General features: G+C 70.2%; 45 protein-coding genes and 1 tRNA gene (2 of these 46 only partly in view). 16 read left to right on the top strand and 30 right to left on the bottom strand.

Annotated elements, in window-relative coordinates:
* The 4 genes from OG905_RS24155 to OG905_RS24140 form a co-directional block, all read right to left on the bottom strand.
* Positions 1–2,011, bottom strand: the 5' portion of a protein-coding gene (locus OG905_RS24155; protein ID WP_328676999.1) for a response regulator. It extends 791 nt beyond the left edge of the window; only the first 2,011 of its 2,802 coding nucleotides appear in the window; its start codon is at positions 2,009–2,011; the stop codon falls past the left edge of the window.
* A 600-nt stretch (positions 2,012–2,611) separates the two neighbouring features.
* Positions 2,612–6,142: a transcription-repair coupling factor gene (gene mfd / locus OG905_RS24150; RefSeq protein WP_328676997.1), complete on the bottom strand. Its 3,531-nt coding sequence runs from the start codon at positions 6,140–6,142 to the stop codon at positions 2,612–2,614.
* Positions 6,143–6,382: 240 nt separating this feature from the next.
* A complete protein-coding gene (locus OG905_RS24145; RefSeq protein ID WP_328676995.1) occupies positions 6,383–8,953 on the bottom strand; it encodes an ABC transporter permease in 2,571 nt (856 codons plus the stop codon).
* Entirely contained in the window at positions 8,950–9,738 is a 789-nt protein-coding gene (locus OG905_RS24140) for an ABC transporter ATP-binding protein (RefSeq protein ID WP_328676993.1), read from the bottom strand. Before OG905_RS24140 ends, OG905_RS24145 begins: the two co-directional genes overlap by 4 nt.
* Before the next feature lie 438 nt (positions 9,739–10,176).
* On the opposite strand from OG905_RS24140, the gene OG905_RS24135 reads away from it, so the two are divergent.
* Positions 10,177–11,706 (top strand): MFS transporter, encoded by a 1,530-nt coding sequence (locus OG905_RS24135; protein ID WP_328682561.1) that lies wholly within the window; start codon positions 10,177–10,179, stop codon positions 11,704–11,706.
* 25 nt (positions 11,707–11,731) lie between these two features.
* On the opposite strand, the gene OG905_RS24130 is transcribed toward OG905_RS24135, so the two are convergent.
* The 3 genes from OG905_RS24130 to OG905_RS24120 all read right to left on the bottom strand — a co-directional run bounded on the left by OG905_RS24130 (position 11,732) and on the right by OG905_RS24120 (position 16,793).
* Positions 11,732–12,622, bottom strand: a complete 891-nt coding sequence (locus tag OG905_RS24130; RefSeq protein WP_328676991.1) for a cellulose-binding protein — start codon at positions 12,620–12,622, stop codon at positions 11,732–11,734.
* A 348-nt stretch (positions 12,623–12,970) separates the two neighbouring features.
* On the bottom strand, positions 12,971–15,802 hold the full coding sequence (locus tag OG905_RS24125) for an SUKH-4 family immunity protein (protein ID WP_328676990.1): 2,832 nt from the start codon (positions 15,800–15,802) through the stop codon (positions 12,971–12,973).
* Positions 15,803–15,809: 7 nt separating this feature from the next.
* The gene (locus OG905_RS24120) at positions 15,810–16,793 is read right to left on the bottom strand and encodes an SMI1/KNR4 family protein (protein ID WP_328676988.1); all 984 of its coding nucleotides are present in this window, start codon (positions 16,791–16,793) and stop codon (positions 15,810–15,812) included.
* Between the two features lie 217 nt (positions 16,794–17,010).
* Between OG905_RS24120 and OG905_RS24115 the strand changes: the two genes are divergently transcribed.
* On the top strand, positions 17,011–17,517 hold the full coding sequence (locus OG905_RS24115) for a YwqJ-related putative deaminase (RefSeq protein ID WP_328676986.1): 507 nt from the start codon (positions 17,011–17,013) through the stop codon (positions 17,515–17,517).
* A 10-nt stretch (positions 17,518–17,527) separates the two neighbouring features.
* Positions 17,528–18,019 carry an SUKH-3 domain-containing protein gene (locus OG905_RS24110; protein ID WP_328676984.1) on the top strand — a complete coding sequence of 164 codons (492 nt, stop codon included), beginning with the start codon at positions 17,528–17,530 and terminating at the stop codon, positions 18,017–18,019.
* Between the two features lie 8 nt (positions 18,020–18,027).
* Here OG905_RS24110 and OG905_RS24105 read toward each other — a convergent pair whose 3' ends face one another.
* On the bottom strand, positions 18,028–19,359 hold the full coding sequence (locus OG905_RS24105; RefSeq protein WP_328676982.1) for a sensor histidine kinase: 1,332 nt from the start codon (positions 19,357–19,359) through the stop codon (positions 18,028–18,030).
* 154 nt (positions 19,360–19,513) lie between these two features.
* Between OG905_RS24105 and OG905_RS24100 the strand changes: the two genes are divergently transcribed.
* The 8 genes from OG905_RS24100 (at position 19,514) to OG905_RS24065 (ending at position 26,059) form a co-directional block, all read left to right on the top strand.
* Complete coding sequence (locus tag OG905_RS24100; protein WP_328676980.1) at positions 19,514–20,389, top strand: hypothetical protein; 876 nt, start codon at positions 19,514–19,516, stop codon at positions 20,387–20,389.
* 7 nt (positions 20,390–20,396) lie between these two features.
* Positions 20,397–20,469 (top strand) — tRNA-Gln (locus OG905_RS24095).
* A gap of 111 nt (positions 20,470–20,580) precedes the next feature.
* Complete coding sequence (gene glmU, locus OG905_RS24090; protein WP_328676978.1) at positions 20,581–22,029, top strand: bifunctional UDP-N-acetylglucosamine diphosphorylase/glucosamine-1-phosphate N-acetyltransferase GlmU; 1,449 nt, start codon at positions 20,581–20,583, stop codon at positions 22,027–22,029.
* Between the two features lie 109 nt (positions 22,030–22,138).
* Complete coding sequence (locus OG905_RS24085) at positions 22,139–23,116, top strand: ribose-phosphate diphosphokinase (protein ID WP_328676976.1); 978 nt, start codon at positions 22,139–22,141, stop codon at positions 23,114–23,116.
* Positions 23,117–23,336: 220 nt separating this feature from the next.
* On the top strand, positions 23,337–23,930 hold the full coding sequence (locus OG905_RS24080; RefSeq protein ID WP_328676974.1) for a 50S ribosomal protein L25/general stress protein Ctc: 594 nt from the start codon (positions 23,337–23,339) through the stop codon (positions 23,928–23,930).
* A gap of 145 nt (positions 23,931–24,075) precedes the next feature.
* Positions 24,076–24,669, top strand: coding sequence for an aminoacyl-tRNA hydrolase (gene pth / locus OG905_RS24075; protein ID WP_328676972.1), 594 nt, complete (start codon positions 24,076–24,078; stop codon positions 24,667–24,669).
* A gap of 55 nt (positions 24,670–24,724) precedes the next feature.
* The gene (locus OG905_RS24070) at positions 24,725–25,192 is read left to right on the top strand and encodes a hypothetical protein (RefSeq protein ID WP_328676970.1); all 468 of its coding nucleotides are present in this window, start codon (positions 24,725–24,727) and stop codon (positions 25,190–25,192) included.
* Positions 25,193–25,393: 201 nt separating this feature from the next.
* Entirely contained in the window at positions 25,394–26,059 is a 666-nt protein-coding gene (locus OG905_RS24065) for a PT domain-containing protein (protein WP_328676968.1), read from the top strand.
* Positions 26,060–26,128: 69 nt separating this feature from the next.
* Here the strand turns inward: OG905_RS24065 and ppc are convergent, their stop codons facing one another.
* Positions 26,129–28,858 carry a phosphoenolpyruvate carboxylase gene (gene ppc / locus OG905_RS24060; RefSeq protein WP_328676966.1) on the bottom strand — a complete coding sequence of 910 codons (2,730 nt, stop codon included), beginning with the start codon at positions 28,856–28,858 and terminating at the stop codon, positions 26,129–26,131.
* A gap of 223 nt (positions 28,859–29,081) precedes the next feature.
* On the opposite strand from ppc, the gene OG905_RS24055 reads away from it, so the two are divergent.
* Together OG905_RS24055 and OG905_RS24050 are read left to right on the top strand one after the other, a co-directional pair.
* Complete coding sequence (locus OG905_RS24055) at positions 29,082–30,062, top strand: acyl-CoA desaturase (protein ID WP_328676964.1); 981 nt, start codon at positions 29,082–29,084, stop codon at positions 30,060–30,062.
* A complete protein-coding gene (locus tag OG905_RS24050; RefSeq protein ID WP_328676963.1) occupies positions 30,059–30,748 on the top strand; it encodes a TetR/AcrR family transcriptional regulator in 690 nt (229 codons plus the stop codon). Before OG905_RS24055 ends, OG905_RS24050 begins: the two co-directional genes overlap by 4 nt.
* Positions 30,749–30,840: 92 nt before the next feature.
* Here OG905_RS24050 and OG905_RS24045 read toward each other — a convergent pair whose 3' ends face one another.
* Positions 30,841–31,239 (bottom strand): VOC family protein, encoded by a 399-nt coding sequence (locus OG905_RS24045; RefSeq protein WP_328676961.1) that lies wholly within the window; start codon positions 31,237–31,239, stop codon positions 30,841–30,843.
* On the bottom strand, positions 31,239–32,063 hold the full coding sequence (locus OG905_RS24040) for a trans-aconitate 2-methyltransferase (RefSeq protein WP_328676959.1): 825 nt from the start codon (positions 32,061–32,063) through the stop codon (positions 31,239–31,241). Before OG905_RS24040 ends, OG905_RS24045 begins: the two co-directional genes overlap by 1 nt.
* A 131-nt stretch (positions 32,064–32,194) precedes the next feature.
* On the opposite strand from OG905_RS24040, the gene tamR reads away from it, so the two are divergent.
* Entirely contained in the window at positions 32,195–32,692 is a 498-nt protein-coding gene (gene tamR / locus OG905_RS24035; protein ID WP_328676957.1) for a MarR family transcriptional regulator TamR, read from the top strand.
* On the opposite strand, the gene OG905_RS24030 is transcribed toward tamR, so the two are convergent.
* The 16 genes from OG905_RS24030 to rsmI form a co-directional block, all read right to left on the bottom strand.
* Positions 32,651–33,427 (bottom strand): response regulator transcription factor, encoded by a 777-nt coding sequence (locus tag OG905_RS24030; protein WP_266478692.1) that lies wholly within the window; start codon positions 33,425–33,427, stop codon positions 32,651–32,653. The genes tamR and OG905_RS24030 overlap by 42 nt on opposite strands.
* Before the next feature lie 423 nt (positions 33,428–33,850).
* The gene (galK, locus tag OG905_RS24025) at positions 33,851–34,957 is read right to left on the bottom strand and encodes a galactokinase (protein WP_328676955.1); all 1,107 of its coding nucleotides are present in this window, start codon (positions 34,955–34,957) and stop codon (positions 33,851–33,853) included.
* A complete protein-coding gene (gene galE, locus OG905_RS24020) occupies positions 34,954–35,958 on the bottom strand; it encodes a UDP-glucose 4-epimerase GalE (RefSeq protein ID WP_328676954.1) in 1,005 nt (334 codons plus the stop codon). Before galE ends, galK begins: the two co-directional genes overlap by 4 nt.
* Positions 35,955–36,998 (bottom strand): galactose-1-phosphate uridylyltransferase, encoded by a 1,044-nt coding sequence (galT, locus tag OG905_RS24015; protein ID WP_328676952.1) that lies wholly within the window; start codon positions 36,996–36,998, stop codon positions 35,955–35,957. The genes galE and galT overlap by 4 nt, the downstream gene beginning before the upstream one ends.
* A gap of 216 nt (positions 36,999–37,214) precedes the next feature.
* Entirely contained in the window at positions 37,215–37,919 is a 705-nt protein-coding gene (locus tag OG905_RS24010) for a helix-turn-helix transcriptional regulator (RefSeq protein WP_328676950.1), read from the bottom strand.
* Between the two features lie 205 nt (positions 37,920–38,124).
* Positions 38,125–39,909 carry an outer membrane protein assembly factor BamB family protein gene (locus OG905_RS24005; protein ID WP_328676949.1) on the bottom strand — a complete coding sequence of 595 codons (1,785 nt, stop codon included), beginning with the start codon at positions 39,907–39,909 and terminating at the stop codon, positions 38,125–38,127.
* A gap of 61 nt (positions 39,910–39,970) precedes the next feature.
* A complete protein-coding gene (locus OG905_RS24000; protein ID WP_328676948.1) occupies positions 39,971–41,734 on the bottom strand; it encodes an outer membrane protein assembly factor BamB family protein in 1,764 nt (587 codons plus the stop codon).
* A 69-nt stretch (positions 41,735–41,803) separates the two neighbouring features.
* A complete protein-coding gene (locus OG905_RS23995) occupies positions 41,804–43,399 on the bottom strand; it encodes an outer membrane protein assembly factor BamB family protein (protein WP_328676947.1) in 1,596 nt (531 codons plus the stop codon).
* A 456-nt stretch (positions 43,400–43,855) separates the two neighbouring features.
* Positions 43,856–45,661: an ABC-F family ATP-binding cassette domain-containing protein gene (locus OG905_RS23990; RefSeq protein WP_328676945.1), complete on the bottom strand. Its 1,806-nt coding sequence runs from the start codon at positions 45,659–45,661 to the stop codon at positions 43,856–43,858.
* Between the two features lie 130 nt (positions 45,662–45,791).
* Entirely contained in the window at positions 45,792–47,117 is a 1,326-nt protein-coding gene (locus tag OG905_RS23985) for an acyltransferase family protein (protein WP_328676944.1), read from the bottom strand.
* Positions 47,118–47,448: 331 nt separating this feature from the next.
* Positions 47,449–48,348 carry a 4-(cytidine 5'-diphospho)-2-C-methyl-D-erythritol kinase gene (locus OG905_RS23980; RefSeq protein WP_328676942.1) on the bottom strand — a complete coding sequence of 300 codons (900 nt, stop codon included), beginning with the start codon at positions 48,346–48,348 and terminating at the stop codon, positions 47,449–47,451.
* On the bottom strand, positions 48,345–49,205 hold the full coding sequence (gene rsmA / locus OG905_RS23975) for a 16S rRNA (adenine(1518)-N(6)/adenine(1519)-N(6))-dimethyltransferase RsmA (RefSeq protein WP_328676940.1): 861 nt from the start codon (positions 49,203–49,205) through the stop codon (positions 48,345–48,347). Before rsmA ends, OG905_RS23980 begins: the two co-directional genes overlap by 4 nt.
* Positions 49,202–50,527 (bottom strand): ubiquitin-like domain-containing protein, encoded by a 1,326-nt coding sequence (locus OG905_RS23970; protein WP_443043976.1) that lies wholly within the window; start codon positions 50,525–50,527, stop codon positions 49,202–49,204. Before OG905_RS23970 ends, rsmA begins: the two co-directional genes overlap by 4 nt.
* 128 nt (positions 50,528–50,655) lie before the next feature.
* Positions 50,656–51,525, bottom strand: a complete 870-nt coding sequence (locus tag OG905_RS23965; RefSeq protein WP_328676938.1) for a TatD family hydrolase — start codon at positions 51,523–51,525, stop codon at positions 50,656–50,658.
* A 33-nt stretch (positions 51,526–51,558) separates the two neighbouring features.
* Entirely contained in the window at positions 51,559–52,017 is a 459-nt protein-coding gene (locus OG905_RS23960) for a hypothetical protein (protein WP_328676936.1), read from the bottom strand.
* 128 nt (positions 52,018–52,145) lie between these two features.
* Entirely contained in the window at positions 52,146–53,033 is an 888-nt protein-coding gene (gene rsmI, locus OG905_RS23955) for a 16S rRNA (cytidine(1402)-2'-O)-methyltransferase (RefSeq protein ID WP_328676934.1), read from the bottom strand.
* 53 nt (positions 53,034–53,086) lie between these two features.
* Between rsmI and OG905_RS23950 the strand changes: the two genes are divergently transcribed.
* Complete coding sequence (locus OG905_RS23950; RefSeq protein WP_328676932.1) at positions 53,087–54,808, top strand: dolichyl-phosphate-mannose--protein mannosyltransferase; 1,722 nt, start codon at positions 53,087–53,089, stop codon at positions 54,806–54,808.
* A 407-nt stretch (positions 54,809–55,215) separates the two neighbouring features.
* Here the strand turns inward: OG905_RS23950 and ku are convergent, their stop codons facing one another.
* From ku to OG905_RS23935, 3 genes are all read right to left on the bottom strand, one after another.
* On the bottom strand, positions 55,216–56,154 hold the full coding sequence (gene ku, locus OG905_RS23945) for a non-homologous end joining protein Ku (protein WP_328676931.1): 939 nt from the start codon (positions 56,152–56,154) through the stop codon (positions 55,216–55,218).
* 138 nt (positions 56,155–56,292) lie between these two features.
* Positions 56,293–56,790: a hypothetical protein gene (locus OG905_RS23940; RefSeq protein WP_328676929.1), complete on the bottom strand. Its 498-nt coding sequence runs from the start codon at positions 56,788–56,790 to the stop codon at positions 56,293–56,295.
* Between the two features lie 223 nt (positions 56,791–57,013).
* Positions 57,014–57,421 (bottom strand): RidA family protein, encoded by a 408-nt coding sequence (locus tag OG905_RS23935; RefSeq protein ID WP_328676927.1) that lies wholly within the window; start codon positions 57,419–57,421, stop codon positions 57,014–57,016.
* 109 nt (positions 57,422–57,530) lie between these two features.
* Here OG905_RS23935 and OG905_RS23930 point away from each other — a divergent pair, with 109 nt between their 5' ends.
* On the top strand, positions 57,531–57,671 hold the 5' end (the start) of the coding sequence (locus tag OG905_RS23930) for a winged helix-turn-helix transcriptional regulator (RefSeq protein ID WP_328676925.1). It continues 240 nt past the right edge of the window; only the first 141 of its 381 coding nucleotides appear in the window; its start codon is at positions 57,531–57,533; the stop codon falls past the right edge of the window.

The raw sequence follows: 57,671 nt of genomic DNA, 5'->3' as shown, positions 1-57,671 counted from the left end.
GGGCTGGTGTCGCTGCCGTGGCGACCGGCGACGTGGTGGCCACCGGCGATGTCAGGGTGGTGAGTTCGACCAGGGCGTCCATGAGCTGGGACTGCTGGATGGGCTTGGACAGGCTGCGCGGGATCCCGGCCGCCTGGAGTTCGGCCGCGGGCAGCGTGGTGCCGGAGGTGAGCATCAGCAGCCCCAGCCGGCCGATGGTCTGGTCGGTGGTGATCCTTCGGGCGAGTTCCAGGCCGTCCATGTCGGGCATCTGCATGTCGAGGAGGGCCATGTCGTAGGGGCGGCCCGCGGCCGCCGCCTCGTGCAGGGCCACCAGGGCGTGGGGGCCACTGGCGACCGAGGTCGGCTGCATGTGCCACCTGTGCAGCTGAGCGTCGAGGATCAGCCGGTTGGTCTCGTTGTCGTCGACGACCAGGACCCGCAGTCCTCGAAGGGTGTCGGGGTGCGGTGGGGCCGGGGGCTGTTCGGGGCTGTCGGGGGCGCGCACGGGTACGGTGAAGAAGAAGGTGCTGCCCTGGCCGGTCCGGCTGGTGACGCCGATGGAGCCGCCCATGGCCTCGGTGAGCCTGCGGCAGATGGCCAGGCCGAGGCCGGTGCCTCCGTAGCGGCGGGTGGTGGACGCATCCGCCTGGGAGAAGGCATCGAACATCCGCTCCTGGTCGGCCTCGGCGATGCCGATGCCGGTGTCGGCCACCTCGAAGTGCAGCCACGGCGCATCCGGTGCGGGTGCCTGGGACGGCGCCGGGCGGGCGCGCAGCACCACCTCGCCGGATGTGGTGAACTTCACCGCGTTGGAGGCCAGGTTGAGCAGGATCTGCCGCAGCCGGCCCGCGTCCCCGAGCACCATCGCGGGCAGATCGGGATGGCAGTCGCTGAGCAGTTCCAGGCCCTCGGCCTGGGCGGTCTGCGCCACCAGCGAGACAACCTCCTCCACCAGCAGCTGGGGACTGAAGGCGACCTCGTCCAGTTCGACCCTGCCCGCCTCCAGTTTGGAGAAGTCCAGAATGTCGTTGATCAGCGACAGCAGTGCCGTCCCGGCGGCCTGGATGCCCTCCGCGTAGCGGCGCTGCTCGGCGTCCAGCGCAGTACCCATCAGCAGGTTGCTCAGCCCGATGACGCCGTTCATGGGGGTACGGATCTCATGGCTCATGGAGGCGACGAACTGCGACTTCGCCTGGGAGGCGGCAATCGCCTCGTCGCGGGCCTCTGCCAGGGCGGCTTCGGCCACCTTGCGCTCGGTGATGTCGCGGATGAAGGCGTTGAAGCAGCGCGCCTTCGCCGACTTCAGCCGCCACAAAGCCAGTTCGACCGGTATCTCGTGGCCGTCGCGGTGCAGCGCGGTGAGCTCCCGCTGACTGCCCAGTACATGAGCCTCCCCGCCGGACAGAACCCGCTGCAGACCGGCCGTGTGCGCGGCGCGGTACCGCTCAGGAATGATCGTCTCCGTCAGCGGACGGCCCATCACCTCGTGGTGGCTGAACCCGAACAGCCGCTCGGCGCTCGCGTTCCAGTCGATGACCAGGCCGTCCTCGTCGATGGAGACGAAGGCGTCCCGGGCGGTCTCGATGACCGAACGTGCCTGCCCCTGCAACAGGAGCAGCGCCTCCTCCCTGCGCCGCTGGCCCTCCGCCTCGCGGATGAACCCGCGCACTTCGAGGGGGTCGCCCGCGTCGTCCCGTACCACCCAGAGTGTCGCCTCGATCCATACCGAGTGCCTGTCGGCGTGCCGCAGACGCAGACAGACCGCCACCCGGCCCTCGCGGAGCAGATCCCGCTCCGCCCACTCGTACTCCTCCACATCCCCCGGGTGCACCCAGGAGACCATCGACGTCCCCTCGATCTCCTCGACCGGGCGCCCGAGCAAAGCCTGCGCCGGCGGGGACACCTCCTGGTAGACGCCGTCGACCGTCCGGCGGAAGACCATGTCCGGAGAGTTCTTCACCAGCAGCCGGAACCGCTCCTCGTCGTCCGCCGCGTACTGCCTGGGTGGTGGTGTGGGCTCCCGTTCCATTCCGCCTCCACATGTCATGTACGGCCACTGGGGGGCGCGGCCGGGCCTGCCGACAGACCGGCCGCGACGGCTTCGGGTGCGGCGTCTTCGAACGACGGGTGATCGGCGGCATCCGGCCGCGGGTGCGCCACCTCGGACCACGAGGCCACACACCCACGCAGCGGTTGCCGGGACCGGCACCGTGCGCACCGGGTGGGAAACGGGAGCAGACATCCACCCGGGTGACGATCACCGCGACCGGTGCGGGTGACCGGCACCCACCCGGCCACCATCTGACGTCTTCACACCCACGAGCCATGGGTGAGGACGGAGATCAAGCGATCCTCTCCAGGTGCCAACGGACACCTCCAGCGAAGAACGAACCACTGAAGATCGCAAGCCGAGCCACTGACCGCGGCCTCAGGACGACGCGGTGCGGCGGGGACGTGAGTGATCTACGAATGCCGGGAAGCGGGCAGCCGAATCGCCACCCTGACGACCTCGGGCGACCTGCACCGGGTCGACGGTGGCGATCGACGACGCTCGACCCGGTTCAACCCACCTTCGCCAGCTTGCGCACCTGCGCCCGGCGGCCGAGATCATACGTCCGCAGTGCCCCGGTCACGAGCCGAGAATCGTCGTCAGGAACTCCCCCGTCCACCCCAGCAGTTCCCGCCCCACCACCGGCTTCCCGCCGATCTTGCCCGCCGTCGGGCGGGGCACCAGGATCTGGCGGGTCGGGGCCTTGATGACCGTGCGCGGGTACAGGCGCTTGAGGCGGAGTTCCTGCGACTCGCGCAACTCCACCGGGGCGAAGCGGATGTTCGTGCCCTGGAGCACGATCTCGCCGACCCCGCAGGCTCGCGCCAGCATGCGCAGGCCCGCCACCAGGAGCAGGTTTTCGACCGGCTCGGGGAGTTTGCCGTAGCGGTCGGTGAGTTCCTCGCGGACCGACGTGATGTCCTCCTCGGTGTTCGCCGAGGCGATCGCGCGGTAGGCCTGGAGGCGCAGCCGCTCGCCCGGCGCGTAGTCGTGCGGGACATGCGCGTCGACCGGGAGCTCGATCTTGACCTCGAGTGCGGGCTCCTCCTCCACGCCACCGTCGACCGCGGCGCGGTAGTCCGCCACCGCCTCGCCCACCATGCGGATGTACAGGTCGAAGCCGACGCCCGCGATATGGCCGGACTGTTCGCCGCCGAGGAGGTTGCCCGCGCCGCGGATCTCCAGGTCCTTCATCGCGACGTACATGCCCGCGCCCATCTCGGTGTGCTGGGCGATCGTCGCCAGGCGCTCGTGGGCGGTCTCGGTGAGCGGCTTCTCCGGCGGGTAGAGGAAGTAGGCGTAGCCGCGCTCGCGGCCCCGGCCCACGCGGCCGCGCAGCTGATGCAGCTGCGAGAGACCGAAGTTGTCGCCGCGCTCGACGATCAGAGTGTTCGCGTTGGAGATGTCGATGCCGGACTCGACAATCGTCGTGGAGACCAGCACGTCGAACTTCTTCTCCCAGAAGTCCACCACGACCTGCTCCAGCGCCGACTCGGGCATCTGGCCGTGGGCGGTCGCGATACGGGCCTCGGGCACGATGTCGCGCAGCCGGGCCGCCGCACGGTCGATCGACTCCACGCGGTTGTGGATGTAGAAGACCTGGCCCTCGCGCAGCAGTTCACGGCGGATGGCCGCGCCGAGCTGCTTCTCCTCGTACGGGCCGACGAAGGTCAGCACCGGGTGCCGCTCCTCCGGCGGGGTGGTGATCGTCGACATCTCACGGATGCCGGTGACCGCCATTTCGAGCGTACGGGGGATGGGGGTGGCCGACATCGTCAGGACGTCGACGTTGGCGCGGAGCTTCTTCAGCTGCTCCTTGTGCTCGACGCCGAAGCGCTGCTCCTCGTCGACGACGACCAGTCCCAGGTCCTTGAACTTCGTGTCGGACGAGAACAGCCGGTGCGTGCCGATCACGATGTCCACCGCGCCGTCCCGCAGCCCCTCCAGCGTCGCCTTCGCCTCCGTGTCCGACTGGAAGCGGCTCAACGCCCGTACGTTCACGGGGAATTGGGAGTAGCGCTCGGAGAAGGTACCGAAGTGCTGCTGTACGAGCAGCGTCGTCGGGACCAGGACCGCGACCTGCTTGCCGTCCTGGACGGCCTTGAAGGCGGCCCGTACCGCGATCTCCGTCTTGCCGTAGCCGACGTCGCCGCAGATCAGCCGGTCCATCGGGACCGTCTTCTCCATGTCCTCCTTGACCTCGGCGATGGTGCTCAGCTGGTCGGGGGTCTCCACATAGGGGAAGGCGTCCTCCAGCTCGCGCTGCCAGGGGGTGTCCGCGCCGAAGGCGTGTCCGGGGGCCGCCATGCGGGCGGAGTAGAGCTTGATGAGGTCGGCCGCGATCTCCTTCACGGCCTTCTTGGCGCGCGCCTTCGTCTTCGTCCAGTCCGCCCCGCCGAGCCGGTGCAGGGTCGGGGCCTCGCCGCCGACGTACTTGGTGACCTGCTCCAGCTGGTCGGTGGGGATGTACAGCCGGTCGCCGGGCTGACCGCGCTTGGCGGGGGCGTACTCGACGAGCAGATACTCGCGGGTCGCGTTCTGCACCGTACGCTGCACCATCTCGATGTAGCGGCCCACGCCGTGCTGCTCGTGGACGATGTAGTCGCCCGCCTCCAGGGTGAGCGGGTCGATCGTCTTACGGCGCTTGGCGGGCATCCGCTGGCCGTCCTTGCCGGCCGCCTTCTGGCCGGACAGGTCGGTCTCGGTGAGGACGGCGAGCCTGAGGCCGGGGTCGACGAGTCCGTAGTCGATCGAGCCGCACGCCACATGCACCAGGGACGGGGAGATCTCGGCGAGGTCGGCGTCGAGACGGGCGGCGATGCCCTCGCCGCCCAGCACCTCGACGGTGCGGGCCGCGGGGCCGTGGGCCTCGGTCACGAACACCGTGCGCCAGCCGTCCGCCAGCCAGCCCTTGGTGTCGGCGAGCGCGCGGGCGGTGTCGCCGCGGTAGCTCTCCGGGGCGTGCATGCCCAGCTTGACAGTGTCGTCCGACAGTTCTTCGTCGGCGGCGAAGGGCGATACGGACCACCACATCAGCCCGAGCTCGCGCGCCCGGTCCCGTACGTCCGCGATCCCCCACAGCGAGGCAGCGTCGACGTCGATCGGCGCCTCGCCGCCGCCCGCGGTCGCCGCCCAGGACGCCTGCAGGAACTCCTGGCTGGTCGCCACCAGGTCCGCGGCCCGGGTGCGCACCCGCTCGGGGTCGCAGACCACGGCCATCGAGCCCTGCGGCAGCACGTCGAGCAGCAGTTCCATATCGTCGACAAGGACCGGAGCCAGCGACTCCATGCCCTCGACCGCGATGCCCTCGGCGATCTTGCCGAGCAGTTCGCCCAGCTCGGGGTGCTCCTCGGCGAGAGCCGCCGCCCGCTGACGTACGTCACCGGTCAGCAGCAGCTCACGGCAGGGCGGCGCCCACAGCCCGTGCTCCGCCACCTCCAGCGAGCGCTGGTCGGCGACCTTGAAGTACCGGATCTCCTCGACGTCGTCGCCCCAGAACTCCACCCGCAGGGGGTGCTCCTCGGTCGGCGGGAAGACATCGAGGATGCCGCCGCGCACGGCGAACTCGCCGCGCTTCTCGACCAGTTCGACCCGGGAGTACGCGGCTGCCGCGAGGCCGTCGACGATCTCGTTCAGGTCGGCCTGCTGCCCGGTGCGCAGAGCCACCGGCTCCAGCTCGCCGAGCCCCTTGACCTGCGGCTGCAGTACGGAACGGATCGGCGCGACCACGACGGAGACCGGCCCGGCGCTCGGGTCGTCCTTCGAGGGATGGGCCAGCCTGCGCAGCACCGCGAGCCTGCGCCCGACGGTGTCCGAGCGGGGCGAGAGCCGCTCGTGCGGCAGGGTCTCCCAGGACGGGTACTCGGCGATGCCCTCCTCGGGCAGCAGCGAACGCAGCGCCGCCGCGAGATCCTCGGCCTCCCGCCCGGTCGCGGTGACGGCCAGCACCGTCCGCCCGGTCTCCCGGGCGAGCGCGGCCACGGCGAAGGGCCGCGCGGCGGGCGGGCCCACCAGGTCGACATGCATACGGTGGCCGTCGCCGGCAGCCTTCACCGCTTCGGCGAGCGCCGGGTCACGTACGACGGCATCGAGCAGACCGTGCAGGCTCATGAAGGGCTTCCATCCGGGGCGAGACTGGGCGAGGGGTGGGCAACGCGAACCGCCCGACACGTGGAACGGGCCGGGGGTCTCCAGCCTACGACGACCGCGCGCCCCGCGCCGTCCGGTTCTGTTACGGGGCAAAGGACCCACCAGAGCGCAAAGGCCCGGCCCCGGGGTGTTTGGAGGAACACCCCGGGGCCGGGCCCCCTTACCGTAGCGCCCCCGCCGCTACTCCCCCGTTATCCCCCGCTACTCCGTGGCGATCGCGTTCAGCACATTCATCCGGCCTGCCCGAAACGCCGGCACCAGGGCCGCGAACAGGCCGACGAACGCCGACGCCACGAAGACTGTGATGATCGTCGGCCAGGGAATCTCCAGGACTCCCAGGCCCTCCAGCGCCAGCAGCTTCTGGGCCGCTGTGCCCCAGCCCATGCCCAGGCCGAGGCCGAGCAGGGCGCCGAAGAGGGCGATGACCACCGATTCCATGCGGATCATGCGGCGCAGCTGGCGTCGGGAGAGGCCGATGGCGCGCATCAGGCCGATCTCCCGGGTCCGCTCGACCACCGACAGGGCCAGGGTGTTGACCACACCCAGCACCGCGACGATGATCGCGAGCGCCAGCAGGCCGTAGACGATGTTCAGCAGCTGACCGATCTGGTCCTTCAGGTCCTGCTTGAAGTCGGTCTGGTTCTGCACCTTGTACTGCGGGTACTTGGCGACCGACGCCTTCAGAGCCGCGTACGCCTCCTTCTCCTTGCCGTCCTCCGCCGTCGCGAACATGATCACGTTCTTCGGCATCTTGGCGGCGGGGATGTACTGCGCGGCGGTCGTGATGTTGGTGTACATCGCGCCCTTGTCGACGTTCGTGTCGTCGGAGGTGATCGCCGCGATCTTCAGCTCGGCGGTCCGCCCGTTCTTGAACGCGACCTTGATCTTGTCGCCGACCTTGAGACCGTGGTCCTTGGCATAGCGGTCGCCGACCGACATCGCGTCCTTGCCGTATGCCGCCGAGAGCTCGCCCGCGACGGTCTCGCGGCGCAGATCCTGTGCGTACGTCGGGTCGGCGGCGACCAGTTCCTCGTCCTGCGACCTGCCGTCGGGCGCGGTCAGCTTCGCCTTCACACCCTTGTAGTTGGTGACGTGATCGATGTGCGGCGCCTTCTTCAGGGCCTCCTCGACCTGCGGAATGATCGCCTGGTCCTTGCGGGGCTGGATGATGAAGTCCGCGCCGACCGACTTGTCGAGCTCGCTGGTGGCCGAGGCGACCATCGAGGAGCCGACCACCGAAAGGCATGCCACCAGCGCGAGGCCGATCATCAGGGCGGCGCCCGTCGCTCCGGTGCGGCGCGGGTTGCGCAGCGCGTTGCGCTCCGCGAGGCGGCCGACCGGGCCGAACATCCGCAGGACGAGCGCGCTGATCACCCGCACCACGACTCCCGCGAGCAGCGGGCCGATGACCACGAAGCCGATGAGTGAGAGGACCACGCCCAGGCCGAGGAACATCGAGCCCTCGCTCGCCTTGTCGGCCCGGGTGGCGACCAGGAGCGCGGCCGCGCCGCCGCCGGTGAGCAGCAGGCCGATCGCGGCCCGGACGAGGCCCGCCTTGCCGTCGGCCGGCGTACCGGCGTCGCGCAGGGCAGCCATCGGGGAGACCTTGCCGGCCCGCCGCGCCGGGACATAGGCGGCGACGACGGTCACGACGATGCCGAGGACGAGCCCGACGACCGGAGTCGTCCACTTCACGGTCAGGTCCTTGGTGGACAGCTCCATGCCCATGGAGCCCATCAGCTTCATCAGCCCGACGGCCAGGCCGACTCCGGCGGCGACGCCCGCGAGGGAACCGACGACGCCGAGCAGCAGCGCCTCGACCAGCACGGAGCGGTTGACCTGCTGACGGCTGGAGCCGATGGCCCGCATCAGGCCGATCTCGCGGGTGCGCTGGGCGACCAGCATCGAGAAGGTGTTGACGATCAGGAAGATGCCGACGAGGAGGGCGATCCCGGCGAAGCCGAGCATCGCGTACTTCATCACGTCGAGGAAGGAGCCGACATCCTCGCGGCCGGCGTCCGCGGCTTCCTTGGCTGTCTGCAGCTTGAAGGGGGCATGCAACGTCTTGGCGACGTTCTGCTTGAGCTGTTCGTCGCTGACGCCGTCGGCGCCGGTGACGGAGATCCGGGTGAACAGGCCTTCCTGGCCGAGCAGTTCACGCTGGGCGGTGGCGGTGTCGAAGTAGACGACGGCCGCACCGGGGTTGGTGACCTTGAAGGAGGCGATACCGGAGATCTTGGCGGTGAAGTCGCCGGTGACGGCTATGGTGCGCAGTTCGTCACCGAGCCCCAGGTGGTGCTTGTCGGCGGTGTCGGCGTCGACCATCACCTCGGTGGGGCCGCGCGGTGCGTGGCCGGAGGTGATCTCCATCGCCTTGAGGGCGTTCGAGGTCCAGTTGCCGGCGATCGTGGGAGCGCCGTTGCTGGAACCCATGTCCTTGTTCGCGGAGTTGACGACGGTCACGCTCATGGAGGAGACGCCGCCCTCGGCGGACTTCACTCCTTCCGCCTTCGCCACCGTCTCGACCAGCGAGGCGGGCAGCGACTCCGGCTTGCCGGTCCGCGGGTTCTCCTCGTCGTCGGAGCCCTTGGGGCTGACGGAGACGTCGGAGGCGGTCGCGGCGAAGAGCTTGTCGAAGGTGGTGTTCATCGTGTCGGTGAACACGAGCGTGCCCGAGACGAAGGCCACCGACAGCAGCACGGCCACCGCCGAGAGCGCCATTCGCCCCTTGTGCGCGAAGAAGTTGCGCAGGGAGGTCTTGAGTACGGTCACGACGTCCGCCCCCGAGCGTCGAAGTCCTTCATGCGGTCCAGTACGGCTTCGGCGGTGGGCCGGAACATCTCGTCCACGATGCGGCCGTCGGCGAGGTAGAGGACCCGGTCCGCGTAGGAGGCGGCCACCGGGTCGTGCGTGACCATCACTATGGTCTGGCCGAGCTCGTCCACGGACCTCCTCAGGAAGCCCAACACCTCAGCCCCCGCACGGGAGTCGAGGTTTCCCGTCGGCTCGTCGCCGAAGATGATCTCGGGTTGGGCGGCGAGCGCCCGGGCCACGGCGACGCGCTGCTGCTGGCCGCCGGAGAGCTGAGTGGGCCGGTGCCTCAGCCGGTCCGACAGGCCCACCGTCTCGACGACCCGGTTCAGCCACCCCGCGTCCGGCTTGCGGCCGGCGATGTCCATGGGGAGCGTGATGTTCTCCAGGGCGTTGAGCGTGGGCAGCAGGTTGAAGGCCTGGAAGATGAAGCCGATCCGGTCCCGGCGCAGCTGCGTGAGCTTCTTGTCCTTGAGCTTGGTTATCTCGGTCGCGTCGAGGTAGATCTCGCCCGAGGTGACGGTGTCGAGACCGGCCAGGCAGTGCATGAGCGTCGACTTGCCGGACCCGGAAGGGCCCATGATCGCGGTGAACTGCCCGCGGGCGATGTCGACGTCGACACGGTCGAGCGCGACGACACGGGTCTCCCCGGAGCCGTAGGCCTTGACGACCTGCCGCCCTCGCGCGGCGACGGCCGTACGCCCTGCGGTATCCCCGTGCTGGGAAGTGGTCAAAGCCGTTGTCACGGTATTTCTCCTATGTCGGTGATCAGCGGGTGTCGCCGCGTACGGATATGAGTCTGTCGGCGGAAGCGGTCCGGCGCGCTGGTGCGCAGCGCAGTCTTGAACCGGGGGTTTTCCCCACCCCCCGGTGGTGCGGGCCCCAGCTGCGGCCGTAAGACCAAGCTAAATAGTCGGCCGCGCTCCCCTCGTCGTCCTCCCGGACGAACGTCCCCTAGCCATCAGTACGGAGGAGCCCCTAGGGGGACTACACCCCGGGGTGGACCCGCACAGCCCGAGCCTGCACCCTCCCCCTGCGTGAGGCTCAAGTGAGAAGGTGTTCCAGGGAATAGATGCAGGGGGAAAGGATTTCGGGTGAGCGCGGAATGTTCTGACGATCCGGAGGGGATACCGGCCGTGGGGTCCGCGGAGCCTGCGGGGCGGGCCGCCGCCCCCGGCACGGCCATTCGAGTGAACGGGACCGGGGCCGGGGCCGCCAGGGCACGGGGGCGGGGGCCGGTCGTGGCCGCGCTCATGCTCGGGATGGCGCTCGCCGCGCTCGACGGCACCATCGTCTCCACCGCCGTGCCCCAGATCGTCGGAGACCTCGGCGGCTTCTCCGTCTTCTCCTGGCTCTTCTCCGGCTATCTGCTCGCCGTCACCGTCACCCTCCCCGTGTACGGGAAGCTCTCCGACACCTTCGGCCGCAAGCCGGTCCTGCTCGCCGGCATCGTCCTCTTCCTCCTCGGCTCACTGCTGTGCGCGGGCGCCTGGAACATGGCCGCGCTGATCGCGTTCCGGGTGGTGCAGGGACTGGGCGGCGGAGCCCTCCAGGGCACCGTGCAGACCATCGCCGCCGACCTCTACCCGCTCAAGGAACGCCCCAGGATCCAGGCCCGGTTGTCCACGGTGTGGGCGGTCTCGGCGGTGGCCGGGCCGGCGATCGGCGGGCTGCTCGCCTCGTACGCGCACTGGCGCTGGATCTTCCTGATCAACCTGCCGGTCGGCGTGGTCGCCCTCTGGCTGATCGCCCGCCACCTGCGCGAACCGTCCCGTACCCGACCGGCCACCCGCCCCCGGATCGACTGGCCCGGCGCGCTGGCCATCTTCGCCGCGGGCACGCTCCTGCTCACCGCGCTCGTCCAGGGCGGCATCGCCTGGCCCTGGCTGTCCGCGCCCTCGCTCGCCCTGCTCGGCGGAAGCGTGGTCCTTCTCGCCGTGGTCGTGGTCGTCGAACGACGGGCCGCCGAGCCGATCATCCCCGGCTGGGTCTGGCGCCGACGCACCATCGCCGCCGTCAATCTGGCACTCGGCGCGCTGGGCCTGCTCATGGTCGCCCCCACCGTCTTCCTCCCCACATACGCCCAGTCGGTCCTCGGCCTCGGCCCGATCGCAGCGGGCTTCGTGCTCTCCGTGATGACACTGAGCTGGCCGGTCAGCGCCGCCCTGTCCAACCACGTCTACAACCGCATCGGCTTCCGGCAGACCGCGATCATCGGCATCACGCTCGCGGGTCTGATCCTGCTCGCCTTCCCCCTCCTCCCGTACCCCGGCGAACCCTGGCAGCCGGCCCTGATCATGCTGCTGCTCGGCGGGGCGCTCGGCCTCTTCCAACTGCCGCTGATCGTCGGCGTCCAGTCGACGGTCGGCTGGTCGGAGCGGGGCACGACGACGGCGTCCGTACTCTTCTGCCGGCAGGTGGGCCAGAGCATCGGCGCGGCCCTGTTCGGCGCGATTGCGAACGGCGTCCTCGCCTCCCGCCTGGGCAGCTCGGGCGACCTCGACTCGGTGGCGCACGCCCTGGCGGATCCGTCATCGATGACGGCGGGGGCCGCGGAACAGCTGCGCCGCGCTGTGGATGCGGCGGTGGACTACGTCTACGTGGGCGCGGCGACGGCAGCCGGAGTCGCCCTGCTGGTCCTGGTGTTCGTCGCACCCCGCCGCTTCCCGGTCATCGCCGACAGGCCGGAGGACGAGGAGACGGTCCGCGGATGAGGCCGGGGCCGGGCGGAGACGCCCGTCAGCCCTCCGCCGCCGCGCGCCCCGTGAGCGTGGTCAGGCTGTTGCGGACGTGCGCCATGTGGGCCTGCATCTCCGCGCGGGACTCCTCGTGCTCCCGCAGCATCCGCTCCGTCTCCCGCGCGATCCGCTCAACGCGAACCTCGGCCTCGGCGATCACTTCCGCGGCCCGCGCCTCCGCGTCCTCCTGACCGTGGCGGGCGTACTCCTCCGCCTCGGCGAAGGTGCGCTCGGCCTCCGCGAGCGCGGACTCGGCATAAGTGGTGAGCTCAGCAAGGGGGGTGTCCAACTCGCCCTGTCGTTCGGCGAGTTCACGTTCCACCGCCTCCCAGCGCTCGGCCTGTTCCCGCTCCAGGTCGGCCAGCAGGGATTCGGCCCTGCGGCGCATCTCCTTCCACGCGGCCACGGCCTCCCCGCGCTGCTCCTTCACCTCGCGGCGGGCCTCCACGCGCATCTCGTCGGCCTCCGCCTGCGCGGCGCGCAGAATCTGCTGGGCGCGAGCGTCGGCGTCCGCGCGTACCGAATCGGCCTGCTCGCGCGCCGAGTCACGGCTCTGCCGGGCCGCCTCCTCGGCCGCGTCGACCTGCGCCTGCGCCTCGTTCCGGGTCGCGGTCACCAGCTCTTCGGACTCCTCGACAGCGAGGGCGAACAGGTACTGGGCGCGACTGCCGAGCGTCTCGTACGTCTGCGGGGCAAGGCTCGACACCACCTCGCGCAGATCGGCCGCGTTCGCCTCCATTTCCTTGGCGAGGACGGTGAGCCGCGCGGCCCGTTCCCAGGCGTGGTCGCGGTCCTGGGAGAGGGCGGTGACATAGGCGTCGGTCTCCGCCGCCGGGTAGCCACGGCCGCGTACGGCGGCGAAGCCGTGAGGTGACACCGATGCAGCACTCATCTTCTAGCCCTCTCCGACATACAACGCGATTGGCGCACATCTTCCTGGATCGAAGGGAATCGCTCATAACGCGACACTCCTCCCAATCAGACCGGTCACAGTTGGACCGCTCGGCGAAAGAAGCCGGAATCGAGGTTCGAGGAGCATCTCTCTGCCTGCCGCAGCAGGCGGGGCCGCCCCCGAGATCGGACATTGATCACTTGTTAGGTGGCACAAGTGATCGACGAGTTGGACCACAACAACCGCCGAGCCGGTCGGCCGCGCCGACCTCAGCTCATCGACTCGTCAACAAAGGCGCCCGGGGCCTGTATCGCACAGGCCCCGGGCGCCCCGGTCGTACGGACAGCGCTACAGCAGTCCGTCCCACATCTGCTCAAGCAGCACCGACCACCAGCTTTCCGGCGACGCGAGCGCCGCCGGGTCGAGCGCGACGAGCTGGGCCTGGAAGTCGACCGTCCAGCGGCCCGCCTGTTCCGGGTTGAGGTTGAAGCGCAGGCGCCACATCCGGCCGAGCAGGGCCAGGCAGCGTACGAACTCCGGCAGGCCGCTGTTCACGAACTGCGGCGCCACCGGCTGACCGCCCGGGCCCGCCTCCACCGGGACCGCGACGATGTGCGCCGTGCCGTACTGGACGCAGATCGCACGGCCGAAGTCGCTGCCCACCACCAGATACGAACCCGCGTCCGCCGCAGGCTGCACCTGACGCTGGGCCGCGAGCTCGGCCAGCGTCGGGACGACCGGCTGCGCGGGCTGGGCCCAGAAGAACGGGTTGAAGTCGCCCGGCAGACCCGCCCACACCAGCGTGGCCGCCACGATCTCCGGCACACCCTGACGCGAGACGCCCCGCTGGTCGAACCGGCAGATGCCCTGCGGCCCGAACGCGGCCACCAGCTCCTGCGCGATGCCCTCCGGAGGGATCGGCGGGGCCGGCGGCATCTGCGGCAGCGGGGCACGCACCGGCGCCGGGCGCGCCGGACCGTCGGCGACCTGGTGCAACTCGCCCTGGTGCGCCAGCAGTTGCCGCATGCCCTGCTGACGGGAAGCGTGGTCCCTGCCGTACGGAGCGATCGAGGTGATACGCGCCTGCGGCCAGGTCTCCCGGATCATCCGCGCGCAGTACGCACCGGGCAGCTCGCACGACTCCAGCTCGGTGTGCAGCTCAAGCACCTGCTGCGGCGGCACGTTCATGGCCCGCAGCTCGTGCAGGATCTGCCACTCCGGGTGCGGAGTGCCGGGCGCCGAGCGGCGGATCAGCTGGGCCTCGGAGCCGTCGGGCGCGCGGTAGCGCAGCACGGCCTGGTAGCCGGGGCCCACGGTGGGCATGCCGGTCGGCTGCGGCGGATAGCCGTACGCGGGCGGCTGACCGCCGTGCGGCGGCTGCGGCGCATGCGGTACGGCACCGGGCGGCGGGCCGGGAGGAGCACCGGGCGGGCCGGGCGGCTGGGGCGCGCCGGGGCCCGCCTGGGCGGGACCGGCGAGCATCGTCGCGGCATGGTGCACGCCACCACCGGGCGGACCGGGCGGCGTCGGCGCACCAGGGGCTCCGGGCGCTCCGGGAGGCTGCGGCGCGCCGGGACCGGTCTGGGCGGGACCGGCGAGCATCGTCGCGGCATGGTGCACGCCACCACCCGGCGGCGGAGTCGAACCGGGAGGGCCGGGAGGTCCGGGCGGGCCGGGAGGCTGCGGCGCGCCGGGACCCATCTGGCTCGGGTCCGCCATCATCGTCGCGGCATGGTGCACGCCACCACCCGGCGGCGGAGTCGAACCGGGAGGAGCGGGCGGACCGGGAGGCTGGGCCCCCTCCGGGCCGAGCTGCGAGACAAGCTGCGTCGGCAGGTAACCGCCCGCCGGAGCACCGGGAGCACCCGGCCCCGACGGCGGCGGCGTCGCGCCGGGCCGCGCGCCCGGAGTGCCGGGCGCGCCGGGCGGCGGCGGAGTCGTCGAACCGCTGCCGCGCGCTGCGCCGCGGGCGGCACGCGGAGGCAGGACCGCCTTGCTCGTGGCCGCGTCCGCGATGTCGGCGGCGCCGGGGCCGACGGGTGCGGCAGGTGCGGCGGGTACCCCGGGTCCGCCAGGTGCGGCGGGCACCGCGGGTCCGGCAGGCGCACCGGCGCCCGGCTGATCGAGGGTCTGGGAGACCGTGGTCCGCGGAAGCTGGCTGCCGCCCGACATCAGCGCGGTCGGCGCATCGGCGCCCGAAGCCGGCGGCGGGGTGTCGTCGTCGTCCGACCCGGAGATCGGCGGCGCGAAAACCGTGGCGGGCAACGGTACGGACACGTCGTCCGACCCGGCCCCGCTGGTGTCCGTCCACGGCGTGGCCCCGGGCGGCGTGGCGGGCACACCCTCGGAGGACGTGGGCTCGTAGCCACCGCCACCGCCACCGCCACCGGCGCTGGGCCAACCGGCCCCGCCCTGCGAGGCGTTGGCGCCGGACGACCCGACCGCAGACGCCTGCGAACCGGCCGAAGCCCCGGGCGAGGACCCGGCCGCGGGCCACGCCGAACCGGAGGCGGACGACGAACTCCCGCCCGCCTGCGAGGCGTTGGGGCCCGTCGCAGCCGAAGCCGCGGCGGGCGCCGACCAGTCCGCCCCCGACGACGGCACACCCGCACCCGCACCCGCACCCGCACCCGCCGGCTCGGCCACACCCGAACGCGGGGCACCCGCACCCGCCGGCTCGGCCGCACCCGAACGCGGGGCACCCGCACCCGCCGGCTCGGCCGCACCCGAAGGCGGGGCACCCGCACCCGCACCCGAAGGCGCCGCCGCCCCCGAAGCCGCATCCCGCTCCGGCGACCGCCGGTCCGGGATCCCGATCTTGTCCGCCGCCTCCTGGAGCCACTCCGGCGGGCTCAACAGGAAGGACGTCTGGTTCAGGTCGATCCGCTGCGGCTGCTCCGGCGCGGCCGCAGCCGCCTCCTGCACCCCGTACTCCTCCTCGTACCGGCGGATCACCTCACCCACCGGCAGTCCGGGCCACAGCGTTGCCTCACCACTGTCCCGCGCGATCACCAGCCGCTGCTCCCCGCCGTCCGAGCGCGCCCCGCCCTCGCGGTCCTCCGCCCACACCACGAAACCCAGCTCGAACTCCCGCACCCGCACCTCGCGGTGCTGATACGCGGGCACGTCGCCGTTGACCCACTCTTCCGCGCGCTCCTGCGCCTGCGCGAAGGTCACCATCGGACCGTCACCCCTCGTCCGCGATCGGGACGGCGCGCGCGAAGCCGCCGTCCACCATCAGGTTCGCCACGGTCTCCAGCTCCGGCGGATTACCCGCCAGACGGCGCAGAAAACCGTCGAAGTCGTCGCCGCACGGCAACAGCAGCCGCTCCACGCGCTGCTGCACGTCCCAGCCGTCCTGGTCCCGGGCGTCGTCGTACGCGCAGAACCACACCGAGCCGATCGCCGAACCCCTCACCTTCACGGCCAGGATGCCGCCCTGGACGAACGCGACGCCCAGATAGTCCTTCGTCAGATGGTCCCGCAGGCACTTGTTCACGTACACCAGGTCATTGACCGCGGCCTCGTCCCGCACCGTGAAGAACGGCTGGTCGACAAGGAGCCCCAACTCGGCGTCGAGCGCCGCCCCCACCGGGGCGCAGCCCCCCGCCGCCTTCAGGAACGTGCGGTACGCGCCGGGAAGCCGGTAGCCCAGGTCCTCCTCGACGCCCAGCAACTGCTGCTCGGTCACCGAGACCACGCCCTTGGGCAGCCCGAAGTGCGCGGGCCGGGTCTCCTGAAGCGGCCGCGTACCCCGCTTGCCGTGGTCCACGGGCGCCGTCGCCAGACCGCCGTGGTGCCGCAGCAGCGCCTTCACCTCGACCGGGACCAGCTCAAGACGGCGCGAGCCCGGCACGTGGTGCCAGGTCCAGCCGTGCGGCGTCGCGACCGCGGGAATCGTGTCCCACAGCGCATGGCCGTCGGCGTGCAGAGCCGCGTTCGCCGATACGTAGTCGGTGAGCCGCAGTTCGTCGACCCCGAAGCCCTCCGGGGGCTCGGCGATCTCCGCTGCCGCGCGCGCGTACGGCGAAAAGTCCGGATAGCCGTTCTCGTCCATCCGCACACCTCTAGGGTGGCGGGAGGCCCGGACCGGGTCCGGGAAGTTCACGAGCTGCCCGGCATAGGCGGCGTTCGGTGGCGCGGCCTTGTGCCCGAGCCGACCTGTCGTCATGGCGGTTGCCCCCTGCTGCGTTCCGGCTGGTTCAGGACAGCCTATGCGGTGGTGCAACAGGGAGGTCCGACGCTCCACCTCCATCACCAACAGTCACAATCGTGTGACCGAATGCCGACGGGTCGACACGTTTCAGTGCCCCCGCTTCCGCACCACGCGCCCCATTTGGCAGGCTGTCCCAGCAACTCGGGGGAGTGCAGGAGGGGACGAACACACCATGCACACAGCGCAACCGAATACATCGGGTGATCCACGCCTCAGTTGGAGCAGCACCGAGGCCCTCCAGCCGCCCGCCCTGGGCCACCGTCGCGACGGCATCCTGCCGGCCGTCGCCGCCGCACTCTCCGTACGCGGCGAGACCCTCACCTGCACCGCCGGAAAAGCCGACCAACCGCCCGCACTTCACCCACTCGTACAGGACTTCCTCGACACCCTCACCAGCGGCCAGCGCGAACGCTTCACCGGCCGCTGCCCCGAGGCGATCCTGCTCTCACGCCACCTCACAGCAGCCGAGTCGCAGCGCTCCAAACGGGCACAGCGCAGGCCACTGACCCACAGCGAGGCCAAACGGTCCTTGAAACAGGCGAAGTTGACGGCACGTAGGATCCGGGAGGACGGCGACCCGCTGCACGGCAGCTACGCACCACCCTGCCGGTCCTGTACGGCGATGCTCGACCACTTCGGGGTACGCCCCGTCGATCCGACCGCACCCGAGAACGGCTGATCCCCAACCAATGCCCGACCACCTGAGCACCACCCGGTTCCCGGTCGCCGTGGACGCCGCCCTGCGCGAGGCCGGATGGCAGCCCGGCCGCTGGGACATAAAGCTGGCCGAGCACTGGGCGGACACGCTGCGCTCGTACGTCTCGCCGGGCGGCCACCGGCACACAGTCTTTCCGGCAGCCGTCGAAGCCTGGGCGGAGTTCGGGGGACTGCGGGTGACAGCACCGGGCCCCGGGCGGCAGACGGCTCCGACGCCCGTGCGCTTCGACCCACTGGCCGGGCTGCACCTGGCACGTACGCTCGCCGACCTGGGGCGAGCGCTGAACACCGAAGTCGCCCCGCTCGGAGACGAAGGCGACAGCCAGGCCGTGCTCGCCATCGACGCCGAGGGCCGCGTCTACAGCCTGGACCACACCGGCGACTGGTACCTCGGCCCGGACATCGACCGGGCACTCGCCACCCTGGTCACCGGCATCCAGCCGACCCGCCTCACTCTGGGCTGAAACACCTCTCAGGCGGACTCGCGATACCCGTCCCGGTCCGGCAGCACCGCCGACACCCGAAAGCCGCCCGCATCCGTCGGCCCCGACACGAACACCCCACCCAGGGCAAGCACCCGCTCCCGCATCCCCACCAAGCCGTTCCCGCCACTGGGCAACCCCGCGTCCGCCGCCGTACCGCTGGCGTCCGGAGCACCGTTCTCCACCTGCATGGCCACCTCGGCGTCACGACGCGCGAGGCGCACCAAAACCTTCGCTCCCGCCGCGTGCTTGTGGACATTCGTCAGGGCTTCCTGGACCACGCGGTACGCGGTCTGCTCAACCTCCGGCGCGTACACCCGCACCTCGCCCTGGACCGCGAGCTCGACCACCATCCCCGCCTGCCGGGACTCACCCACCAGACCCTCCAGATCCGCCAGGCTCGGCCCGTCGTCGGCCGCCGCAGCCGCAGCGGCGGCAGCAGCCACCCCGACAGCGGCCAGCGGCACCGGCGCCACCGCGCGCTCCTTCTCCCCGGCACGCAGCACCCCAAGCATCTCCCGCAGCTCGGTCAGCGCCTGACGGCCCATGTCCCCCACCAGCGCGGCATTCTTCACAGCCTTCTGCGGATCCTTCAACGCGACCGCCTGCAGCGCCGCAGCATGCACCACCATCAGGCTCACCCGGTGCGCCACGACGTCATGCATCTCCCGCGCGATCCGGGTCCGCTCCTCCGTCCGCGCCCACTGGGCCCGCTGCTCGGCCCGGTCGGCCAGCAGCGACAGCTCCTGCTCCAACGAGTCCGCGCGCTCGCGCAGGCTCTCCATGAGCCGGCGTCTCGCCCCTATGTAGAGGCCGAAAAGCACCGGTGGCGCCGTCAGGCCGAGCGACATGAAGCCCGCCATCGTCGGTACGTACCAGGCGCCCGGCTCCGGATCGAAATCCGCGGTCGAGACGTCCTGCTGTACGCGTACGAAGGTGACGATCAGCGTCGCGGACAGCGACATCCCCGCGAGCGTCGCGGTGATCCTGCGCGGTACGTCGGACGCGGCGAGTGTGTACAGCCCGACGACGCCCATGAGATAGCCCATCTCGGCCGGCGTGGTCGCGATCGACACCAGCACCACGGCGATCGGCCATCGCCGCCGCAGCACCAGCACGGATCCGACGATCAGCCCGAAGAGCACCCCGACGGGCACGGGAATCGCGGCCTTGTCCGCGAAGCCCACACCCTCCAGAGCGCACTCGAAGGCGGAGACGAGCCCGAGCCCCACGTCCAGTGCGACACTGCGCCGTCGTCCCCACCACAGCCAGGTACGGGCGGGCCTGCCCGTGGCGTCCTGCTGTGCCCCCGTTGTGGTCATGCATCCAGCCTACGGGCGGACGCGAGTCATTTTCCGGGGAGTGGGACAGCACGGAACGAGTTCGAACAGGAACGAAACAGGCGTAGATCGCACGATCCGGTGAATCGAGCGGACTTTCGACCTGGACGTCCGCATTCCGGACGACGCTCTCCGTATGACAGAGATCCACGGCAAGTACGCCGACTTCGACGGGCTCCGCGAGCAGGCGATCGCGCTGCGGCGGGAGGGCCTCAGCCGCCGCCAGATCCGCGACCGGCTCTACGTCGACAACAACGACATCCTCAACCGCCTGCTGGAGGGCGAGCCGCCACCGGAATGGACGAAGCGCCCGAACGCGAAGGACGACCTGCGGGAGAAGGCGCGGGAACTGCGGCTCCGGGGCATGACGTACGACCAGATACAGGTCGAGCTGGGGTGCTCGAAGAGTTCGATCTCGCTTTGGGTACGGGACCTGCCGAAGCCGGAACGCCGAGACCCGTCCGAGCAGGCGAAGCTCGCCTCCCGCAAGCGCTGGGAGCACGAGGGACCCCGGCGAGAGGCTGAACGTGAGAAGACCAAGTTGGCGGCTTTCGACGAGGTTGGTCAGCTCACGGACCGAGAGCTGTTCCTGATCGGAGTCGGGCTCTACTGGTCCGAAGGCTCAAAGAGCAAACCCCATCGCCGGCAAGAGACGGTCGTCTTCATCAACAGCGACCCAGGCATGATCCGCGTCTACCTAGCCTGGCTCGCACTGCTGGGAGTGCAGCGGGACAGCTTGCGCTATCGCGTCATGATCCACGAGTCCGCCGACGTGGATGCCGCCGAGCGCTACTGGGCCGCCCTCGCCGGTGTCGACGTATCCGCCTTGAGCAAGACGACGCTGAAGAGCCACAACCCGAAGACTGTCCGCAAGAACGTTGGCGACGGATATCGCGGGTGCTTCGTCATCCGCGTCCTGGGGTGCGCCGAGCTCTACCGTCGCATCGAGGGCTGGTGGTGCGGCATAGTGGTCGGCAGCGTTTCGGGTGGAGATCCTTCTCCGACTCCGTGACGTGCGTTCCGCCGTAGTGTAATTGGCAGCACGGCACCCTTTGGAGGTGTTCGGTCTAGGTTCGAGTCCTAGCGGCGGAGCTGCACCACTTGCCGGGTCCTGACCTCACCGTCAGGACCCGCCCTTATTTGGCCCCTGAAACCCCCCGGTATCCTTCGGATGTCCACCACCCGAAGCCGAAGGGCATTCCCGTGAGCTCCAACCGCCCGGCAGCCGTCGTCGTCCTCGCAGCGGGTGAGGGCACCCGCATGAAGTCGAAGACCCCCAAGGTCCTGCACGAAATCTGCGGGCGCTCGCTCGTCGGACATGTCGTCTCCGCGGCACGCGAGCTGGACCCCGAGCAGCTCGTCGTCGTTGTCGGCCACGCGAGTGAGCAGGTCAGGGAGCATCTCGTCGAGCAGTACGCCGGCACCCGCACCGCCTATCAGGCCGAGCAGAACGGCACCGGCCACGCCGTGCGGATGGCGCTCGAAGAGCTCGGCCAGACCCCCGAGGGGACCGTCGTCGTCGTGTGCGGCGACACCCCCCTCCTGTCCGGCGAGACGCTGACCGCGCTCGCGGCGACGCACACCGCCGACGGCAACGCCGTGACCGTGCTGACCGCCGAGGTGCCCGACTCCACCGGCTACGGCCGGATCGTGCGGGACGGCGTCACCGGCGCCGTCACCGCGATCGTCGAGCACAAGGACGCCACCGACGAGCAGCGTGCCATCCGGGAGATCAACTCGGGTGTCTTCGCCTTCGACGGGCAGCTGCTCGCGGATGCGCTCGGCAAGGTGCGTACGGACAACAGCCAGGGCGAGGAGTACCTCACCGACGTCCTCGGCATCCTGCGCGAGGCCGGTCACCGGGTCGGCGCCTCGGTCGCGGGCGAGCACTGCGAGATCCTCGGTATCAACAACCGTGTCCAGCTCGCCGAGGCGCGCAGGCTGCTCAACGAGCGTCTGCTGGAGCGGGCGATGATGGCCGGAGTCACGGTCGTCGACCCGGCGTCGGTGTTCCTCGATGTGACGGTGACCTTCGAGCGGGACTCGATCGTGCACCCGGGCACCCAGCTGCTCGGTGCGACGCACCTGTCCGAGGGCGCCGAGGTCGGCCCCAACTCGCGCCTCAAGGACACGCATGTGGGCGCGGGTGCCCGCGTGGACAACACGGTGGCGGACTCCGCGGTGGTCGGCGAGTCGGCCTCGGTCGGTCCGTACGCGTATCTGCGCCCGGGTACGAACCTCGGCCTCAAGGCGAAGGCCGGTACGTATGTGGAGATGAAGAACGCCACGATCGGCGAGGGCACCAAGGTGCCGCATCTTTCCTACGTCGGCGACGCGACGATCGGCGAGTACTCGAACATCGGCGCCGCGAGTGTGTTCGTGAACTACGACGGCGAGACGAAGCACCACACGACGATCGGCTCACACTGCAAGACGGGCTCGGACAACATGTTTGTGGCTCCCGTCACGGTCGGGGACGGCGCTTACACCGCGGCGGGCTCGGTCATCACGAAGGACGTGCCCGCCGGTTCGCTGGCCGTCGCGCGGGGCCAGCAGCGGAATATCGAGGGCTGGGTGGCCCGTAAGCGCCCCGGCAGCGCGGCCGCGCAGGCGGCCCAGGCGGCAACGGAAGCGGTCGCCGAGGAGAACTGACCGGAAACGGGTGCGCCGATCTCGGCGTACCGTGATACGTGCACGCAAATTCGGCTGGCTCGCGCTCAGTAGACCCGCGGCCAGAGAACACGTCTGAGGAGACTGTGCTGTGACCGGGATCAAGACGACCGGCGAGAAGAAGCTGATGCTCTTCTCCGGCCGCGCCCACCCCGAGCTGGCCGAGGAGGTCGCGCACCAGTTGGGTGTCGGCCTGGTGCCGACGAAGGCTTTCGACTTCGCGAACGGCGAGATCTATGTCCGCTTCCAGGAGTCGGCTCGTGGTGCGGACTGCTTCCTGATCCAGAGCCACACGGCTCCCATCAATAAGTGGATCATGGAGCAGCTGATCATGATCGATGCTCTCAAGCGGGCCTCGGCCCGGAGCACCACCGTGATCATCCCGTCGTACGGCTATGCCCGGCAGGACAAGAAGCACCGCGGCCGCGAGCCGATCTCGGCCCGTCTGATCGCCGATCTGCTGAAGACCGCGGGTGCGGACCGCATCCTTACGGTCGATCTGCACACCGACCAGATCCAGGGCTTCTTCGACGGCCCGGTCGATCATCTGTCGGCGCTGCCGGTCCTCGCGGACTACGTGGGCGCGAAGGTCGACCGCAACAAGCTGACCGTCGTCTCCCCCGACGCCGGCCGTGTGCGCGTCGCCGACCGCTGGTGCGACCGTCTGGACGCCCCGCTGGCGATCGTCCACAAGCGCCGCGACAAGGACGTCGCCAACCAGGTGACCGTGCACGAGGTCGTGGGTGAGGTCGAGGGCCGCGTGTGCGTCCTCGTCGACGACATGATCGACACCGGTGGCACCATCTGCGCCGCGGCGGACGCGCTGTTCGCGCACGGTGCGGAGGACGTGATCGTGACGGCGACGCACGGCATCCTGTCCGGTCCGGCCGCGGACCGTCTGAAGAACTCCAAGGTGAGCGAGTTCGTGTTCACGAACACGCTGCCCGACCCGGGCGATCTGGAGCTCGACAAGATCACGGTGCTGTCGATCGCGCCGACGATCGCGCGCGCGGTGCGTGAGGTGTTCGAGGACGGTTCGGTGACGAGCCTCTTCGAGGAGCAGGCGTAAGCGCCGCAGTCGTGTACGAGGAAGGGCCGCACCCGGTGGGTGCGGCCCTTCTCGTTGATCGATTGGGTGGCTCGGGAGGCTCCGGGTAGACTGGCGCAGTTGCTCGGCGAGGGAGGCCGTACCCACTGGTACGGCGGTCCGTTATCGACGCGCTCTTCGTAGCAGGCCTGTCGTGGCCGGGTGACCGCCACCAGATTTTTCTGCCATACGAGGAGTGCACATGTCCGAGGTGAAGCTCGCCGCCGAGATCCGTACCGAGTTCGGCAAGGGTGCGGCCCGTCGCGTCCGCCGTGAGAACAAGGTTCCCGGTGTTCTGTACGGGCACGGTTCCGACCCGGTCCACATCACGCTGCCGGGCCATGCGCTGCTGCTCGCTCTGCGTACCTCCAACGTGCTGCTTGCCGTGGACGTCGAGGGCAAGACCGAGCTGGCCATCCCGAAGGCCGTTCAGCGTGACGCGATCAGGGGCTACCTGGAGCACGTCGACCTGCTCATCGTGAAGCGCGGCGAGAAGGTCAACGTCGAGATCCCCGTCCACACCGAGGGCGAGCTGGCCCCGGGTGCGTACCTGGTCGAGCACGTGCTGAACGCCCTGCCGGTCGAGGCAGAGGCCACGCACATCCCCGAGTCCGTCACGGTCTCCATCGCGGGCCTTGCGGCCGGCGACTCCATCCTCGCCAAGGACGTGCCGCTGCCGTCGGGCACGACCCTGGCCGTCGAGGACGACACGGTCGTCCTGCAGGTCCTGGCCGCGCAGGCGGAGGAGCCGTCCGCCGAGGCCGAGGGCGAGGGCGAAGTGGCCGCCGAGGCCTGAGCCGTAGGGGGTGTCTGAGCTTGGCTTGACGGGGTGGCGGGCTGCGGCCCGCCACCCCGTTTCCCTGTCCGTACGCAAACTGTCGGTACGCACATGCTGTACGCACATGTCCGTACGCAACCGCACGCGAGGAGACGCAGCGCAGATGTCCGACGCGAACGCCCCTTGGCTCGTCGTGGGTCTCGGCAATCCCGGGCCCGACTACGCCGCGAACCGGCACAACGTCGGGTTCATGGTCGCCGACCTCCTCGCGGAGCGCGTCGGCGGCACGTTCAAGCGCGCGCAGAAGGCGCAGGCGCAGGTCCTCGAGGGCCGGATCGGCCCTCCGGGGCTCGGCAGCCGCCGGGTGATCCTCGCCAAGCCGATGTCGTACATGAATCTCTCCGGCGGCCCGGTCACCTCGCTGCGCGACTTCTACAAGGTGCCGCTCGCCAACATCGTGGCGGTCCATGACGAACTGGACATCGACTACGGCATGTTGCGGCTGAAGCTTGGCGGCGGCGACAACGGGCACAACGGCCTGAAGTCCATGACGAAGGCGATGGGCCCGGACTATCACCGGGTGCGGTTCGGGATCGGCCGTCCGCCGGGCCGGATGCAGGTCGCGGACTTTGTGCTGAAGGATTTCTCCTCGGCGGAGCGCAAGGAGCTGGGCTACTTCGTGGACCGCGCGGCGGACGCGGTGGAGTGTCTGGTGATCGACGGCCTGGAGCGGGCGCAAAGTACGTACAACTCCTGATAAGCCCGGGCCCCAGGTTGACCGGGCGCGCGCCCATGGCCAAGGATCGCGCCCTATGAGCTCGAACCGGACTCGCATGCTCCTCTACGGTCGTCGTGCCGCGATGGCCGGTGTTGCCTTGCTGCTCCTCGTCGCGGGCTTCTGGGCGTCGTGGGGCGACGCACAGCACGTACTGCTCGCCAAGGGCCGCGAGCACGGCACGCTCACGGTGGCCGACTGCGGCGAGAAGACCTGCACCGGTCCGTACGACCCGGAGGGCACGGCCGCTCCCCGCGAGGGCATGACGATCGAGAGGTCGGTCGCCGTGAAGAAGGGCGCGAAGCTCCAGGTGGTCCTCAAGCCGGACAGCGACGAGTTGGTCCGCACCGGTACGGCGGGCGCGTTGCATGCCTGGCTCCCGATGGGGGGTGCCCTGCTGCTCGCGGCTCTGGTCATCGGGGGCGGGCTGCGGCTGACCCGGATCGCCTGGGCGACGGCGGCGGCGGGCGGGGCGCTGCTGGTGGGAGCCTTCCTCGCGCTCTGAGCCCGCACCTGACGCGCGGGCCCGAGAGTCCCAACCGCCTTACCGGAACGTCGCATTCACCTGATCGTTATCCAGGACTATTGGGGCAATCGGTAGTTCATGGTGCGGATGCGACACCAAGTGTCTTGACGGACGCGCGGGTTCACAGGACGCTGAGCCGCCACCCCCACGGCACCTGTCCCTTCTCCCGTTGGATTGCCCATGCGCACCCTCAGGTCCACCGGCGCCCTGGTGGCTGCAGCGGCGCTCTCGCTGCTGGCCGCACCCGCCGCGCACGCCACCCCTCCCGGCGACAACGGCACCGTGAAAATCCACGACGCCAAGACCGGCGAAGAACTCAAAAAGAACGAGCCGCACGTCTGCTCGTTCTATCTCGACGCCTTTGGCTTCGACGGCGCCCAGGAAGTCGACTGGAAGATCGTCGAGATGCCGCCCACGGGCACCAAGGGCAAGCTCGCGGACAGCGGTTCGCTGACGCTCGACGGCGAGGGTCACGGCCGTACGGACGACAAGACCCTGCCCGACGGGCACTACAAGCTCATCTGGAACTTCGACGGCGAGCACGGCGAGGCCAAGCACAAGGTCTTCTGGACCGACTGCGAGGACGACAGCGAGCCGAGCGAGCAGCCTTCCGGCACCCCTTCCGAGGAGCCTTCCGGGAAGCCCTCCGAGGAGCCGACGACCGAGCCCACCTCGTCCGACTCCGCAGCCCCGACGGCTGCCCCGTCCCCGTCCGCCAACGGCGGCGGTGACTTGGCGGAGACCGGTTCGAGCGCCCCGGTCGGGGCCATCTCGGCGGTCGCCGCGGCGCTGGTCGGCGCGGGCGGCTACCTTCTCGCGCGACGCCGCAAGGTCCAGCAGCACTGACGCGTCAGTATGAGGAACGGCCCCTCCCCGTGCGGGGAGGGGCCGTTTCACGTGCCGCGAGCCGTGCCGTCAGCCGGTGTTGCGCAGGCCCGCCGCCACACCGTTGACCGTCAGCAACAGCGCACGCGCCAGCAGCGGGTCCGGCTCCTCGCCCTTCTCCGCCGCCTGGCGCTGGCGCGCCAGCAGCGAGACCTGGAGGTAGGAGATCGGGTCCAGATACGCGTCACGGATCGCGAAGGTCTGCTGCAGCGCCGGGTTGGAGTCGAGCAGCCGCTCACCGCCCGAGATCCGCAGCACCTCACGCACCGTCAGCTCGTGCTCCGCCTCGATCGCGCCGAAGACATGCTTCAGGTGCTCGGGGACGAGCGTGTCGACGTAGTGGCGGGCGATCCGCAGGTCCGTCTTGGCCAGCGTCATCTCGACGTTCGCGATGAAGTTCCGGAAGAAGTGCCACTGTTCGCGCATCTCGTCCAGAACCGTGTCCAGGCCCGCCTCGCGCAGCGCCTTGAGGCCCGAGCCGACGCCGAACCAGCCCGGCACGATCTGCCGCGACTGCGTCCAGCCGAAGACCCACGGGATGGCCCGCAGACCGTCGAGCCCGGCCCCGCTGTCCGGGCGGCGTGACGGGCGCGAGCCCAGGTGGAGGTCCGCGAGCTGGTCCACGGGCGTGGCCGCGAAGAAGTACGCGGGCAGATCGGGGTCCTCGACCAGCGTCCGGTAGGCGTCGTGCGCGGCGTCCGAGACCGTGTCCATCGCCGCGTCCCAGCGCGCCAGCGCCTCGTCCGACTGGCGCGGCGAGGTGTGCAGCGCCGAGGCCTGCAGCGTCGCCGCGACCGTCAGCTCCAGGTTCTCCCTGGCCAGCGACGGGATCAGGTACTTGTCGGAGATGACCTCGCCCTGCTCGGTCACCTTGATCTCGCCCTCGAGCGTGCCCCACGGCTGCGCGAGGATCGCGTCGTGCGAGGGGCCGCCGCCGCGGCCGACGGTGCCGCCGCGGCCGTGGAAGAGCCGCAGCCGTACGCCGTGGCGGTGCGCGACGTCACGCAGCCTGCGCTGCGCGCGGTGGATCTCCCACTGCGAGGTGGTGATGCCGCCGAACTTCGACGAGTCGGAGTACCCGAGCATGACCTCCTGGACGTCCCCGCGCAGGGAGACCAGACGCCGGTAGGAGGGGTCGGCCAGCATGCCGTCGAGGATGACGTCCGCGGCCTTCAGCTCGTCCGTCGTCTCGAGGAGCGGCACGATGCCGATCTTCGCCCAGCCCGCGTGCAGGTCGATCAGTCCGGCCTCGCGCGCCAGCACCGCCGCCGCGAAGACGTCGTCCGCGCCCTGGCACATCGAGATGATGTACGACTCGATGACCTCGGGCCCGAAGCGCTCGAAGGCCTCCTTGACGGTGTGGAAGACCCCCAGGGTCTTCTCTCCCGCCGCGTCGAGCGGCGCGGGCGTCGGCGCCAGCGGCCGCCGCGAGCGCAGTTCCTTGGCGAGCAGCTTCTGCCGGTAGTCGCGCGGCATGTCGGCGTAGCGCCAGGACTCCTCGCCGAGGCGGTCGAAGAGCTGCCCGAGCGCGTGGTGGTGGGCGTCCGCGTGCTCACGTACGTCCATCGTCGCCAGCTGCAGTCCGAAGGCCGCGAGCGTACGGATCGTGCGGTCCAGGCGGCCGTCGGCGAAGAGCCCGCCGCGGTGCGCGCGCAGCGAGGTCTGGATCAGGGTGAGGTCGTGCAGCAGCTCGGCCGTGCCGAGGTAGTCGCGGCCCTCGGCGTGTGGTGTGCCCTTGGCGAGGCGCTCGCGGGTGTTGACGAGCTTCTGCCGGATGCAGGTGGCCTTGAGGCGGTACGGCTCCTCGGCGTTCAGGCGCTTGTAGCGGGGGCTGATCTCCGGCAGCAGCTCCAGGTCCTGCTGGAGGGAGCTCAGCAGCTCCTCGCTCGCGCCGGTGTAGCGGATGGAGTTGGAGAGCAGTCCGCGCAGGCCGTCGATGGCGTCGAGCGCGTCGGTGATGCCGTGCTCGTGCTGGAGGATCAGCACCTCCCAGGTCACCGCGGGGGTGACATTGGGGTTGCCGTCGCGGTCGCCGCCGATCCAGGTGCCGAAGGTCAGCGGCCGGGTGCCCGTGGGCAGTTCGACGCCGACCCGCTCCAGCTCGGCGGCGAGGTCCTCCAGGACGTCGCCGACGGCACCTGCGTGCAGTTCGTCGAGGTAGTAGATCGCGTTGCGCGCCTCGTCGGCCGGCTCGGGCCGTACCACCCGCAGCTCGTCGGTCTGCCAGATGAGATCGATGCTCTCGGCGAGCCGCAGATCGTGCCGCCGCCGGTCGGCGGGGCTGACCGGGGTCTCCAGCAGCTCGGCGATCCGGCGCAGCTTGTTCAGTACGGAGCGCCGGGCGGCCTCGGTCGGGTGGGCGGTGAACACGGGCCGGACGTTCAGATTCCTGACCGTCTCGCGCAGATGCTCGGGGTCGGCGTCCTTGAGCCGGTCCGCGGTGCGGGCCAGCAGGCCGCCCTCGGCCGCGCGCCGCTCGCGCATCTCGTGGCCGCGGTGCACCTGCTCGGTGACATTGGCCAGATGGAAGTACGTGGAGAAGGCCCGCACCAGCTTCGCTGCGGTCTCCAGGTCGGTGTCGCCCAGCAGCTCGGCGGCGGCCTCACCGTCGCTGCGCGTCAGGGCCCGGACCCGCTCGACGAGCTCCAGGAGCTCGGGGCCCTCCTGGCGGACGAGGGTCTCGCCCAGAAGGTCGCCCAGTCGGCGGATGTCGGCGCGCAGCTCGGTACTGGCGGTGGGGGTCTGGTCGGCACTGCTCACAGGTGCGGCTCCTTGCAGTGTTTGAGCACGTCTGGAGGGGTCTGGAGGCTGCGGACCGCGCTGTCCGACGACACCCAGGATAGGTGGCCTTTTCTTTGTCGTCCGCCGCCGTTCTCCACAGGTCTCTTGCCGCGAGGCTGGGCACTGCCATACTTACGTTGCCGTAGGTTACGCGTCCGTAACGCGGTATCTGTTGTGATCTCTCACCCCACAGGGGAACCCCATGACGACAAGCCCCGATCTGCTGAACGACGCCCCCGAGACCCCGTCGGCCGACCTCTCCTATGCCACGCTCAGCGGGGACAGCAAGCGGTCGATCGAGCAGATCGCCCTGCTGCTCTTCATCACGGTGCCCTTCGTCGCCCTGCTCGCGGCCGTGCCGCTGGCCTGGGGATGGGGGGTGAGCTGGCTCGATCTTGGCCTGCTCGTGGCCATGTACTACATCGGCTGCCACGGCATCACGATCGGCTTCCACCGCTATTTCACCCACGGCTCCTTCAAGGCGAAGCGCCCGCTGCGGATCGCGCTCGCCGTCATGGGCTCGCTGGCCGTCGAGGGCCCGCTGGTGCGCTGGGTGGCCGACCACCGCAAGCACCACAAGTTCTCCGACGCCGAGGGCGACCCGCACTCGCCCTGGCGTTTCGGCGAGAGTGTCCCCGCGCTGATGAAGGGCCTGTGGTGGGCGCACATCGCCTGGATGTTCGACGAGGAGCGCACTCCGCAGCACAAGTACGCACCGGACCTGATCAAGGACCCTGCGCTGCGCCGGATCTCCCGTGACTTCATCTACTGGACGATCCTCTCGCTCGCGATCCCGCCGCTGGTCGGCGGACTGGTGACGATGTCGTGGTGGGGCGCCTTCACCGCCTTCTTCTGGGGCTCGCTCGTCCGGGTCGCACTGCTGCACCACGTCACCTGGTCGATCAACTCCATCTGCCACGCGGTCGGCAAGCGCCCCTTCAAGTCCCGCGACCGCTCGGGCAACGTCTGGTGGCTGGCGGTGCTGTCCTGCGGCGAGTCCTGGCACAACCTCCACCACGCCGAGCCGACGAGCGCCCGCCATGGCGTGCTCCGCGGCCAGGTCGACTCCAGTGCCCGGCTGATCCGCTGGTTCGAAAAACTGGGCTGGGCGTACGACGTGCGCTGGCCCAGCGCGTCCCGTATCGACGCCCGGCGCAAGAGCGAGGCAGCCGACCCGGCATGATTGACGACGTGGCGATCGACGGCAGTAGCAGCGGTACGGACAAGAAGCGGCCCACCGGAAGCCGGCGGGCCCGTCGGGTCCGGATGACCGGGGCGGAGCGCCGGGAGCAGCTGCTGGACATCGGCCGCACCCTGTTCGCCGAGAAGGGCTTCGAGGGCACATCGGTCGAGGAGATCGCCGCGAAGGCGGGTGTCTCCAAGCCGGTGGTGTACGAGCACTTCGGCGGCAAGGAGGGGCTGTACGCCGTCGTGGTCGACCGCGAGATGCGCCAGCTGCTCGACATGGTCACCGGCGCGCTGACCGCGGGGCACCCGCGGGAGCTGCTCGAACAGGCGGCGTTCGCGCTGCTCGACTACATCGAGATGTATACGGACGGTTTCCGCATCCTCGTCCGTGACTCGCCCGTCGCCCAGTCGACGGGCACCTTCGCCTCGCTGATCAGTGATATCGCGACCCAGGTCGAGGACATCCTCGGCCTGGAGTTCAAGGCTCGCGGCTTCGATCCGAAGCTGGCTCCGCTGTACGCCCAGGCGCTGGTCGGCATGGTCGCGCTGACGGGCCAGTGGTGGGTGGACGCCCGCCGCCCCAAAAAGGCCGAGGTCGCGGCGCATCTGGTGAACCTGGCGTGGCACGGGCTGGACGGTCTGGAGCAGAAGCCGCGACTGATTGGGCACCGCAAGAGCTGACCGGGCTCACGGCGAATCGGATGGTCCCCGGATCCCGTACGCAGAGCGCCCCGTCACGCCGGATCGCCGGTGGGCGGGGCGCTCCCGCGCGCTCAGAGGGCCCCCGTCCCCGTCGGCTCCAGGAACTCCAGCCGGTTGCCGACCGGGTCCTCGGAGTAGAAGCGACGGTGGCCGGGGAGGTTGTCGTCCCAGACCACCTTCGCGCCGCGCTCCTCCAGCCGCGCGGCATACGCCTCGATCCGAGTCACCCGCAGGCCCGGGTGCGCCTTCCTGGCCGGACGGAAGTGACACTCTCCGCCTCCGGCGGGGGCGGCCTCCATGCCCAGATGGAGCTGGACGGTTCCTGCCCGGAACCAGCAGCCCCCACGGCCGGCGAGGACCGGCGGCTTGGGGATCTCCGTCATGCCGAGCACATCGGTGTAGTACGCGCGCAGGGCTTCCTCCGCCCCTAAGGGCGCGGCGAGTTGGACATGGTCAACAGAGACCAGCATCACGACCCCTTTCGTGCGACGGCGAAAACGCGGCGGAACGGGAACACCGTGCCGTGCGGGCCCGGCGGGTAGGCCTTGCGGAGCAGGTCGCGGTACTGGCCGAGGAATTCGTGCTCCGCGTCGGGATCCTCCGCGAGTTCGGTCAGGACCGGGCGCAGGGCCGTGCCCTTGACCCAGTCGAGCACCGGGTCCTCCCCGGTGAGGAGTTGGAGATAGGTGGTTTCCCAGGTGTCCGTCTCGCAGCCGAGATTCACCAGGCGGCCGAGATAGTCGGCCGGCTCCAGGATGTGCACATAGCGGCGGCCGTGGTCGCGGAGGCGCTCGCGCCATTGCGGGGTGTCGCAGAGCTCGGCGAGCAGGGCGTGGCTGGGGGAGGTGAAGTTGCCCGGTACCTGGAAGGCGAGGGTGCCGCCGGGGTTGAGGCTGTCGACCCAGAGGGGAAAGGACTCGGGATGGTTGGGCACCCATTGCAGTGCGGCGTTGGAGACGATCAGGTCGTACGGCGCCTCGGGCGTCCAGTGCGCGGCGTCGGCGGGCCTGAAGTCGAGCCAGCCGCCGCCGGCCGTGGTGCCCGCGTGCTCCTTCTCCGCGATCGCGAGCATCTCGGGAGAAAGGTCGAAGCCGGTGATGTGGGCGTCGGGCCAGCGGTCGGCGAGCAGTGCGGTGACATTGCCGGGGCCGCAGCCGATGTCCGCGATACGGGCGGGCCGGCCGAGGTCCGGCAGTTGCGGTATTCGGTTGAGCAGGTCCAGGAACGGCCGGGTCCGGTGCCCTGCATGGCGCAGGTACTGATGCGGATCCCAGGTTGGTTGGGCGGAATGCATGTTCGAGCCCCCTTAGTGGAACGGTGTGCCGAAGCGGAACGAGGTTCCGGCCCGACCATGCCCAAGGTTGAGCCCGAATATATCTTGATGTCAAGAGACTTCACGTCGACAGACCCTCTACACTGATCGACATGGAGGACGAGGTCGATCGACTGGTCGCAGCATGGCGCCGTGAGCGCCCCGACCTCGACGTGGAACCGCTCGAGGTGCTCAGCCGTGTCTCCCGGCTCGCCCGCCATCTCGACCGGGCCCGCCGGCTCGCGTTCTCCGAGCACAATCTGGAGCCGTGGGAGTTCGACGTGCTCACCTCGCTGCGGCGCGCGGGGGCTCCGTATCAGCTCTCGCCCGGCCAGCTGCTGACCCAGACCCTGGTCACCTCCGGCACGATGACCAATCGTATCGACCGGCTCGCCAAGAAGGACCTGGTTGAGCGACTGCCGGACCCCAGTGACCGGCGCGGGGTGCTGGTGCGCCTCACCCCCGAGGGGCGGGACCGCGCGGACCAGGCACTGGCCGCGCTGCTCGCGCAGGAGCGTGCGATCCTCTCCGAACTGTCGCGGGCACAGCGGGCCGAACTGGCCGCGTTGCTACGCCAGTTGACCGCCCCGTTCGACAACGTCCCCGGCTAGGTCGACCGGGCCGACACCTGCGCGGCGCGCGAGAGCGACCGCGGCGAGGGTGGAATGGACGCCCAGCTTCCCCAAAACGTTCTGCATATGCGTGCGGACGGTGTGCGGAGACAGAAACAGGCGCTCGGCGACGGCCTTGCGCCCCAGGCCCGCGACCATACAGCGCAGTACCTCCCGCTCCCGCGGGGTCAGCGACTCCACGAGCCGTTCGCTCTCGGTGCGGTGCTTGCGGGCCGCGGTCAACTCCCGCAGTACGCCCGTGAGCAGGGCGGGCGGCAGATGCGTCTCGTCCCGCAGCACGCCGCGTATCACCGCGAGCAGCCGCTGCAACGAGCAGTCCTTGGCGACCCAGCCGGAGGCACCGGCCTGGAGCGCGAGGGCGGCGCGGCGCGGGTCGTCCTTCTCGGCGAGCACGACGGTACGGACCGCGGGCTGGCCGGAGCGGACGCCGGCGACCAGGGAGATGCCGTCGACGAGGCTCTCCTCGCCGTTGTCCGGCACGGCACGGGCGACCACGGCGCGGGCGCCGGGCACCGGCTGGGTGCCGAGGTCGGCGTCGACGAGCATGACATCGAATCTGCGCCCCTCGACGGCCGCACGCTCCAGACACCGCAGCGCGGCCGGACCGCTGCCGGCCGCGGCGACATCGACGTCGGGCTCGGCGGCGAGCGCGGCAGCGAGCGACTCGGCGAAGATTCGGTGGTCGTCCACCACCAGGACCCGGATACGAACCACAGACACCCCCAGTGTCGGAGGACGGACCGGCGCGGGAACGGCGCCCGGAGAAATGGGGTACTACAGCGGTCGCTCGGCCGCCGCCGTGCTGTGACTGATACCCCGCCCCGGGCGTCGTACCCGACTGTCTCGCCCCCTGATCAACACCGGCCCCCACCGGTGCTGAGCATCAGCGTACGGCTGGGTGGCCGGAGCGGAAGGCTATTTACAGAACTGATTGGCCAGGCTGTTCAGGGTGTGCCTCGTGTTTCGTATTGAGACAGAAGTCGACAAAGATCGGCGCAGGCAGGGTCGATCCCCTGCCGCTTCCCGGCGGTGACATATACGGCACGGCCGCACATCCGGCCCGCCCGGCGATGGAGAACATACGGCCGAAGGTCGCGCGGGGCCCCTACCCCCGCATTCAGGGGCGGCACGTCCCGCTCAGGACACGCGCGTCGCGCCCGCGGACGGGATGGCCGTAAAGATGCGCGGCTCGGTGCAGCCCTCCGTCGCGAAGGACTCCAGGAGCGACGTGCGCACCGTCGCCGACGTCGACGTCTCCGTGAGGACGATCGCCGAGCCGCCGAAGCCGCCCCCCGTCATCCGCGCGCCCAGCGCGCCCGATGCGAGGGCCGTGTCGACCACCAGGTCCAGCTCCGGGCAGGAGACGCGGAAGTCGTCCCGCAGCGAGGCATGGCCCTCGGTGAGGACCGGGCCGATCGCGCGGACCTCGCCGGACTCCAGGAGCGCGATCACCCGCTCGACCCGGTGGTTCTCGGTCACGATGTGCCGTACCAGGGGGCGTACTTCAGGGTCCTCCAGCCGGGCCAGCGCCGCCTCCAGGCCGGTGTACGGGACGTCCCGCAGCGCGGGGACGCCGAGTGCCGCCGCGGCCGATTCGCAGCCCGCGCGGCGTTTGCCGTACTCACCCTCGCTGTGGGCGTGCTTCACGCGGGTGTCGGCCACCAGGAGTTCGAGGCCGAGCGCCGCCAGGTCCAGGGGGATCTGGCGCTGCGAGAGGTCCCGGGTGTCCAGGTGCAGGGCGTGGCCCGCGGTGCAGCAGGCCGAGGCTGTCTGGTCCATGATTCCGGTGGGCGCGCCGACGTAGACGTTCTCGGCGCGCTGGCACAGCCTGGCCATGCGCCACCGCTCCAGGCCCAGTTCGTACAGGTCGTTCAGGGCCAGCGCCGTGACGACCTCCAGCGCCGCTGACGAGGACAGGCCCGCGCCGGTCGGGACCGTCGACTCGTAGTGGATGTCCGCACCGCCCACCGGGTGGCCCGCGTCCCGCAGCGCCCAGACCACGCCCGCCGGGTAGTCGGTCCAGCCGCCCGGGCCGCGCCCGGGCGCGAGGTCGGCGACGCGCAGTTCCACCGCGCCGCCCTCGACGTCCGCCGAGTGCAGCCGCAGCACCCCGTCGTCGCGCCGCGAAACCGTCGCGACGGTGGTGTGGGGCAGCGCGAAGGGCATCACGAAACCGTCGTTGTAATCGGTGTGTTCACCGATCAGATTCACCCGTCCGGGCGCCGCCCACACACCGTCGCTCATGCCCCGCTGTCCCTCCCCCGGGCGAAGTCCCAGGCGTCGGAGACGATTCCCGCCAGATCCGCACGGCTCGGCTGCCAGCCCAGGCGTTCCTGCGCGGTGGCCGCGGAGGCGACGAGCACCGCCGGGTCGCCGCCGCGGCGGGCCGCCATGACTTCCGGGACGGGGTGCCCGGTGACCTTCCGAACGGTCTCGATGACCTCACGGACCGAGAAGCCGTTGCCGTTGCCGAGGTTGCAGATCAGGTGCTCGCCGGACTTCGCCGCGTCCAGCGCGAGCAGATGCGCGTCGGCGAGGTCCGCGACATGGATGTAGTCGCGTACGCACGTGCCGTCCGGCGTCGGGTAGTCGTCCCCGAAGACGGAGATCGACTGCCTCTTTCCGAGCGCGACCTGGAGTACGAGCGGGATGAGGTGCGACTCGGGGTCGTGGCGTTCGCCGTAACTGCCGTACGCGCCTGCCACGTTGAAGTACCGGAGCGAGACCGCCGCCAGGCCGTGCGCCACCGCCTCGCCCGTGATCATGTGGTCGACGGCCAGCTTGGACGCGCCGTACGGGCTGGTGGGCGCGGTCGGGTCGGTCTCCGTGATGGGCGTGGAGACGGGTTCGCCGTACGTCGCCGCGGTGGAGGAGAAGACCAGCTTGCGCACTCCCGCGGACCGCATGGCCGCGAGCAGCTCCATCGTCCCGCCGGCGTTGTTCGCCCAGTACTTCTCGGGCTTGATCACGGACTCGCCGACCTGCGAGCACGCCGCGAAGTGCAGCACCGCGTCGTACGAGGAGTTCAGCCACCTGGCGGCATCGCGGATGTCGCCCTCGACGAAGGCCGCGCCCGCGGGGACGCCCTCGCGGAAGCCGGTGGAGAGGTTGTCGAGGACGGTGACTTCGTGCCCCGCCTCCAGCAGGTGCTGCGCCACCACGCTGCCGACATATCCCGCACCGCCTGTGACCAGGTATTTCGGGGGTCCGGGGGTCGCCCCCCGGGTAGATACAGACTTGCTCACTCGCTCGCTACCTCTCGCAGTCGCTCGGCCGCGGTCTCCGGCGGCACATCGTTGATGAACACGCTCATACCGGACTCGGAACCCGCGAGGAACTTCAGCTTGCCGGAAGTGCGGCGGATGGTGAAAAGCTCAAGATGCAGCCCGAAGTCACTCCGGTTGACGTCGCGGAAGGGCGCCTGGTGCCAGGCCGCGATGTACGGCGTCGGCGGTTCGGCGTCCCCGAAGATCCGGTCGAAGCGCCTCAACAGTTCCAGATAGATCTGTGGGAACTCTGTGCGCGCCGCCTCGTCCAGCGCCCGCAGGTCCGGGACCCGCCGGCGCGGGTAGAGATGCACCTCGTACGGCCAGTGCGCCGCATACGGCACGAAGGCGACCCAGTGCCCGCCCTCCAGCACCACCCGTACGCCCTGCGCGCGCTCCCGTTGAACGACATCGTCGAAGAGATTGCGCCCGGTTCTGGCCCGGTGCTCGGCGGCCGAGCGCAGCATGAGCGAGGTCCGGGGCGTCACAAAGGGGTACGCGTAGATCTGCCCGTGCGGATGCCCCAGCGTGACGCCGATCTCCGCGCCCCGGTTCTCGAAGCAGAAGACCTGCTCCACCTGCGGGAGTTCGGCCAGGTCGGCGGTGCGGTCGGTCCAGGCGTCGAGGACCAGTGCGGCCTGCGCCTCGCTGAGGTCGGCGAAGGAGGCGTCGTGGTCGGAGGTGAAGCAGACGACCTCGCAGCGGCCCCAGGCGCCGGCCAGGGACGGAAAGCGGTTCTCGAAGACGGCGACGTCGTAGTCGGCGGCGGGGATCTCGCTGAGGCGGCCGTCCCGGGACGGGCAGAGGGGGCATTCGTCGGCCGGCGGGAGGTAGGTGCGGCCCTGGCGGTGCGAGGCGATGGCGACACAGTCACCGAGGAGCGGGTCGTGGCGGATCTCGGAGGTGGTGGAGATGGGATCGAGCGGCCGCCGGTCGACGGCATCGCGTACGGCGTCGTCGCGGGAGTCGTAGTAGAGCAGCTCACGACCGTCGGCGAGCCGGGTCGATGTCTTCTTCACCTGGGGCTCCCTCGGCCTCCCAACACACAGAACCGAACATAACAAATCACAAGCCAACAGGTCACGTCAATGGGTGGGCAGGCGGCAGAGAGCGCTTGCACGCAGGTGTGTAGACACGTTTCGGATGACAGCTCAGCTACGTGTTGGCGCAGCGCGGCCGCACAGAAAGCGGGGCACCGTCACCTGGCGGCGCAACTGCGCCCGGTCAGGCGTGGGTCAGCTGTGATCCGCGCCCGGTCCGGGCGACGGCGGCGAGACGATCGCCGCCCGGTCGAGGAGCCCGGTGCGGGCCGCCAGGGCCGCCGCCTCCAGGCGGGAGCCGACCCCCAGTTTCATCAGCACCCGCTGTACGTGCGTACGGGCCGTGCTCGGCGCGATCCCCATACCCGCCGCGATCAGCCGGGTGTCCTCGCCCTCCGTGACCCGCACCAGCACCTCGACCTCGCGCGGGGTGAGCAGCTGGAGCAGCCGCTGCCCCTCGTCGTCCGGCTGGGCGGCCGGGTTGAGCAGTTCGGCGAACGCGCCCTGCAGCAGCTGCGGAGCCACCACCGCCTCGCCCGCCCGCGCCTTGACCATGGCGCGTTCGACACCCTCGATGCGCTCGTCGTGGCGCACATAACCGGAGGCGCCGGCCGCGAAGGCCGCGGCGATCCCGCGAGGGCTGGGCACCGGGCCGAGCACCACCACGGCCACCTGCGGGCGTTCCCGCTTGATCTTGACGATGGGGTCGAAGGCGCCCGGTTCCGCTGGGGTCGCGGTGCCCAGCAGGCACACCTCGGGCGCCCTGCTGACCACCAGGTCGGCCGCGCCGGCCGCGGGGGCCGCCGCCGCGAGCACCCGGTGCCCGCGCAGCTTCAGGGCCGAGGCGAGCGCCTCGGCGAGCAGTCGGTGATCATCGAGCACCATGAGCCGCACGCCCATCGAGCAACCCCCATCCCCGCGAGCTGACCCCCCGGCCCTCTGACCCGGCAAGCTACACGCTTGTTCGAGATCGCGCGCCCCTAACTCGGCAGAAGCCCCACAGAGTGCCGAATTCTTCGCCAAACAGGGCTACTTATGACCGCAGCCCGGCACATCGGTGATCCAATGTGCCGGGCCGGGGCCGAATCGCGCCGTCTGTGGGATGTCAGTCCGCCGTGCTGAAGGCGACCGTCAGGTACTTCTTCCCGAAGGAGGACGAGGACGGCTTGCTCATCAGCGTGGCTCCGATATACAGCCGCCCGTTCGCATACCGGTACTCGGCGCCGTCCGAGGAGTAGCTGGTCTCCGCCTCCCGTACCGCCTTGTCGGCCGGATTGTCCATCAGCACCGTCTGCTTGAAGGTGGCACCGTCGATGCTGACAACCTGGCCGCCCTTGTCGTAGGGGGGCCACTTGTACGCGATGACGTTGCCGCCGTCCATCCGGATCGGGAACATCGTGAACCGGTCGCCCGCGTCCGCGCGGTCGCTGGTGGGCTTTCCGGTGGCGAGGTCGTACGAGACGATCTCGTTGGTTTGGCCGTACTCCCCGCTGCCCTCGTGCTCGGCCGTCGGCAGATACAGCCTGCCGTTGCCGACGACGACCTTCTGGCAGGTCTCCACCTCGGTGGAGCCGCACCTGGCCGAGAACTTGTCGCCCGTCGCCGAGATCTTGGCGCGCAGGGCGCCCTTGTCGTCGATCGAGAAGAAGTCGGAGATGCCGCCCGAGCCGGTGTCGCCGACATCGGCGGCGACGACCAGCGGCTTGGTCGAGACGATGCTCGCGTAGCCGACGCCGGGCGGCAGCTTGTACGAGAAGGCGGGGGTGCCGTTGTCCGGGTTCAGGCTCTGGATGACGACCTGGGGGTTGTCGTACGTACCGCACTTGCGGGCGGCGACGAGCGCCGGGCCGCCGCCGTAGCCCATGTCGTAGCAGCCCTCGGCGTCGGCCTTGGGCTTCCAGCGGACGGCACCGCTGTTGAGGTCGAAGGCCGCGCCGCCGTCGGTGCCGCCCGCGGCGACCGTTGTGCCGCTCTGGGTGACCTCGCTGAACTTGACCTTGCCGTCACCGCTGGAGGTGCCGGTGACGGACTTGCTCCACAGCAGCTTGCCGGTGCCCAGGTCGACGACGCCGACCTCGGTGCACTGCTCGTAGTTCTTCGGCGGGGTCCGCTTCTTGGCCTCGAAGACGATCGCGGCCTTGTTGTCCTCGGAGAGGTGGCGGGAAGCCGCGCAGATCTGGCCGGCGAGCGGAAGGGTCCACAGCGGGGTGCCCTTGGCCGCGTCGTAGCCGACAAGGGAGTTGACGCCGGGCTTGACGTAGGCCTTGTCGGTGACCCAGGAGCCCTTGACGTTGGTGAGGTCGGTCCGCGCGGGCTCCGGCAGCTGGAAGGCCACCTTGGAGTGGACGTTGGCGGGTGCCTTCTCCTTGCCGGGGCCGTCGGCGGCTTTGCCGCCACCGCTGCCGCCGCCAGCGGAGCCGCCGGTTGTTCCGCCGGCGCTGTTCTTGGCCTCGTCCTTCTTGCCTCCGCCGTCGTCCTTGGAGGCGAACCAGATGCCCCCGCCGACGATCAGCACCACGGCGACGGACGCCGCGATGATGATCTGCATCTGAGTGCTCAGCTTCTTGCCGCCGCCGCTGCCGCCCGGCTGGGGCGGCATGTGCTGCGGCTGCATGGGCTGCGTCGGGTACCCGTAGCCGGGCTGACCCTGGGGCTGGCCCTGCGGATATCCGTAGCCCGGCACCTGCCCGGGCGCCTGCGGGTAGCCGTAACCGGGCTGCCCCTGCGGCGGCTGGGCGGGCGGCGGGGTCTGCGGATAGCCGTACGAAGGATCCTGCGGGGGCGGCGTAGGCGCTCCGAAGCCTCCCGGGGGAGGGTCCTGGGGCGCGCCGAAGCCACCCTGCGGTGGCTGGCCCGGTGGCTGGTTGGGCGGCGGGGGCGGCTGCGTCATGGCGTACTACCTCGGAAGGATGCTGGAGCGGGGACGTGGGTCAAAAGGACTCAGGACGCGGTCACTTGCCGAAGGCGATCATGGTCTTCGTCTCCTTCTCCTCCGCGTCGTTGCTGGCGCTGACGCGGCCGCTGGCGAGGAAGAACCGGCCGTCCGCGTAGACCATCTTCGAGGAGAAGAAGGAGCTCTCGATCTCGGCGGTCGATGCCGGATGCTGCAGCAGCACCTTCGGCGCGCCACCCGTCGGCGCGATCGTGGCGACCGCGCCGCCCGCGTCGTACGACGCGTCCATGTAGACGAGGACGCTTCCGTTCTCCATGCGCAGCGGGGTCATCTTGCGCTTGCCGCCGGCGGGCGAACGCCACTTCTCCTTGCCGGTGTCGAGGCTGAACGCGACGACCTCGTTGGCGGTGCCGTAGGCGGTCTCGGTCGACATGTAGAAGGTGGAGGCATCGGCGGCCACGCCGGTGCAGCCCTCCAGGTTCTGGCCGAAGACCACGAACGCCCCGCCGCAGCGCGGCGCGAACTTGTCCTTGCCGCCCTGGATCTGCGAGCGCGGCCTGCCGTTGTCGGTCAGCGCGACGATCGACCACTTCTTCGGCTCACGCTGGTTCAGCGAGATGACGACCGGGCTGACCGAGTAGACCTTGCCGATCTCCCAGCCGACCGGGGCGTTGTACGTCCACTTCGCCTTGCCGGTGGCCGGATCGACCTCCGACAGCTGATGCTTGGGCTTGTCGTAGTCCGACGTGGGGCAGCTCGCGGCGGCGAGCAGCTTGGCGCCGCCCGCGAAGGCGAACGGCTTGCAGCCCTCGCTCGGGCCCTTGAAGAGCTGCTTGCCGTCGGTCATCGAGAAGCCGTACGAGTTGCCGCTGCCGCCCGCGGCGAGGGTGTTGCCGCTGATCGACAGGGTGAAGTCGGAGAGGGAGAAGAAGCCGGTGCTCTTCGGAATCGGCTTCTTCCAGCCTGCCTTGCCGGTCTTCAGGTCGATCATCTGCAGATCGAGGCACTTGGCCTTCTCGGTGAGGCCGTCCTTGACGCCCACGACGATCTTGCCGTCGGTGGAGGTCTGCACCGGTGCGGAGCACACCTCGGCGCTGAGCGGGACGCTCCACTTCTTCTTGCCGTCGGTCACCGAGTAGCCGACGACCTCCTTGTACATGGCCTTGGCGACGGTGTCGCCGGCCACCCAGGGGCCGAAGACCTCGGCGCCGTTGCGCGGCAGGTCGACATCGTTCTTCGACAGGAAGAGAACCTTCGCCTCGCCCGGCTTGCGCCCCGCGTTGAGGTCGTCGTTGCCCTCGCGGCCGTCGCCGCTGCCGTCGCCCTCGTCGACGGACGCCGAGCCGGTGGGCTTGGGGTCCTCGCTCTTGCTGACGTTCTTCTCGTCCTTCTTGTCGTCACCACCGCTGAGGGCGAGGTAGGTTCCGCCGCCGATCACCAGCAGACCGGCCACGGCCGCGCCGATGATGACGCCGGGCTTGCCCTTGAAGAAGTTGCCGCCGCCGCTGGGCGGGGTGGGCGCGCCCGGGTACTGCGGCTGCGTGGGGTAGCCGCCGTAGGGACCGGGCTGCTGGTTGTACGGTCCGGGCTGCTGGTTGTACGGACCCGGCTGGCCGGGGGCCTGCTGCGGGTAGCCGTAACCGGGCTGGGCGGGCTGCTGCGGATAGCCGTAACCGGGCGCGCCGGGCGGCGGACCCTGCGGCGGGGCGGGCGGCATCTGCGGCGGCTGCGCGGGCGGCTGAGGAGCGCCGAAGCCGCCCTGCGGGGGCTGGTTCGGCGGCTGGTTCGGCGGCTGCGGGGGCTGGTTCGGCGGCTGTGTCATGGGGTGATTACCTCTGGAAATGGAGAGATGGGAGAAGGAGTCGGGACGTCCGAGTGCCTCGGAACGCGGTCACTTGCCGAAGGCCATCAATGTCTTGGTCTCCTTCTCCCTCGCGTCGTCGAGACCGGTGATTTGGGTAGTGGTGAGGAAGATCCGGCCGTCCGCGTACGCCGTCCGAGGGTCCTGGAAGCCGCTCTCGATCTCGGCAGTCGACAGCGGGTGCTTCAGCAGAACCTTCGGCGTGCCGCCCGTCGGCGCGATGGTCGCGACCGCGCCACCCTCGCTGAACGTCGGGGCGATGTAGACCACGACGCTCCCGTTCTCCACGGTCAACGGCATCATCGTGCGGTCGAGTCCCACCGATGAACGCCACGTGGCCTTACCGGTATCCAAGTTGAAGGCGACAACCTCGTTGGTGCCGGTCGGCTCGGTGGCCAGGTAGAGGGTGGACGCATCGGCGGCGACACCGGTGCACCACCCCTGGATGTCGCCGCGGTAGGCGATGGACGCCGTACTGCTGCAGCGCGGCTTGAACTTGTCCTTGCCGACCTGGAGCTGCGAGCGCAGCCTTCCGGCGTCCGTCAGGGCGATGACGCGATGTTCGGTGTTCTCGTCGGTGTCGTCGACCTGGTGCTTGAGGGCGACGACGACCGGGCTGACGGAGTAGACCTTGTCGACTTCCCAGTTGGCCGGGAGGGCGTACGTCCACGTGGCCTTGCCGGTGGCCGGGTCGACGTTCTGGATCTCCTGCTTGACGTTCTCCGTCTTGCTGGTGGGGCAGCTCGCAGCGGCGAGCAGTCTGGCGCCGCCCGCGAAGCCGTAGGGCAGGCAGCGGGACGACGGCTTGCCGAAGAGCTGCTTGCCGTCGCTCACGCTGAAGCCGTAGGAGTGGTCCAGCCCTGTCAGGGCGACCGTGTTCCCGCTGACGGCGAGGATGTAGTCGGTGAAGCCAACGACGCCCTTGGGCTTGGGGATGGGCTTCTTCCAGCCCGCCTTGCCGGTTTTCGCGTCGATCATCTGGAGATCGCTGCAGTCGGACTTCTCCGTGGTGCCGTTCCTGACACCGATGACGATCTTTCCGTCGGTCGAAGCCTGAGGGGCGCCGAGGCACGCAGGTGTGCCGAGCTTCAGGCTCCACTTCTTCTTGCCGTCGGTCACGGAGTAGCCGGCGACGTCCCGGTACATGGCCTTGACGATCGTGTCGCCGACCACCCAGGGGCCGAAGACCTCGGCGCCGTTGCCCGGCACGTCGACGTCGTTCTGCTTCAGGAACAGCACCCTTGCCTCGCCGGGGCTGCGCCGGGCGTTGACGCCCTCGACACCGATGGTGTCGTCGGTGGCGCCCTGGCCGGCGGAGGCTGAGCCGGACGGCTTGGGAGTGCCACTGCCCTTGCTGACGCCGGACTTGTCGTCCTTGCCGTCGCCGCTGAGCGCGAACCAGGTACCGCCACCGATGACCAGCAGGCCTGCGACCACCGCGCCGATGACCGCTACGCGCCTGCCCTTGAAGAAGCCACCGCCGCCACTGCTGTTGAGCGGGGTGGTCCCACCGGAGTACTGCGACGGGACCGGGTGGCCGCCGTACGGTCCGGGCGGCTGGTTGTACGGACCCGGCTGACCGGCAGCCTGCGGCGGACAGCCGTAACCGGGCTGCGTGGTCGGCATCTGCGGCGGCTGGGCGGGCGGCGGAGGAAACCCCTGCCGCGAGCCCTGAGAAACGCCAAACCCACCCCGCGGCGGCTGCTGTTGGCCGGGCGGCTGAGTCATCGGCACTTCCCCCTTGGTGCGGCCCGCTGTCCGAGCCGGTCTCCCCCGCTGATCCGCCGAGCGTTCGCTCCGGAAGGGAGCGATTCGGACACGGATCCCGCTGTTTCACGTCAGTCGAGCGGGCTTCTTTCTATCACTCGGCGACGTTCGAACGAGGGGCCGGTCTCCCCTGTTCCCAAGGGAGGACCGGCCCGTGATGGGGTTGTTACGCGCTCTCCACGGCTTCTCTACGCCGCAGCTGCCGCGTCGAGTTGGCCAGGGCGTGTTCGAGAAGTCCCTCCCCCAGAGCTTCGCCCGGGAGTACCCCACGCCGCGGGCGGACGGCCCTACTTCTGAAACACGCCCTACGCGTCCTCACGCGTCCTCGGCCAGCTCCAGCCAGCGCATCTCCAACTCGTCCCGCTCGCCGATCAGTTCACGCAGCTCCGCGTCCAGCTTCGCCACCTTCTCGAAGTCCGTGGCGTTATCGGCGATTTGGGCGTGCAGATTGGTCTCCCGGTCGGAGATCTTGTTCAGCTGCCGCTCGATCTTCTGCAGTTCCTTCTTCGCCGCCCGCACGTCCGCCGCCGACTTCTCGGTCGTCGGGGCGGCGGGCGCCGCGGCCGCCGCCGGAGCTGCGGTCTCGATCATCCGCTGCCTGCGCTCCAGGTACTCGTCGATGCCGCGCGGCAGCATCCGCAGGGCCGCGTCGCCCAGCAGCGCGTACGTCCTGTCCGTCGTCCGCTCGATGAAGAAGCGGTCGTGGGAGATGACGACCATCGAGCCCGGCCAGCCGTCGAGCAGGTCCTCCAGCTGGGTCAGCGTCTCGATGTCGAGGTCGTTGGTGGGCTCGTCGAGGAAGAGGACGTTCGGCTCGTCCATCAGCAGGCGCAGCAGCTGCAGCCGGCGGCGCTCACCGCCGGAGAGATCGCCGACCGGAGTCCACTGCTTCTCCTTGGTGAAGCCGAACTGCTCGCACAGCTGACCCGCGGTCATCTCCCGGCCCTTGCCGAGGTCGACCCGGTCGCGCACCCGCTGCACGGCCTCCAGCACCCGCAGGTTCGGGTCGAGCTCGGCGACCTCCTGCGAGAGATACGCCAGCTTCACAGTCCTGCCGACGGTGATCTTCCCGGCCGCGGGCTGCTGCTCGCCCTGCGTACGCGCGGCCTCGGTGAGCGCGCGCAGCAGCGAGGTCTTGCCGGCGCCGTTCACGCCGACCAGGCCGATACGGTCGCCGGGTCCGAGCTGCCAGGTCAGATGCTTCAGCAGCACCTTCGGTCCGGCGGTGACGGTCACGTCCTCCAGGTCGAAGACGGTTTTGCCCAGGCGGGCGTTGGCGAACTTCATCAGCTCGCTGGTGTCCCGCGGCGGCGGCACATCGGCGATCAGCTCGTTGGCGGCCTCGATGCGGTAGCGCGGCTTGGACGTACGGGCGGGGGCGCCGCGCCGCAGCCAGGCCAGCTCCTTGCGCATCAGGTTCTGCCGCTTGGCCTCTTCGGTGGCCGCGATGCGCTCGCGCTCGGCGCGCGCGAAGACGTAGTCGCTGTAGCCGCCCTCGTACTCGAAGACCGAGCCGCGCTGGACGTCCCACATCCGGGTGCAGACCTGGTCGAGGAACCAGCGGTCGTGGGTGACGCAGACGAGCGCCGAGCGGCGGGCCTGCAGATGCTTCGCCAGCCAGGCGATGCCTTCCACGTCGAGGTGGTTGGTGGGCTCGTCGAGAACGATCAGGTCCTGGTCGGCGATGAGCAGCTTGGCGAGCGCGATCCGGCGGCGCTCACCGCCGGAGAGCGGGCCGATGACGGTGTCCAGGCCCTGCTCGAAGCCCGGCAGATGCAGATCGCCGAAGAGCCCGGTGATGATGTCGCGGATCCGTGCGTTGCCGGCCCACTCGTGGTCGGCCATGTCGCCGATGACCTCGTGCCGGACGGTCGCTTCGGGATCGAGGGAATCGTGCTGCGTGAGCACGCCGAGCCGCAGACCGCCGCTCTGGGTGACCCGCCCGGTGTCGGGCTCCTCCAGCTTGGCGAGCATGCGGATGAGGGTCGTCTTGCCGTCGCCGTTACGGCCGACGACCCCGATGCGGTCCCCTTCGGAGACGCCGAGGGAGATTCCGTCGAGCAGGGCACGGGTTCCGTACACCTTGCTGACTGCCTCGACATTGACCAGGTTGATGGCCATTTCACTCCTGTACGGGGGGATGGATCGACGTCCCAGCCTAGTCGCCGCGCGGGGTGCCGCGGTCTGCCGGGCACGGCAGCGGGAAACCGGGCCCCTAGGGAGTGTCTTCAAAGGACTTTGAAGACACGACCTAGGACGCCGCAGGCACCCGCCGGGTCCCGCGGCCCGCGCGCTCGACGAGCAGCCATCCGGCGAGGGCCATGGCGACGGCGGCAGGCGCGGTGACGCGTACGGCGACGAGCATCGCGGTCCTGCCCTCCAGCAGCCCGCCGAAGCCGACCATCGACAGGCCGAGCACGCCGAAGAGGCAGAGCGTGATGCCGAGTGCGGCGACGGGTCCGCCGGAGCCTGAACCGGGCTTGGCGGATGCGGGACGTTCGAAGGAGCGGAAGGCGGCGACGAGGACTGCCGTGAGGACGAGTGCGGCCGCGATGCGCAGCGGGACCTGGGCCCACCAGGCCGCGGAGGCGGGCGCGGGCAGGGTGACGTCGAGGGCGAGCAGCGCGCCGTACACCCCGAGCATGGCCGTGAGGTGCCACAGGAACGCGGTCATCGCGATCCCGTTGGCGGCGACGACGCCGCGCCAGATCCGCGGGCGGGCGACCAGCCGTGCGCCGGGCGTACGCAGCAGCTCCACCGCGCCGACGAGCCACAGCCCGTGGCACAGGAGCGCGAGGGTGGGCGGGGCCATGTTCGAGACCTTCTCGCCGGGCATCCCGACCATGGACAGCGGGTACGGTCCGAACGCGACGAGCGCGGCGGCCCCGGTCAGCCCGGCCGCGGCGAGGGCCGCGGGCATCCGTATGCGGCCGTCGGCGCGGAGGAAGCCGAGCTGGTGGACGGCGAGCCAGACGAAGGCGAAGTTCAGGAACTCCACGAAGGGCACGTGCCCGGCGAACCGCGCCACGTCGACGGCGACCGCGCCCGCGACGAGGGCGCCGAAGGCCCCCCATCCGTAGCGCTCGTGCAGCTTCAGCAGCGGCGGGGTGAAGGCGACCATCGCGAGATAGATCCCGATGAACCACAAGGGCTGCGCGACGAGCCGCAGCGCCACCCCGGTCAACCCGCCGTCACCGCCGAGCAGTTGCACCAGCAGGGCGGCCGTGCCCCAGACGAGGATGAACACGATCGTGGGCCGCAGGAGCCGCTGGAGGCGGGCCCGCAGAAAGACGGAGTAGACGGATCCGTCGGGCTGCTTGCGGCGCAGGGAGCGGTAGGAGAGCGCGTGCGAGAAGCCGCCGACGAAGAAGAACACCGGCATGACCTGCAGCACCCAGGTCAGGACCTGCAGCCCGGGCACGACGGCGAGGAGATTGCCGACCTCGTCCCCGGTGACGACGGCCATCAGCCAGTGCCCGAACACGACCGTCCCGAGCGAGGCGACCCGCAACAGGTCCACATACCGGTCCCGCGCCGTAGGTGTGGCGGCGGCGAGCTCACGAACACTTGATCCCATGGGGGTACGGTGCCGCGGGGGTTGGGGGCGGCGTGAGGGCTCCCGTACTCAACCGGGATCTGAGTACGTCGGGCCCGGGGGGCTCTCCGCGTACCCGCCCGCCCCCTACGGCCAGGTGGCCGTGGGAGGTACCCCCATGCCGAACTGGGGGCAAGCCCCCCACACCCCCGTATGCGGCCTTCGGCCGCATGTCCTCAAACGCCGGACGGGCTGAAGTGTGCGGCCCTGCCGCACATGTCAGCCCCGTGGGGGGTCCCCCGGACGAAGTCCGGGGGAGTTTGAGGCGCGGGGTCTGGGGCGGAGCCCCAGTTCGGGAAGGGGGAACGGCCCGTCAGGCCGCGACCACCCTCGCGCCGCCCGTCGGCGATGACGCCACCCTCGCCTCGCGGCACGTCCCCGACGCGAGCAGCGCCTCCGCCACCGACCGCGCCGACTCCTCGTCCTTCGTCAGGAACGCCGTCGTCGGGCCCGAGCCCGAGACCAGCGCCGCCAGCGCGCCCGCCGATGTGCCCGTCTGCAGCGTGTCCGCCAGGGACGGCCGCAGGGACAGTGCCGCGGGCTGCAGGTCGTTGGCGAGGGCGCCCGCCAGGGATGTCGCGTCGCCGGTGCGCAGCGCGTCGAGCAGGACCGGGGACGCCGCCGGGGCCGGGACCGTGACGCCCTCGGTCAGGCGGTCGAACTCGCCGTAGACCGCCGGTGTCGACAGGCCGCCGTCCGCCACCGCGAACACCCAGTGGAACTCGCCGCCGACCTCCAGCTCGGTCAACCGCTCGCCGCGGCCGGTGCCCAGTGCCGCCCCGCCCACCAGGCTGAAGGGGACGTCGCTGCCCAACTGGGCGCAGATGGAGAGCAGTTCGGTGCGGGGGGAGCCGAGGCCCCACAGGGTGTCGCAGGCCAGCAGGGCCGCCGCGCCGTCCGCGCTGCCGCCCGCCATGCCTCCCGCGACCGGGATGTCCTTCGCGATGTGGATGTGGACGTCGGGGGACAGTCCGTGCCGGGCAGCGAGCAGTTCGGCCGCCCGCGCCGCCAGGTTCGTACGGTCCAGGGGGACCTGGCCCGCGTCCGGACCCGAGCAGGTGACCGTCAGGGACGACGCCGGGCTCACCGTCACCTCGTCGTACAGCGAGACGGCGAGGAAGACATTGGCCAGGTCGTGGAAGCCGTCGGGCCGCGCACCCCCCACCGCCAGCTGGACGTTGACCTTGGCGGGGACTCGTACCGTGACGCTCACGCCTTCGCCTCCGCGATCCGGGCGAACTCCTCGACCGTCAGGGACTCGCCCCGGGCCTGCGGGGAGACTCCGGCGGCCACCAGGGCCTTCTCCGCCGCCGGGGGCGATCCGGCCCAGCCCGCGAGCGCAGCGCGCAGCGTCTTGCGCCGCTGGGCGAAGGCCGCGTCGACCACCGCGAAGACCTCCGCCTTGGTGGCGGTGGTGTCCACCGGCTCGGACCGGCGCACCAGGGACACCAGGCCGCTGTCCACGTTCGGCGCCGGCCAGAACACGTTCCGGCCGATCGACCCCGCCCGCTTCACCTCCGCGTACCAGTTCGCCTTCACCGAGGGAACGCCGTAGACCTTGTTGCCGGGCGATGCCGCCAGCCGGTCCGCGACCTCCGCCTGGACCATCACCAGCGTCCGCTCGATCGTGGGGAAGCGGTCCAGCATGTGCAGGAGGACGGGCACGGCGACGTTGTACGGGAGGTTCGCGACCAGCGCCGTCGGCTCGAGCCCCGGCAGCTCGTCGACGAGCATGGCGTCGGAGTGGACCAGCGAGAAGCGCGTCGCGCGCTCCGGCATCCGGGCCAGGATCGTCGAGGGCAGCGCGCCCGCGAGCACATCGTCGATCTCGACGGCGACGACCCGGTCCGCCGCCTCCAGCAGCGCGAGGGTCAGCGACCCGAGCCCCGGGCCGACCTCGACGACCACGTCGTCCTCGCGCACCTCGGCGGTGCGGACGATCCTGCGGACCGTATTGGCGTCGATGACGAAGTTCTGGCCGCGCTGCTTGGTGGGGCGTACGCCCAGCGCTGCGGCCAGTTCACGGATGTCGGCGGGGCCGAGGAGTGCGTCGGGCTCAGTGGTGCTCACCGATACAGCCTACGGCCGCAGTGCGGCCACGGACTCGCCCCCCGTTGCACGAAGAGCTTCTTCGCCCGGTACGTCTGTTCCGCCGCGGACGCCTCCTGCGGCCGCCCGGTGCCGCCCAGCGCGTGCCAGGTCTCGGTGTCGAACTGGTACAGCCCGCCGTAGTTCCCGGACGGATCGACCGCGCCGGCCCGCCCGCCCGACTCGCAGAGCGCGAGAGAGCCCCAGTCCAGGCCGTCCGCTCCCCGCACGGAGCTCGGCAGCGGCCTGGTGCCCACCATCACCAGCTGGGTGACCGGCTCCCGTACGACCTCCTCGGCGACCTTCCTCGGCCTCTGCCGCACCCCGTTGACCGTGCGCAGCGCGTAGGTGGCGCGCCGGGCGCCCGGCCGGCCCTGCTGTACGACGACCTCGGTGCCCGTGAAGAGCGAGGAGTCCCAGGTCTTCTCGGTGTCGTACGCGATCGGCTCCTCGCGCACCTCCCGGGTGGAGGTGATCCGCATGACGGTGACGGTCTGGCCGTCGCGCGGGAAGCTGCCGGGCGGCACGGAGGTGGTGTCCAGGCCGTGCAGCGCGATCCCGGCCTCGCCCAGTGCCTCGCGCACGGTCGCGGCGTTCGTACGGATGGTCCGCTCGCGCCCGTCGGCCATGAAGGTCACGGTCCGCTCGGTCCGTACGTCCAGGACGAGGCCCGTGCGGGAGATCACCTGGGAGCGGGACGCGGACAGATACGCGCCCTCGGCCCGCACCCCGAGCTGGCGCAGCGCGCCGTCGACCGTGCGGGCGGTGGTCCACACGCGGCGGGGCTGCCCGTCCAGGGTGAGCATGACGGGCCGGCCGTAGCGGACGACGATGTCGTCGCCGCTGGCGAGAGCGGAGCCGGGGGCGGGGGCGACGATGTCGTGGGCGCCCACGTCGACCCCCTCGTCCTCCAGGAGTTCATCCACGTCGTCGGCGAAGGTGTGCATGGTGCGCGGCACGCCGTCGACGGTGAGCCGGACGGCCTTGTCGCTGGCGACGAAGGCGGAGGTGCCGCCCGCCAGGAAGGCGACGACGAGGGCCTGCGGGACGAGGCGGCGCAGGGTGTCGGGCTTCTCGCCCGCCCTGCGGCGGCGTGCGGCTCGCCGGGCCTCGGCGCGTCCGCCCGGCCCCTCAGCGTCGAGGGCGGGGCCCTGCCGCGGCAGCAACGGGGACGGCGGCGGCGCCGGAAGCGAGACGTACGTCGGCGTGTAGCCCTCCGCGTAGGTGTCGATGTCGCTCTCGTACGACGCGAGGGCGTGGCGGGCGCCACGCGCGGCACGGTGACTGCCCTGCGAATTGTTCACGACGCTCCGTAAGGTCCGGTCCGGTCCGCCCGATGGCGTTGCGGGCCGGGACGATAGCGGAGTCCGGTCACTCTCCCAAGCGATTCGACTACGCAGTGTCGCGACGCTACCCTGTGCGCCGTTATCCCTCAGTAATCAAAGGCGCGGGCCGTGTTGGCCGCGATCGCCGCGGCCAGCGTGTCCTCGTCGAGCCCCCTGACGGCCGCCATCGCACGCAGCGTGACCGGAATGAGATACGGCGCATTAGGCCGTCCGCGGTACGGCGCGGGCGTGAGGAAAGGCGCGTCCGTCTCGACGAGCAGGAGTTCGAGCGGGGCGACGGCGAGCGCATCACGCAGCGGCTGGGCGTTCTTGAAGGTCACATTGCCCGCGAAAGACATGAAATAGCCTGCGGCCGCGCACACTTCGGCCATTTCCGCGTCACCGGAATAGCAGTGGAAGACGGTCCGCTCGGGAGCCCCCTCCTCGGCGAGGATCCGTAGCACATCGGCGTGCGCGTCGCGATCGTGGATGACGAGGGCTTTGCCGTGCCGCTTCGCGATCTCGATATGGGCCCGGAACGAGCGCTCCTGGGCGGCGATGCCATCGGCTCCCGTACGGAAGTAGTCCAGGCCGGTCTCGCCGACGGCCTTCACCTGGTCCAGGTCGGCGAGCCGGTCGATCTCGGCGAGCGCGTCGTCGAGGGCACTGTCGCCGCCGCCCTCGCGGGCGCCCTGGCGGGACCAGCCGTCCGGGTCGCCGAGCACGATCCGCGGGGCCTCGTTGGGATGCAGCGCGACCGCGGCATGCACGCTGTCGTGCGCCGCGGCCGTCTCCGCCGCCCAGCGCGAGCCCTTGATGTCGCAGCCCACCTGCACGACGGTCGTCACTCCGACCGCCGCGGCCCTGGCCAGGGCCTCTTCGACCGTGCCCTCCTGCATGTCCAGGTGGGTGTGCGAATCGGCGACCGGCACCCCGAGAGGCTCGGGCAACGGCGGCGGGCTTGACTTTGAGCTCATGGGCGCGATCCTACGAGGCTCGCGCCCGGGACCTCACTTGCGGTGGAAGGGGTGCAGGAGATCGGAGAGATGCCAGTGATGGGGCTCACCCGGCGAGGTCTGCCCGGCCTCGGACGGCTCGGCGTCCGACTGCGCGGTCCCGGCCGGCTCGGCCTTCTCCGGCTTCCTGGGCTTTTTGGCCTTCCCGGACTCTCCGTGCGGCGCACTCGGCAGCGGCCCGGAGATCGAGACGGACGACCCGATCAGGTTGTGCATCGATGAGACCTGTCCCGCCCGCATGATCCGTACGACATGCCCGCCGCAGTTCATGCAGGTGGGGCTCGAGAGCGGAGACGGCACCCGCAGACCATTGGCCTTGTAGACGACGTATTCCTGGCCCGCGCCGTCTATGTGATGCTCTATCTCGTACTCCTGCTCCCAGCCGTGCCCGCAGCGCATACAGGCGAAGGCGTATGCCTCGTGGACCCTGGGGGTGCCCGTGATCTCACTCATGCCAGCTCCTCTCCACCGATCCAGTGGACGCCTATTACGGCGGGAGCGCATCAACGCCTGTCGATTAATGGTGTGGTCTTTGGTATTCCCATGCAGTAAAGGTCAGGACGCGGTCTGCGCTTTGCCTTTTACGATAGTCCTTTACCGTCCACGGGGACCGTTCGATCCGCATTCTTTGCCGCCACCACGGCATCGAAGACCTCCCGTTTGGGAAGTCCCACTTCGGCGGCGACCGCCGCGATGGCCTCCTTGCGCCGCTCCCCCGCCTCCTCGCGCACCTGCACCCTGCGCACCAGCTCAGCGGGGTCGAGCTCACCCGGCCCGGCCTCTGGCGCTCCCTCGACGACGACGGTGATCTCGCCCCGTACGCCCTCGGCCGCCCAGGCCGCGAGCTCGCCGAGGCCGCCGCGCTTGACCTCCTCGTACGTCTTGGTCAGCTCGCGGCACACGGCTGCCCGGCGCTCGGCGCCGAATACGTCGGCCATCGCGGCGAGGGTGTCGTCGAGCCGGTGCGGGGCCTCGAAATAGACCAGGGTGCGCCGCTCGTCCGCGACCTCGCGCAGCCTGCCGAGCCGTTCGCCGGCCTTGCGGGGCAGAAAGCCCTCGAAGCAGAAGCGGTCCACGGGCAGCCCCGACAGGGCGAGCGCGGTCAGCACGGCGGACGGTCCCGGTACGGCCGTGACCTTGATGTCCTTCTCGACGGCGGCGGCCACGAGCCGGTAGCCGGGGTCCGAGACGGACGGCATCCCGGCGTCGGTGACCAGCAGCACCCGGGCGCCGCCGGCGAGGGCCTCGACGAGCTCCGGCGTACGGGCGGTCTCGTTGCCCTCGAAGTACGAAACGACCCGTCCTGTGGTGTGCACACCGAGCGCCTGGGTCAGCCTGCGCAGCCGCCTGGTGTCCTCGGCGGCGACGATGTCGGCGCCCTCCAGCTCGGCGGCGAGCCGGGGCGGCGCGTCCGCTACATCACCGATGGGGGTCCCTGCGAGTACCAGCGTTCCTGTCACATACGCCATCCTCGCAGGACCGGACGCACGACTCGCACAGTCGCGTTCCCTACGATGGCGCGGTGACCAGTACCGCGCCACAGACCCTTCAGGGCAAGGACGCCGATCAGCAGCCCCCCGGCTGGCAGCAGCGGCTGCGCAGATTCGGCCACGCGCCCAGGCCGGTGATCGGGCTGCGCGAGCGCCTGGTGCCGCCGTACACCCGCCCCTCCGAGCGGCTGTGGCAGGTGTTCGCCATCCGCCCGGGAGACGTGACGCCGCTGCTGAAGATCACCGCCTGGCTCGGCCCCCTGATGGTGGCCGCCTTCGCGGGCGTGCTGCGGTTCTGGAACCTGGGCAAGCCCGATGCGGTGATATTCGACGAGACGTACTACGCCAAGGACGCCTGGGCCCTGATCAACCAGGGATACGAGGGCAGTTGGCCCAAGGACATCGACAAGGCGATCCTGGACAACCCGGACGCCGTGACGATCCCGGCGAACCCCGGCTACGTGGTGCATCCGCCGGTCGGCAAGTGGATCATCGGCCTCGGCGAGAAGATCATCGACTTCACGCCCTTCGGCTGGCGGTTCATGGTCGCCGTGCTCGGCACGCTCTCGGTGCTGATGCTCTGCCGGATCGGCAGGCGCCTGTTCCGCTCGACGTTCCTGGGCTGCCTGGCCGGCACGCTGCTCGCCGTGGACGGACTGCACTTCGTGATGAGCCGCACGGCGCTGCTCGACCTGGTGCTGATGTTCTTCGTACTCGCTGCCTTCGGGTGTCTTGTCATCGACCGGGACTGGGCGCGCAGCAAGCTCGCGGCGGCACTGCCGACGGACGAGGAGGGGATCCTGCGGCCGGACGCCACGGTCGCGGAGACCCTGCGCCTGGGCTGGCGCCCCTGGCGCCTGGCGGCGGGCCTGATGCTGGGCCTGGCCGCGGGCACCAAGTGGAACGGCCTGTATGTGATGGTCGCGTTCTGCCTGATGACCGTCCTGTGGGACGTGGGCGCACGCCGGACGGCGGGCGCGGTGCAGCCGTACAAGGCGGTGCTCAGGAAGGACGTCGTACCGGCCTTCGTCTCGACGGTGCCGGTCGCGATCGTCACGTACATCGCGACCTGGACCGGCTGGATCGTCACCGACAAGGGCTACTTCAGGGACTGGGCCCAGAAGGACGGCAGGGGCGGCAACTGGACGTGGCTGCCTGACTGGCTGCGCAGCCTGTGGCACTACGAGAACGAGGTCTACGAGTTCCACGTCAATCTGACCTCCGGCCACACCTACCAGTCCAACCCCTGGAGCTGGATCGTGCTGGGCCGCCCGGTCTCGTACTACTACGAGGACCCGAAGGCGGGCACGCAGGGCTGCCCGGCGGGCGCGGCGGACAAGTGCGCAGCTGAGGTCCTGGCGCTGGGCACACCGCTGCTGTGGTGGGCGGCCTGTTTCGCGATCTGCTACATCCTGTGGCGCTGGTTCTTCCGCCGCGACTGGCGCGCGGGCGCCATCGCCTGCGGGATCGCGGCGGGCTGGGTGCCCTGGTTCTTCTACCAGGAGCGCACGATCTTCCTGTTCTACGCGGTCGTGTTCGTGCCGTTCCTGTGCCTGGCGGTGACGATGATGATCGGCGCGATGCTGGGCCCACCGGGCTCGGACGAACGCAGACGGGCGATCGGGGCGATCGGCGCGGGAGTGCTGGTGCTGCTGATCATCTGGAACTTCATCTACTTCTATCCGCTGTACACGGGGACGCCGATTCCGGTGGAGGACTGGCGGAACAGGATGTGGCTGGACAGCTGGGTCTAGGTCCGACGGCGGGGCCGGCACCTGTGGGTGCCGGCCCCGCCGTCGTCGTTCGGCGGTAGTCGTCGGCGGTCCCGAGTGGCTGTTGGACGGCCCACAGGCGGCCCAGGGCGCGCCTGGCGCGCCCGTCCAGGGCTAGGGCCTGTCGTTCGGATCTTGCCGGGTTCGCGTGCCCTGGCACGCTCCCCCACAGCCTTCGGCGTGGGAGGGGCCCCCACCCCCGTAGCCCTTCGGGCACGGGAGGTGCCCCCATGCTGCGTTGCGTCAGTCGCCGACGCTCCGCGTCGGCTCTCCCCCTGCCTTCGGCGGGGGGACCCCCATCCTCCGGCCTGCGATCGCACGCACCGCAGTGACATCAGCCGCTGCGCGGCGGGCCGCTCACTGATCCGGCCAGATCCAAACGACAGGCCCTAGGCGCTCTTCGGCTTCCGACCGGTGGCCTTCTTCGCGGCCGCCTTCTTGGTCGTGGTCTTCTTGGCTGCTGCCGTGGTCTTCTTGGCCGCGGCCGTCGTCTTTTTGGCCGCTCGTTTCTTCGGCATGTCGTGGACGGTGGCGTGCTCGCCGCTCTCGCCCCGCGATTCCTTCGCCGCCTGTACGGATGCGTTCAGCGCGGCCATCAGGTCCACGACCTGACCTGCCGGCTCCGGCTCGCCTTCCGGCTTGGGCGGCTGCTTCCCGGCGGCCTTGGCGGCGATGACCTCTTCGAGGGCTTCGCGGTAGCGGTCGGTGTAGCCGGAGATGTCGTCGGTCGCCATCGTTTCCATCAGCTGGATCGCGGCGTCGATCTCGGAGTCGTCCAGGTCGACCGTGTTCGGCGTCAGCTCGGCGGGATCGCGGATCTCGTCGGGCCAGCGCATCGCGTGCAGGACGAGCGCGTTCTCCTTGACCCGCAGGAGACCGAGGCGCTCCCGGTTGTGCCAGGCGAACTTGGCGATGGCGACCTTCGCACTGCGCTCCAGGGCCTGGCGCAGCAGCACGTAGGGCTTGGCGGCAACAGCTCCATCGGCAGCCAGGTAGTACGAGTCACCGATGCGCACCGGATCGATACTGTCGGCCGGCACGAACGCGACGATCTCGATCGCCTTGGCCGTCGGCAGCGGCATGCTGTCCAGGTCCTCATCGGTGACCTCGACGATGGTGTCCTTCGCGACCTCGTAACCCCTGCCGATCTCGTCGCCGCGCAGCTGCTTGCCGTCGATCTCGCACACCTTGCGGGTACGGATCCGGCCGCCGTCCTCCAGGTGGAACTGGTGGAAGCTGATGGAGCGGTTCTCGGTGGCGGGCAGCACCTTGATGGGGATCGTGACCAGGCCAAACGAGATGGCGCCGCTCCATACGGGCCTCGGCATCAGCGACCTCCTCCGCAACCGGAACACCAGCCTAAAACGCCTCAGATGCATCAGCACGCGCAGACGTAACCGGCGGCCGGCGGCCGATGCGGCTGGAGTTTCAAGGCATCCCGCTGCTGCCCGTCTGCGGTGGTGGGCTCATGTGCCGCGGCGCTGCTCCTGGACGGCCTTCATGAGGTCCTCGATGGCGGACTGGGTGTCGCGCTCACGCGCGTCATCGATCGCTTCGAGAGCGGCGGCCGCGGCCTCACGAATGTGGTGGGGAAGCCCGTCGGTGGCCGTGAGGCGGTAGGCGGCCTTACGGCGCGCCGTGCGCTCGGCGGCGTCTACTGCGCCGGGGCCGGACAGCGGAAAGACGGAGGTCCTGTACGCGGATATCTCCAGCACCACCATGTCCGCGATTCCGTCGGCGTACCCGAGCGCGGCGGCCTTCCCCTCTCCTTCGCGAATGCTTGCGATCATTCGACGGCGGGACAGGACGGTGCTCAGGGCGGCGCCGCCTCCCAGGGAAAGGGCGCAGGCGACGGCGAGGAACGGCCCGTCCCAGACGAAGCCGGTGAGTGCTCCGAGGCCCGCGAGCGCGACGGTCCATCCGGCCGCTGTCCGGGAACTCATCTGCTCGGGTGTGGTGTCCATGGGGGAAGTCTCCCAGCCGGTAGTAACAGCCCGGCCGTTGGCCTCAGTTCTAGGGAGTGTCTTCAAAGTAGCGTCGTCCGGCCGCCAGGTGGGGGTACCTCCCAGGCGAAGCTCTGGGGGAGGGACTTTGAAGACACGACCTAGGGGCCTCGCTGCCCGTCGTGCCCGGCCCCGCGCCGCGGCGGACGCCGGGCTCAGGCAGCCCGGGGCGAAGAGCGCCTGTTCAGTCGATGACGGCGGTGGCTTCGATCTCGACCAGATGGTCGGGTACGTCCAGTGCCGCAACGCCCAGCAGCGAGGCAGGGGGTGCCGCGGTGACCCCCAGCTTCGCAGCCGCCCGACCGAGCCCCTCCATGAGCAGGGGCATCTTGTCGGGAGCCCAGTCGACGACGTAGACGGTCAGCTTCGCCACGTCGTCGAAGGAGGCGCCTGCCGCGGCCAGGGCGGTGCCGATGTTGACGTAGCACTGCTCGACCTGGGCGGCGAGGTCGCCTTCGCCGACGTTGACCCCATCGGCATCCCAGGCGACCTGCCCGGCGATGAAGACCAGCTTCGACCCGGTCGCGATCGACACCTGCCGGTAGGCGTCGATTTCCGGCAATCCGTTGGGGTTTACCAGGGTGATGGCCATGCTGCCTGCCTCCATTGCCAGAAGAACCGCTCTCTTGTGGTTACTCAGGAACCGTAGGAGAGTGACCGCTGACATGGAAGAACGCACTTTTCGGTGACTGGGGAACCTGATGGTGACCAAGCAGTTCAGCGGCTCGCCCGACGAAGCGGACGTGAGGCGCGCGGACTCTCTGGCGCGGGAGATCTTCTCGGACGTCGCCAACAAGTGGGCGCTCCTGATCATCGAGTCTCTCGGTGAACGCACCCTGCGC

The sequence above is a fragment of the Streptomyces sp. NBC_00322 genome, from assembly GCF_036147535.1.
Lineage (GTDB): Bacteria > Actinomycetota > Actinomycetes > Streptomycetales > Streptomycetaceae > Streptomyces.
Note: the sequence above shows the minus strand (reverse complement) of the source record. Positions and strands in the feature narration are given on the sequence as shown.

What these genes read in the sequence shown, in the direction of transcription:
- mfd (WP_328676997.1), bottom strand. Translation starts at nt 6,142, where the DNA reads ATGAGCCTGCACGGTCTGCTCGATGCCGTCGTACGTGACCCGGCGCTC.
- OG905_RS24130 (WP_328676991.1), bottom strand. Translation starts at nt 12,622, where the DNA reads ATGAGTGCTGCATCGGTGTCACCTCACGGCTTCGCCGCCGTACGCGGC.
- OG905_RS24125 (WP_328676990.1), bottom strand. Translation starts at nt 15,802, where the DNA reads ATGGTGACCTTCGCGCAGGCGCAGGAGCGCGCGGAAGAGTGGGTCAAC.
- OG905_RS24120 (WP_328676988.1), bottom strand. Translation starts at nt 16,793, where the DNA reads ATGACGACAGGTCGGCTCGGGCACAAGGCCGCGCCACCGAACGCCGCC.
- OG905_RS24115 (WP_328676986.1), top strand. Translation starts at nt 17,011, where the DNA reads ATGCACACAGCGCAACCGAATACATCGGGTGATCCACGCCTCAGTTGG.
- OG905_RS24110 (WP_328676984.1), top strand. Translation starts at nt 17,528, where the DNA reads ATGCCCGACCACCTGAGCACCACCCGGTTCCCGGTCGCCGTGGACGCC.
- OG905_RS24105 (WP_328676982.1), bottom strand. Translation starts at nt 19,359, where the DNA reads ATGACCACAACGGGGGCACAGCAGGACGCCACGGGCAGGCCCGCCCGT.
- OG905_RS24100 (WP_328676980.1), top strand. Translation starts at nt 19,514, where the DNA reads ATGACAGAGATCCACGGCAAGTACGCCGACTTCGACGGGCTCCGCGAG.
- OG905_RS24080 (WP_328676974.1), top strand. Translation starts at nt 23,337, where the DNA reads ATGTCCGAGGTGAAGCTCGCCGCCGAGATCCGTACCGAGTTCGGCAAG.
- pth (WP_328676972.1), top strand. Translation starts at nt 24,076, where the DNA reads ATGTCCGACGCGAACGCCCCTTGGCTCGTCGTGGGTCTCGGCAATCCC.
- OG905_RS24070 (WP_328676970.1), top strand. Translation starts at nt 24,725, where the DNA reads ATGAGCTCGAACCGGACTCGCATGCTCCTCTACGGTCGTCGTGCCGCG.
- OG905_RS24065 (WP_328676968.1), top strand. Translation starts at nt 25,394, where the DNA reads ATGCGCACCCTCAGGTCCACCGGCGCCCTGGTGGCTGCAGCGGCGCTC.
- OG905_RS24055 (WP_328676964.1), top strand. Translation starts at nt 29,082, where the DNA reads ATGACGACAAGCCCCGATCTGCTGAACGACGCCCCCGAGACCCCGTCG.
- OG905_RS24050 (WP_328676963.1), top strand. Translation starts at nt 30,059, where the DNA reads ATGATTGACGACGTGGCGATCGACGGCAGTAGCAGCGGTACGGACAAG.
- OG905_RS24045 (WP_328676961.1), bottom strand. Translation starts at nt 31,239, where the DNA reads ATGCTGGTCTCTGTTGACCATGTCCAACTCGCCGCGCCCTTAGGGGCG.
- OG905_RS24040 (WP_328676959.1), bottom strand. Translation starts at nt 32,063, where the DNA reads ATGCATTCCGCCCAACCAACCTGGGATCCGCATCAGTACCTGCGCCAT.
- tamR (WP_328676957.1), top strand. Translation starts at nt 32,195, where the DNA reads ATGGAGGACGAGGTCGATCGACTGGTCGCAGCATGGCGCCGTGAGCGC.
- galK (WP_328676955.1), bottom strand. Translation starts at nt 34,957, where the DNA reads ATGAGCGACGGTGTGTGGGCGGCGCCCGGACGGGTGAATCTGATCGGT.
- OG905_RS24010 (WP_328676950.1), bottom strand. Translation starts at nt 37,919, where the DNA reads ATGGGCGTGCGGCTCATGGTGCTCGATGATCACCGACTGCTCGCCGAG.
- OG905_RS24005 (WP_328676949.1), bottom strand. Translation starts at nt 39,909, where the DNA reads ATGACGCAGCCGCCCCCGCCGCCCAACCAGCCACCGGGCCAGCCACCG.
- OG905_RS24000 (WP_328676948.1), bottom strand. Translation starts at nt 41,734, where the DNA reads ATGACACAGCCGCCGAACCAGCCCCCGCAGCCGCCGAACCAGCCGCCG.
- OG905_RS23995 (WP_328676947.1), bottom strand. Translation starts at nt 43,399, where the DNA reads ATGCCGACCACGCAGCCCGGTTACGGCTGTCCGCCGCAGGCTGCCGGT.
- OG905_RS23990 (WP_328676945.1), bottom strand. Translation starts at nt 45,661, where the DNA reads ATGGCCATCAACCTGGTCAATGTCGAGGCAGTCAGCAAGGTGTACGGA.
- OG905_RS23985 (WP_328676944.1), bottom strand. Translation starts at nt 47,117, where the DNA reads ATGGGATCAAGTGTTCGTGAGCTCGCCGCCGCCACACCTACGGCGCGG.
- OG905_RS23965 (WP_328676938.1), bottom strand. Translation starts at nt 51,525, where the DNA reads ATGAGCTCAAAGTCAAGCCCGCCGCCGTTGCCCGAGCCTCTCGGGGTG.
- OG905_RS23960 (WP_328676936.1), bottom strand. Translation starts at nt 52,017, where the DNA reads ATGAGTGAGATCACGGGCACCCCCAGGGTCCACGAGGCATACGCCTTC.
- rsmI (WP_328676934.1), bottom strand. Translation starts at nt 53,033, where the DNA reads ATGGCGTATGTGACAGGAACGCTGGTACTCGCAGGGACCCCCATCGGT.
- ku (WP_328676931.1), bottom strand. Translation starts at nt 56,154, where the DNA reads ATGCCGAGGCCCGTATGGAGCGGCGCCATCTCGTTTGGCCTGGTCACG.
- OG905_RS23940 (WP_328676929.1), bottom strand. Translation starts at nt 56,790, where the DNA reads ATGGACACCACACCCGAGCAGATGAGTTCCCGGACAGCGGCCGGATGG.
- OG905_RS23935 (WP_328676927.1), bottom strand. Translation starts at nt 57,421, where the DNA reads ATGGCCATCACCCTGGTAAACCCCAACGGATTGCCGGAAATCGACGCC.